The organism is Variovorax sp. 05N34 (assembly GCF_056397405.1).
In genome coordinates, this window is sequence record NZ_JBFTNI010000010.1 from 168,158 (window position 1) to 224,654 (window position 56,497).

Consider the following 56,497-nt stretch of genomic DNA (forward strand, 5'->3'; position numbering starts at 1 on the left):
TTCTGTATGGCGCTCGCGGGCTGCAGCGGCAGCAGCTCCAACGCCGCTACACCTCACCCTGGCACATCCGACGCCGAAAAGGCGATCTCTTCGGCCATTGCGCCGGCCAAGCAGTCCACAAAGGACGAGTTGCAAGCCTTCGAAGTGGACGGGATGCGCATTCTGGATTCGCAGGTGGGCGACCTGAACGGCGATGGTCGGCTCGACGCCCTGATCGTCCTTGATCCACCAAGTACCGACGAAATGGCTGGGCAAGGGCCGTCAAGAACGGTGCTGCTGGCGATCCGCAATGCCCAAGGCCACCTGCAAGTTGCAGCTCGCAACGACAAGATTGTTCTTTGCCACCGATGCGGCGGCCTTGCGGGCGATCCCTTCGGCTATGCGCGCATCGACAAGGGCGGATTTACGTTGGTCACGGAAGGCGGATCGCGCGGCCACTGGTGGAACAGATACACATTCAAGTACACCGCAGCGCAAGGCAATTGGTTGATCGAGGAAGTCCAACGCGGCGTCAAGGACTCGATCGATGGCAGCGCCATTGAACTCACTCTGACAGACGAGAAATTGGGGATCGTGCGCTTCGCCGACTTCGATTCGTCGACTCTGCCGCAGGTGACGCTGCCATGAATTGCCCTCCTCGGTTTCGAGGAGGCGCGCGCATAGCTCGATAGAAGTAGAAGAAAAGAGGGAGTGAATGACGACTAATCGAGAAACCCAGTTGATGCTCGATGCCGTAGCTGCCGGCATCAAGGCGCCCAAGGAATTGGCCAACTTCATGGCTCAGGTGACCTTCGAATCCAGCGACCTCAAGCGCCTTGAGGAAGGCTTTCGCTACACGAAGAACATTGCGCAAATAACCGTTCTCTCCGCGTTGCGAAAGGGACCAGAAGCACTGGAAACCGCCCGCCAGGAGGCTTTGCAAGGCAGTCCCGAAAAACTGGCGGAGCTCATGTACAGCGGTCGCATGGGCAACAACGATCCCGGGGATGGATTCAAGTACAGGGGCCGCGGGTACATACAGCTGACCGGCAAGGACAATTACCGTGAAGCGGGTCAGGCGCTGAATCTCGACCTTGTCGAGAAGCCCCAACTGGCTGCCGAGCCGGAAAACGCTTCGAAGATCGCCGTCTGGTATTGGAATCGGTACGTGCACCGCGTCGCACCAGAAGACGTCACCAACGCCACGCATGTGATCAACAACGGCGAAACCGGACTGGCGGAACGCAAGGCGCGCTTTGCGGAGTGGCAAAACAAGCTCACTCCCGAGTTGATGGCAAGCCTCACCGGCGGTGAAGTGCTCATTTCTGCCTCAACCGTCGCGCATTCACAAGCCACCGTACAACTCGGCGCTCGCGGAGAAGCCGTCCACGAACTCCAGTGCCGACTCAGTTCGCTCGGCTACACCGACGCGCACGGAAATGCACTCAAGCCCGACGGCCACTTTGGCGCAAACACTCGCCACGCGGTCAAGGCCTTTCAGCACGATCATGGACTGAGGGCAGACGGCGTTGTCGGCCCTCAAACGTTCGCCGAGCTGGATGCATCGCTCCAGGACAAAAGGCAAGCGCACGTGGCCCCCTCTCCTGCCGTCGCTCAACTCGACAGCGCCACGCATTCCGATCACGGACTGTTCAAGCAGGCGCTCAGCGGCGTCCACAAGCTCGACGCCAGTGTCGGCCGCGCGCCCGATTCGCGCAGCGACAACCTGGCGGCTGCCTTGGTGGTCACCGCACGCGAGCACGGAATGAGCCGTATCGACCACGTGGTGCTCAGCACTGACACCTCTAAGGTGTTCGTGGTGCAGGGCGCTTTGGATTCGGCACTCAAACGCGTCGCCAGCGTGCCGACGGTCGAGGCACTCAACACATCAGTCGCTCAAAGCACGCAAGCGTTGGATCGGACGACAGAGCATCAGCAACTCGCAGCGATCACGCAGTCCCAAGTGGCGCAACAGCCCGCTCGCGAGCATTGCGCTTCGCGCGCGCTCTAAGCCGTGAGCAAAACCAAATGGTGCTGGGCCATCGGCCTGACCTTGGCAGTTGCCGTGGCCGCCAGCTACTTGTCCGGCTTCATCGTGCTGATGTTGCTCCAACTCGGCACCGACGCGCTCCAGTGGAACACCTACCTCAGCTACGTCCGCGCGCTCGACCTTCCGGAGATGCGACCCTATGTCGACCGCGTCAGATGGGCCGGCTACGCGGGCTTCGGAATTCCGCTTGTTGCGTGGCTTGGCGCTTTGCTTCTGCTCGCCAGGAAAAAGCCGCCGTCCATTCACGGCGATGCGCGTTTCGCGGAAGCGGGCGACCTGAACAAAGCCGGCATGTTCAAACCGTCGAGCAACGGCATTCTTGTCGGCAAGTTCAAGGAAAGGCTGATCCGGCTCGGCGGGCAGCAGTTCGTGATCCTGGCCGCGCCGACGCGGTCGGGCAAGGGCGTCGGGGTCGTGATTCCGAATCTTCTTGACTACCAGGAGTCGGTGGTGGTCCTGGACATCAAGCAGGAAAACTTCGAGCTCACAAGCGGCTGGCGAGCCAGTCAGGGCCAGGAAGTTTTTCTGTTCAACCCGTTTGCGGAAGATCGGCGCACACATCGGTGGAACCCGCTGAGCTACGTTTCGAATGACCCAGCCTTCCGTGTGTCGGACCTGATGAGCATCGCAGCGATGCTCTATCCAGACGGCTCCGACGATCAGAAGTTCTGGGTCAGCCAGTCTCGCAATGCCTTCATGGCTTTCACTTTGTACCTGGTCGAGAAACTGGCCCTCGAGGCGATGCATGGATTGCCGCAGCAAGCAAATGCGACGCTAGGCTCCGTGTACCGGCTTTCCTCGGGCGACGGCACCGACCTGCGCAAGTACTACGAGTCGCTGTCGAATGAAGCCTTTCTCAGCGAGAACGCCAGGGCTGCGTTTTCAAATCTGCTGTCACAAGCCGATGAGACTTTCGCTTCGATCCTCGGCTCATTCAAGGAGCCACTCAACGCGTGGATCAATCCGGTATTGGATGCGGCGACCAGCACCAATGATTTTCTGCTGACCGATTTGCGCCGCAAGAAGATGACCATCTACATCGGCATCCAACCGAACAAGCTGGCGGAAAGCCGGCTCATCGTGAATCTCTTCTTCAGCCAGCTCATCAATCTCAACACGAGGGAGTTGCCGCAGAACAATCCGAGCCTGAAGCACCAATGCCTGCTGCTGATGGACGAGTTCACTTCGATCGGAAAGGTGGACATCATCGCCAACGCCGTCTCATACATGGCGGGCTACAACATCCGCCTTTTGCCGATCATCCAGAGCGTGGCTCAACTCGACGCCACCTATGGCAAGGAAGTCGCCCGCACCTTGATCACCAACCACGCCCTGCAGATCGTGTATGCGCCACGCGAGCAACAGGACGCCAACGACTATTCGGAAATGCTCGGCTACACCACTGTGCGCAAGGAAAACCTCACGCGAAGCCGCGGCGATGTTTCACGCGGTCAATCCGAGGAACGGCGCGCACTCATGCTTCCGCAGGAGCTGAAAGCGATGGGCCGGGACAAGGAAGTCTTCCTCTATGAAGGCATTCCTCATCCGGTGATGTGCGAGAAGATCCGCTACTACAAGGATCCACACTTCACGGCACGTCTGCTGCCGAAAGCGCCCGTCCCCGCTCTGGCGATCTAGGCCGCGAGCAGTTGCCGGAGCACGAATGGCAGGATGCCACCGTGCTTGTAGTAGTCCACCTCGATCGGCGTGTCGATGCGCAGGCGCACGGTCACCTCCTGGTGGCTGCCGTCCGAGCGATGCACGACAAGCTTGACGTCCATCTGCGGCTTGAGTTCGCCACCAATCACCACGTCGATCTTTTCTTCGCCAGTGAGTCCAAGGCTCTCCCAGGAATCAGCGCCGCGGAACTGCAACGGCAGTACGCCCATGCCGACCAGGTTGGCTCGGTGGATGCGCTCGAAACTGCGAGCCACCACCGCCTTGATGCCGAGCAGTTGCGTGCCCTTGGCCGCCCAATCACGCGAAGAGCCGGTGCCGTATTCCTCGCCACCAAAGATGATCGTCGGCACGCCTTGCGCGATGTACTTCATGGCGGCGTCATAGATGAACATCTTCTCGCCGCCCGGCTGGAAGAGCGTCACCCCGCCCTCTTCACGCGAGCCGTCGGGCCCGGCCGGGATCATGAGGTTCTTGATGCGCACGTTCGCGAAGGTGCCGCGCATCATCACGTCATGATTGCCCCGGCGTGAACCGTAGCTGTTGAAGTCCGCCTTCGACACGCCGTGCGCCTTGAGCCAGATCCCGGCCGGCGAGCTTTCCTTGATGGAACCCGCCGGCGAAATATGGTCGGTAGTGATCGAGTCACCGAAGAGCGCCATGATGCGCGCGCCCGTAAAGCCGGCGTCGGTCGCGTGCGGCTCCATCTTGAAACCCTCGAAGAACGGCGGCTCCGCGATGTAGGTGGATTCTGGCCAGTCGTAGACCTGCCCGGTCGTGCCCTTGATGCTGCTCCACAGCTTGCCGGGGTTCTCCTTGATCTGCTCGTAGTTCTTGCGGAAGGCCTTGGCGTTCATCGCGTAGGCCAGGTTCTCGTCGATCTCCCTCGCACTCGGCCAGATGTCGCCCAGATAGACGTCCTTCCCCTTGTGGCCCTTGCCGACCGGCTGCGTCATGAGGTCGACCATCACGTTGCCTGCAATCGCATAGGCCACCACCAATGGCGGCGACGCCAGGAAGTTGGCCTTGATGTTGGGATGGATGCGTGCCTCGAAATTGCGATTTCCGGACAGCACCGCGGCGCCGACAAGGTTGTTCTTGGTGATGACCTCGTTGATCTCCGGCGCCAGGTCACCCGCATTGCCGATGCAGGTCGTGCATCCGTAGCCCGCAAGATAGAAGCCCAGTTTCTCGAGGTACTGCAGCAGCCCTGCTTTTTCCAGATACTCGGTGACGATGCGCGAGCCGGGTGCCAACGAAGTCTTGACGTGGGGCTCGACGGTAAGACCGGCCTCCACCGCCTTCTTGGCGAGCAGTCCGGCAGCGAGCAGCACGCTCGGATTGGACGTGTTGGTGCAAGACGTGATCGCAGCGATGAGGACGTCGCCGTTGCCGATCGTGACCTTGCCCACAGGGTTCGTCGGCGCCGAGTCGCCAATGTGTGCAGCTTCCCGCGTGGTCCGGTTTGCCACCATTTCGAGATTCTGCCGAGGCGAGCCCGGCGTGGGGTCGACGTCCTGTTCGCCTGCTTCGCCATTCGTGGTCAGGGGATAGCGCACGTTCAGCGTATCGGCCGGCAGGTTGAATCCGTTGGCCTCGTTGGGCTTGCTGTAGAGCTCGGAGAACTTGGTGGCGAGGTGCCCGAGATCGATGCGGTCCTGCGGGCGTTTCGGGCCGGCGAGGCTGGGCGTCACAGTGCCGAGATCGAGCTTCACCACCTTGGTGTAGTTGAGCGCGCCAGGCGCGGGCATTCCGAAAAGCCCTTGCGCCTTGTAGTAGGCCTCGAAGCGCTCGACTTCTTCGTCGGTGCGGCCGGTGCCCTTGAAATAGGCCACCGTCATCTCGTCGACGGGAAAGAAGCCCATGGTCGCGCCGTATTCTGGCGCCATGTTGCCGATCGTCGCGCGGTCCGGCACCCCTATCGATGCAGCACCCGGGCCAAAGAACTCGACGAACTTGCCCACCACCTTCTCGCCACGCAGGATGGAAGTGACGTAGAGCACCAGATCGGTAGCGGTCACGCCCTCGCGCAACTTCCCGGTGAGCTCAAAGCCGACGACGTCCGGCGTCAGCATGTAGACCGGCTGGCCGAGCATCGCAGCCTCGGCCTCGATGCCGCCCACGCCCCAACCGACCACGCCGATACCGTTGATCATCGTCGTGTGGCTGTCGGTGCCGACCAGGGAATCAGGGTAGTACACGGGGGGATCGCCGTGGTCGCTGGCACTCTTGTAGACGCCGCGCGCAAAGTACTCGAGGTTGACCTGGTGGACGATGCCGAAGCCCGGCGGCACCACGCCGAAGGTGTCGAAGGCCTGCATCCCCCACTTCATGAACTGGTAGCGCTCGTTGTTGCGCTGGAACTCGAGCTTCATGTTGAGGTCGAGCGCCTTCGGCGTACCGTAGTAGTCCACCATGACCGAGTGGTCGACCACGAGATCCACCGGCACCAGCGGCTCGATGGTCTTGGGCGACTTGCCCAGCGTTTTTGCCACGCTGCGCATGGCCGCAAGATCGGCCAGGAGCGGCACGCCAGTGAAATCCTGCAGAACCACCCGCGTCACGACAAAGGGAATTTCCTCGGTGCGCTCCGCGTTGGGCGCCCAGTTGGCGAGCTGACTGACGTGTTCCGCCGTCACTTTCTGGCCGTCGCAGTTGCGCAGGACCGATTCGAGCACGATGCGGATCGAGACCGGCAGCTTTTCGACATTCGGGTACTGCTTGGCCAGTTCCTTGAGAGACCAGTACTTCCCGGCCTTGCCCGACGCGGTCTTGAAGGTTTTCAACATGGGGGCAAAGGCGTGAGCCAGTTCTTTGGCCATAGGGAAACTCCTGTGAATTCGTGGAAGCTCTCCAAAGATAGCAGGGTTCCATGACGTCGGCAGTAGTCCCAGGGCGCCAATCGCGCGGCTTTGCGATGACGTGAGAGGTCATGGCCGTTGCGCGCAGCTTCACTAGGATGGTGGCCATGAGCATCCACCACGCCTCCCCGACAGCGGCCGACCCGTTCGGCACTCATTTGCGCCATTGGCGCCAGCACCGTCGCCTGAGCCAGCTCGATCTGGCGAACGAGGCGCAGATTTCGACCCGCCACCTCAGTTATGTCGAAACCGGCCGTGCGGAGCCCAGCCGCGAAATGGTCCTGCGCCTGGCCGAACGGCTCGAAGTGCCGCTGCGAGAACGCAACGCGCTGCTGGTCGCCGCCGGTTACGCACCGATGTACCGGCAGCGCTCGCTGGACGACCCGGCGCTGGCCTCAGCCAAGCGGGCCGTCGAACTGGTCCTCAAAGGGCACGAACCGTTTCCCGCGCTGGCAATCGACCGGCACTGGAATCTCGTCGCGCACAACGCACTGGTGCCCTTCCTGATGGCAGGCGCTGCGCCGGAACTGCTCCAGGCCCCCATCAATGTCCTTCGACTCAGCCTTCACCCGGACGGCCTCGCCCCCCGGATCGCCAACCTGCGCCAGTGGCGAGCGCATCTGCTGGAGCGCCTTCAGCAGCAGATTGCCGCCACAGGCGACACCGCGCTATCGGCACTTCACGATGAGCTGGCCGGCTTTCCGCAACCTGAGGTCAGCCACGATGCCCCGGCGACCGGCGGCGAACTGGCAAACGTGGTGGTGCCCTTTCAGCTGGTGACGCCTGACGGCTTGCTGAGCTTTATCAGCACCACGACCATCTTCGGCACGCCGGTCGACGTGACGCTGCAGGAACTTGCCGTCGAATCGTTCTTTCCAGCGGATGCGCAGACTGCAAATGCCCTGGCTGCGCTCGCGGCGCAGCGGCCGGGCTGAATCGGCCCGGGCCGCCCGTCGATCAGGCTGCGACCGTCGCGGCGACTTCCTTGTAGTCGTCGATCTTGTCGAAGTTCAGGTACTGATAGATCTGCTTGCTGGAAGCATCGAGCACGCCGACATCGGTCATGTATTCCTCACGCGTAGGGATACGGCCCAGGCGCGAGCAGATCGCGGCGAGCTCTGCGCTGCCGAGATAGACATTGGTGTTCTTGCCCAGGCGGTTCGGGAAATTCCGCGTGCTGGTCGACATCACCGTCGCGCCTTCGCGCACCTGAGCCTGGTTGCCCATGCACAGCGAGCAGCCCGGCATTTCGGTGCGAGCACCGGCATTGCCGAACACGCCGTAGTGGCCTTCCTCGGTGAGCTGGTGCGCATCCATCTTGGTGGGCGGCGCGATCCACAGYTTGACCGGGATGTCGCGCTTGCCTTCGAGCAGCTTGGACGCAGCGCGGAAGTGGCCGATGTTCGTCATGCACGAGCCGATGAACACTTCGTCGATCTTTGCGCCGGCGACGTCGGACAGCGTCTTCACATCGTCCGGATCGTTCGGGCAGGCCACGATGGGTTCGTGGATGTCGGCCAGATCGATCTCGATCACGGCGGCGTAGTCGGCGTCGGCATCACCCTTGAGCAATTGCGGGTCCTTGAGCCATGCCTCTTGCGCGGCAATTCGGCGGCCCAGCGTGCGGGCGTCGGCATAGCCTTCGGCGATCATCCACTTCATCAGCGTGATGTTGCTGTTGATGTATTCGATGATCGGTTCCTTGTTCAGGTGCACCGTGCAACCGGCGGCCGAACGCTCCGCCGAGGCGTCACTCAGCTCGAACGCCTGCTCGACCTTGAGATCCGGCAAGCCCTCGATCTCGAGAATGCGGCCCGAGAAGATGTTCTTCTTGCCCTTCTTCTCGACCGTCAGCAGCCCTGACTTGATGGCGTAAAGCGGAATGGCATTGACGAGGTCGCGCAGCGTCACGCCCGGCTGCATCTTGCCCTTGAAGCGCACCAGCACCGATTCGGGCATGTCGAGCGGCATCACGCCCGTGGCGGCGGCAAAGGCCACGAGGCCCGAGCCGGCCGGAAAGCTGATGCCGATCGGAAAGCGCGTGTGGCTGTCGCCGCCCGTCCCCACCGTGTCCGGCGTCAGCAGGCGGTTGAGCCAGCTGTGGATCACGCCGTCGCCCGGACGCAGAGACACACCGCCGCGCGTAGAGATGAAGTCGGGCAGTTCGTGGTGCATCTTCACGTCCACCTTCTTGGGATAGGCAGCCGTGTGGCAGAACGATTGCATCACCAGGTCGGCGCTGAAGCCCAGGCACGCCAGGTCCTTCAGCTCGTCGCGGGTCATTGGGCCCGTGGTGTCCTGGCTGCCGACCGAGGTCATCTTCGGCTCGCAATAAGTGCCCGGGCGCACGCCCTGCCCCTCGGGCAGACCGCATGCACGCCCGACCATCTTCTGCGCGAGCGAAAAGCCCTTCTTGGTGTCCACCGGGCTGACCGGCAGGCGGAACAACGTGGAAACAGGCAGACCCAGCGCTTCGCGCGCCTTGGCCGTGAGGCCGCGGCCGATGATCAGCGGGATGCGCCCACCGGCACGCACTTCATCGAAGAGCACATCGCTCTTGACCTTGAATTCAGAGATGACCACGCCATTCTTCAGCGCCTTGCCTTCGTAGGGACGCAGCTCGACCACATCGCCCATTTCCATCTGGCTCACGTCCAGCTCGATCGGGAGTGCGCCGGCGTCTTCCATGGTGTTGTAGAAGATCGGCGCAATCTTGGTGCCCAGGCACACGCCGCCGAAGCGCTTGTTCGGGATGTAGGGAATGTCCTCGCCCGTAAACCACAGCACCGAATTGGTGGCGCTCTTGCGCGACGAACCCGTACCAACGACGTCGCCGACGTACGCGACCAGATGGCCCTTTTCCTTCAGCGATTCGATGAATTTGACGGGGCCGCGCTTGCCGTCTTCCTCGGGCTGGATGCCGGGACGCGCGTTCTTGAGCATCGCCAATGCGTGCATCGGGATGTCGGGACGGGTCGTGGCGTCCGGGGCGGGCGACAGATCGTCGGTGTTCGTTTCGCCGCTCACCTTGAAGACCGTCACGGTAAGGCTCTGGGGGACTTCGGGGCGGCTGGTGAACCATTCGGCATCGGCCCAGCTCTGGAGCACGGCCTTGGCATTGGCGTTGCCCTTGTCGGCCTTTTCCTGGACGTCATGGAATTGATCGAACATCAGGAGCGTCTTCTTGAGCCCCTCAGCGGCGACAGAACCCACTTCCGCATCGTCCAGCAGGTCGACCAATGGTCCGATGTTGTAGCCGCCGAGCATGGTGCCCAGCAGTTCCGTGGCGCGAGCGCGCGACAACAGCTTGCTCTTCTCAGTCCCATGTGCAACGGCAGCGAGATAGCTCGCCTTGACTTTGGCCGCGTCGTCCACGCCGGCAGGTACGCGATACGTCAGCAGATTGAGCAGGAACTCGGCTTCGGCGACGATCGGTGCCTTCATGAGCTCGATGAGTTCGGCGGTCTGCTTGGCGGTCAGCGGCAGCGGCGGGATGCCGAGCGCAGCGCGCTCGGCGACATGGTCAACGTAGGCTTGCAACATCTTTTCTTCTCCGGATACACAAATGGGTGGGCGGCTCCCGCTCGGGAAGCAAGAGCCGCGCCTTGGGGACTGCTACTTCTTCACGGGAGTCGCCGAATCAGCGCCTTCGAAGAGGCTCTTCGGCGGGTTCTTCTTCATGTCCTCAGCGACCTCGACCTGCTTGGCCGCCTGGCATTCGTCAGCCAGGCGCAAGCCCAGCTTCTGGCTCATCAGCATCGACTTGTTGCCAAGCTGCAGCCACATCGCTTCGGCACGCGGATCCTCCAGGCGGATTGCACCGGTGCGGCTTTCGACGGGGTGGAGGCGATAGCGCTTGCCGTCATGCGTCAGCGTGAAGAAGCCCGGCTTTTTCTCGTCGGCCTGGATGTTCACGCTGGCGCCGAGTTCGCACTTGATGGCGCCCGTGAAGACGCGTTCGGCGACCTTCAGGTCCTCGGGCGACAACGTCACGTCGGTTTCTTCGCTGATGGGCTGCTTTTCTTCCATCTTCTTGACGATCTTCTTCGGCAGCACCTTGTGGGTGATCTTCGACTTGGGTTTGGCCGGGGCGGTGGTCTGAGCCATAGCTGCCAGCGGCATTGCGAAGGCGGCAGCGGCAATCAGCGCGATTGTCTTCATGGTGTGATTCTTTCGGGGGTTGGGTTTCAGGGTGACGACGGGGCAAACCATGCCCGCGCCTCGCTTGGCAAGGTGCGGCCTGTGGCGTGCGCCCGTTCCAAGACCTGCCAGAAATGGCGGTAACTGGCGCGGTCATGCAATGTGCCATCGATGCTGACCGGCGCCCAAGCGGCATCGCTTGCGGCCGCGATTATTTTTGTAGCGATTTGAATCTGCCGATCATCGGGCGAAAACGCTTCGAGGATCGGGCGGATCTGGCTGGGGTGAATGCTCCACATGCGAGTGAAGCCGTACTCGTTGGCTGCTTTTTTGGCTGCTCCACGCATGGCTTCGATGTCGTTGAATTCGGTGACGACGCAATGCGAGGGCACTTTGCCGTGCGCGTGGGCGGCGGAAGCGATTTCAAGCTTGGCGCGCACCACCAGTGGATGAGTGAACTGGCCGGCAGCCCCCATGCCATCGGCCGGAATCGCACCGCCATGAGCGGACACGAAATCCATCAAGCCAAAGCTGAGCGACTGCACCCGCGAATGGGCTGCGATCTCGAATGAATGGTGAACGGCGAGCGGCGATTCGATCAACACGTGCAAAGGCAGTGCTTCGGCGCCGGCGGCATCGAGTGCTTCAACCGCCACGTGCACGTCTTCGATCGATTCGACCTTCGGCACCATCAGGTGGCTGAGCCGGTGGCCGGCGAGCCCCGCGATGGTGATCACGTCACCCGCAAAAGCCGGGTGATTGACCGGATGCACACGGACCCCGACTCGCATGGCCGGATCGGCAGCGAGCGCGAGTTCAGTGACCAGCGCCGCATGTTCCGCCTCGCCGCCAACAGGAGCGCCGTCCTCGCAATCCAGCGTGACGTCGAAGACGCAGGCGCCGAACTCCGCGGCCATCTCCGCCTGCAAGGCAAGGCTCTTGCGCATGCGCGCCTCGACTCCGCTGTAGTGATCGCAAACGGGCAGCACGACCGCGCCGGCCTGGGCGCCGAGGAGAACCTGGCGCGGATGAACAACTGACGAATCCGCGCTCATTCGTGCAACCTCATGCCTTTCGCCGCGCGACGATGAACATGCGCGGGAATGCAAGCAGCAAGCGGCCGTCGGCTCGCGGTGGGTATGAAGTCGCAATCCGGCGCTCGTATTCAGCCAGGTAACTGGCCTGCAGCTCCGGGGTCAGGCGGTCGACGAAAGGCTTGAGGCCGGTGCCGCGAACCCATTCGACGATGGACGCCGCGGAAGCCATCGGATGTTGATAGGCGGTACGCCAGACATCCACGTTTTCCGCGTCTGCGGCGAGGAGGTCGTAGTAGCCCTCAATGCCCAGCAGTTCCGTGCGCACCCTGTCCGCATCGCCGATGGCCTGCGCCCACGGCGCTTCGCCCGCGACCTCGCGCATCACGCGATGCGTAGGCTCCTGCCGGTTGTCGGGCATCTGGATCGCCAGAACGCCGCCTGGCGCCAACGCAGCGAAGAGCCTCGGAATGAGCGTCCCGTGATCAGGCACCCATTGAAGAGCCGCGTTCGCGTAGATGAGGTCGGGTGGCGACTCCGGCTGCCACGCGGAGATGTCGCTGAGCTCGAAGCGCGCCTGCGGCAGACGCTCGCGCGCACTCTTCAGCATGGCTTCGGAGTTGTCGGTCCCAACGACTTGCGCCGCCGGAAACCGATGCACCAGCAGCTCGGTGGAATTGCCCGGGCCGCAGCCGAGGTCGTATATGCGAGCGGCCTCTGTCAGAGGCACCCGCGCAAGCAGTTCCTGCGCGGGGCGCGTGCGCTCATCCTCGTATCGACGATAGAGCGCGGGGTTCCAGTCGAGCATGGCTGGCGTGCGTACTCAGAGCAGATGGGCGACGCCAGCCTGTTCGTCTTGCAGTTCCTTGAGCGTCTTGTTGATGCGCTCCTGGCTGAAAGCGTCGATCTCGAGTCCTTCGACCAGCTTGTATTCGCCGTTCTCGGTGGTGACCGGGAAACCGAAGATCACGTCCTTGGGGATGCCGTATTGGCCGTCGGACGGGATGCCCATCGTGACCCACTTGCCCTTCGAGCCCAAAGCCCAGTCGCGCATGTGGTCGATGGCGGCATTGGCCGCCGACGCAGCCGACGACAGGCCGCGCGCTTCGATGATCGCGGCGCCGCGCTTGCCGACGGTCGGCAGGAACACGTCGGCGTTCCAGACCTGGTCGTTGATCAGGTCCTTGACGCTCTTGCCGCCGACGGTGGCAAAGCGGTAGTCGGCGTACATCGTGGGCGAGTGGTTGCCCCAGACTGTGAGCTTCTCGATGTCGCCCACGGCCGTGCCGGTCTTGGCGGCGATCTGGCTGGCTGCGCGGTTGTGGTCGAGGCGCAGCATGGCGGTGAAATTCTTGCGCGGCAGGCTCGGTGCGCTCTTCATGGCGATGTACGCATTGGTGTTGGCAGGGTTGCCGACCACGAGCACCTTGACGTTGCGGCTCGCGACCTGGTCGAGCGCCTTGCCCTGGGCGGTAAAGATCTGGGCGTTGGCGGCCAGCAGGTCGGCGCGCTCCATGCCGGGTCCGCGTGGGCGAGCGCCTACCAGCAACGCGTAGTCGGCGTCCTTGAAGGCGACCAGCGGGTCACCCGTAGGGACCACGCCCGCGAGCAGCGGAAACGCGCAATCTTCCAGTTCCATGATGACGCCCTTGAGCGCCTTCTGGGCCTTCTCGTCGGGGATCTCGAGCAGTTGCAGGATGACCGGCTGGTCCTTGCCGAGCATTTCGCCGGAGGCGATGCGGAACAGCAGGGCGTAACCGATTTGGCCAGCGGCGCCGGTGACGGCAACGCGAACAGGCTTTTTGCTCATGGGAAAACTCCAGGAAATGGTGAAAACGGTGCATGGCCGCGGACTGCGGCCGCGAGGTCGGCCCGGACGATGGCGCCCTGGCTTCAGGCCGTCTGCGATTTTATGCCGATTTGAAGTAGCGATGGCGCCTGTCTTATGTCTTATATAAGATGTCGACCGCGCGGCGCCCCAGCCCTGCGATCGACTCTCATGACCACCACCCCCACTGCCATCGCGGATCTCTCGGCACCGTCGTTCAGCCCGCTCTATCAGCAGATCAAATCCTTGATCCTGCAGAGCCTGCACGCCGGCGAGTGGAAACCGGGGGAGCCGATCCCGAGCGAAATCGACCTTGCCGCGCGCTTCCGCGTCAGCCAAGGCACGGTGCGCAAGGCGATCGACGAGTTGGCTGCCGAAAACCTCGTTGTGCGTCGCCAGGGCAAGGGCACCTTCGTCGCGACCCATGCCGAACAACATGTCCAATACCGCTTCCTGAAGCTGGTGCCCGACAGCGGCGACGTCGACAGCGAAGGCCCCGCCCAGCGCGAAATCGTCGACTGCCGGCGTCAGCGCGCCACCGCCGACGTTGCACGCCTGCTGGCGCTTCGCACCGGCGATGCCGTGCTGCAAGTGCGGCGCGTGCTGGCCTACCGCGGTACGCCCACCATCCTCGAAGACCTCTGGCTACCCGGCGCGCCTTTCAAGGGACTCACGGCAGAGCGCCTCGCTGCATGGCACGGACCGATGTATTCATTGTTCGAGACCGAGTTCGGCGTTCGCATGGTCCGCGCCGAAGAAAAGATTCGCGCAGTGTTGCCCGACGCCGCGCAGGCCGCGCTACTCGCGGTGCCGGCTGCGACCCCGCTGCTCAGCGTCGAACGGGTCGCCCACACTTACCACGACACCCCGATGGAATTGCGCCGCGGCCTCTACAGGACCGACTCCCATCATTACCGCAACCAGCTCGGGTGATGTACCGTCCTACCCTCTCGCAAGCCGCGAGCAACACGCTTGTTGCATTGCAATAGAATTTTGAGTTGTTTGCATTTCTGCTACAGAGCAAGCCGCCCCTCGAAAAATTCCGAAAGTCCCCATGACAGAGCTGGCCACACCACCCCGACCGCGACGTGAATTCCGCAACATCAACGCCATCACCGACTTGACCACCTACCGGCTCCCTCCGGCCGGCGTGGTGTCGATCCTTCACCGCGTGAGCGGCGTGCTGTTGTTCCTGCTGATGCCTTTCATCATCTGGATGTTCGACACCTCCGTGTCTTCCGAGATCTCGTTCGCCCGCTTCAAAGCCGCCTTCAGCAGCGGCCTTGGTTTCGTGCCGGGCTGGTTCATCAAGCTCGTTGTGCTCGCGATGATCTGGGCTTACCTGCATCACTTCACCGCCGGCCTGCGCCATCTGTGGATGGATGTGAGCCACAAGGCCGTGAACAAGGATTTCGGCAAGAGCTCTGCCGTCGCCACGCTGGCGATCAGCATTCTGCTGACCATCGTCCTCGGCGCCAAGCTGTTCGGCCTCTACTGACAAGGAACATTCGATGTCTGTGAACTACGGCTCCAAGCGCACTGTTGTCGGTGCGCATTACGGTTTGTTCGATTGGCTCAGCCAGCGCATCACGGGCGCGCTGATGGCGATCTTCACCATCATCCTGCTGGCGCAGGTGATCTTCTCGCGAGGCCCGATCGGCTACGACCTTTGGGCTGGCATCTTTGCCGCGCAATGGATGAAGGTGCTTACCTTCGTCGTGATTGCATCGCTGCTCTATCACGTGTGGGTCGGCATGCGCGACGTCTGGATGGACTACGTCCGACCTGTCGGCATTCGCCTCTTGCTGCAAGTCTTCACGATGGTCTGGCTTCTGGCCTGCGCGGGCTGGGCCATTCAAGTGCTTTGGAGGCTGTGATGCCTCCAAGCTTTTCGTTTCACGTAACCGTTGTCCCCCGAGAGGGCGAGGCCTCCCTTCGGACGGCCCGGCAGGAGTCCTGACCCCATGACCTATACAAAAGAACAAATCACGAAGCGCAGGTTCGACGTCGTCATCATCGGCGCCGGCGGTTCCGGCATGCGCGCCTCGCTGCAATTGGCGCGTGCCGGCCTCAACGTGGCCGTGCTGTCCAAGGTATTTCCGACGCGCTCGCACACCGTCGCCGCGCAGGGCGGGGTCGGCGCCTCGCTCGGCAACATGAGCGAAGACAACTGGCACTATCACTTCTACGACACGATCAAGGGTTCCGACTGGCTCGGCGACCAGGACGCGATCGAATTCATGTGCCGTGAAGCTCCGAAGGTCGTCTACGAACTCGAACACTTCGGCATGCCGTTCGACCGCAATCCGGACGGCACGATCTACCAGCGCCCCTTCGGCGGGCACACGGCCAACTACGGCGAGAAACCTGTGCAGCGTGCCTGCGCGGCGGCTGACCGCACCGGCCATGCGATGCTGCATACGCTCTATCAAAAGAACGTCGAAGCTCGCACCCAGTTCTTCGTCGAATGGATGGCGCTGGACCTGATCCGTGACGCCGACGGCGACGTGGTCGGCGTCACCGCCCTCGAAATGGAAACCGGCGACCTGCACATCCTGCAGGCCAAGACGGTGCTGCTGGCCACCGGCGGCGCGGGACGCATCTTCGCGGCATCGACCAACGCATTCATCAACACCGGCGACGGACTGGGCATGGCCGCACGCGCTGGCATTCCCTTGCAGGACATGGAGTTCTGGCAGTTCCACCCGACCGGTGTGGCCGGCGCCGGCGTGCTGCTGACCGAAGGCTGCCGCGGCGAGGGCGCGATCCTGCTGAACAGCAACGGTGAGCGCTTCATGGAGCGCTACGCGCCAACCCTGAAGGACCTCGCACCCCGTGACTTCGTCTCGCGTTCGATGGACCAGGAGATCAAGGAAGGCCGAGGCTGCGGTCCCAACAAGGACTACGTGCTGCTGAAGCTCGATCACCTCGGCGCAGAAACGATCCACAAGCGCCTGCCCTCGGTGTATGAGATCGGCGTCAATTTCGCCAACGTCGACATCACCAAGGAGCCGATCCCGGTCGTGCCGACGATTCACTATCAGATGGGCGGCATTCCCACCAACATCAACGGCCAGGTCGTCGTCCAGCAAGGCGAGGACAACAGTGCCGTGGTCAATGGGCTCTATGCCGTCGGCGAATGCTCATGCGTGAGCGTGCACGGTGCCAACCGCCTGGGCACGAATTCGCTGCTCGACCTGCTGGTTTTCGGCCGCGCGGCCGGCAACCACATTGTCGAATTCAACGACAAGCTGAAGGAACACAAGCCGCTGCCGGCCGACTCCGCCGACCGCACCTTGGAGCGCCTCAACCAACTCGAACAATCCACCAGCGGCGAATACGCGCAGGACGTGGCCAACGAGATCCGCGCGGTCATGCAGCAGCACGCTGCGGTGTTTCGCAAGCAGGCGTCCATGGATGAAGGCGTCCAGAAGATCGCCGCGGTGCGCGAACGCGTTGCCGCCGTCACCCTCAAGGACAAGTCGCGGGTTTTCAACACGGCACGCATCGAGGCACTGGAAGTCGACAACCTGATCGAAGTCGCGCAGGCAACAATGGTTTCGGCCGCCGCACGCAAGGAATGCCGCGGCGCTCATACGGTCGAAGACTACGAGCGCCCGGCGGACGATCCCGTCGCGCCGCTCGGCCGGGACGACGTCAACTGGATGAAGCACACGCTTTGGTACAGCCAGGACAACCGCCTCTCGTACAAGCCCGTCAAGCTGCAGCCACTGACTGTCGACTCCGTGCCGCCCAAGGTCCGCACGTTCTGATATTCGACGATCAGCCTTTCCACGTCACAAGATCACAAGGCCCACGATGAAGCGCACATTTCAAATTTATCGCTACGACCCGGACAAGGACGCCAAGCCCTACATGCAAACCGTCGAGATCGAACTCGACGGTCACGAACGCATGCTGCTCGATGCGCTGATGAAGCTCAAGGCGCAGGACCCGAGCCTGTCATTCCGGCGCTCATGCCGCGAGGGCGTTTGCGGCTCGGACGCCATGAACATCAATGGCAAGAACGGCTTGGCCTGTCTCACCAACATGCTGACGCTCAAGGGCACGATCGTGCTGAAGCCTCTGCCCGGCCTGCCCGTCATCCGCGATCTGATCGTCGACATGACGCAGTTCTTCAAGCAGTACAACTCGATCAAACCGTATCTTCAGAACGACACGGTTCCGCCCGAAAAGGAACGCCTCCAGTCGCCGGAAGAGCGCGACGAGCTCAACGGGCTCTATGAGTGCATCCTCTGCGCGAGTTGCTCGACCAGTTGCCCCAGCTTCTGGTGGAATCCAGACAAGTTCGTCGGCCCGGCGGGACTGCTTCAGGCCTACCGCTTCATCGCGGACAGCCGAGACGAAGCCACTGGCGAGCGCCTCGACAACCTCGAAGACCCGTACCGCCTGTTCCGTTGCCACACGATCATGAATTGCGTGGACGTGTGCCCGAAGAGCCTGAACCCCACGAAGGCCATCGGCAAGATCAAGGAATTGATGGTGCGCCGCGCCATCTAAGCCAAGCCTGGACATCATGCAAGCCACGGACGACCTCAACCAGCCGATCAGCGAGCGAGCGCTGAGCAAGCTGAAATGGCGTTGTCGGCGCGGCTTGCTCGAAAACGACCTGTTCATTGCCCGCTTTTTCGAGCGGCACGAGGCAAGCCTGACCGTTGGGCAGGCGCAGGCACTGGAGACATTGATGGACCTGTCAGACAACGATCTGCTCGACCTTTTGCTTCGCCGAAAGGAGCCTGAGCCCGAACGGGCCGGGGCCGGAGTGATCGAACTGCTGCAGTTGATGCGCACTGATGGCGCGCAATTCCTATCTTCCTGAACATATCCATTGAAAGACCCGAAATGAAAGCATCCGAGACCAAGGCCACACTGTCATTCAGCAACGGCGGCCAAAACGTCGATCTACCCATCTACAAGGGAACGATGGGCCCCGACGTGATTGACATCCGCAAGCTGTACGCGCAGACGGGCATGTTCACCTACGACCCGGGCTTCATGTCGACGGCCTCGTGCGAATCCGCCATCACCTACATCGACGGCGACAAGGGCGAACTGCTCTATCGCGGCTATCCCATCGAGCAACTCGCGACCAACTGCGACTTCCTCGAAACCTGCCACCTGCTGCTGTACGGTGAGCTGCCCAACGCCGATCAAAAGGTGGGCTTCACGAAACTCGTGACCAACCACACGATGGTCAACGAGCAGATGCAGTTCTTCCTGCGAGGCTTCCGCCGTGATGCGCACCCAATGGCGATCATGACGGGCCTGGTGGGCGCGTTGTCGGCCTTCTATCACGACAGCACGGACATCAACAATCCGAAGCATCGCGAAATCGCCGCGATCCGCCTGATCGCCAAGATGCCGACCCTGGTCGCCATGGCTTACAAGTACACCGTGGGCCAGCCCTACATGTACCCGAAGAACGAACTCAGCTACGCGGGCAACTTCCTGCACATGATGTTCGCGACACCCTGCGAAGAGTACAAGGTCAGCCCCGTGCTCGAGCGCGCGCTCGACCGCATCTTCATCCTGCATGCAGACCACGAGCAGAACGCCTCGACCTCGACGGTGCGCCTGTGCGGCTCGTCGGGCACCAACCCGTTCGCGGCCATCGCAGCGGGCGTCGCCTGCCTCTGGGGCCCGGCGCATGGTGGCGCGAATGAAGCGGCACTCAATATGCTCTACGACATCCAGAAGGCTGGCGGCGTCGAAAAGATCGGCGAGTTCATCAAGCAGGTCAAGGACAAGAACTCCAACGTCAAGCTGATGGGCTTCGGGCATCGTGTCTACAAGAACTACGATCCGCGCGCCAAGCTGATGCAGGAAACCTGCAAGGAAGTCCTCGGCGAGTTGGGCCTTGAGAACGACCCATTGTTCAAACTGGCCATGGCGCTTGAAAAGATCGCTTTGGAAGACGAATACTTCGTGTCGCGCAAGCTCTACCCGAACGTGGACTTCTACTCGGGCATCGTGCAGCGCGCCATCGGCATTCCGGTGCCGCTCTTCACCGCCGTCTTTGCGCTGGCACGCACGGTCGGTTGGATTGCCCAGCTGAACGAAATGATCGGTGACCCGGACTACAAGATTGGCCGTCCGCGCCAGTTGTTCGAAGGCTCGCCCAAGCGCGACGTCAAGCCGATCACCCAACGCTGATTCCGGTTGGCCCTCAGCCAGGAAAGCTGCCTTCGGGCAGCTTTTTTGCGTTTCGGCTTACAGGATCGAATTCACCGGATCGGTAGCTTCGCGATCGGAGGGTCACTCCTTCATCCGTCAATTCGAATCCTAAGGAGTTCATCATGAAAAAGATCGCTGCACTGGTCGCCGTCACCTTCGCCTTCGTCTTTCCGCTCGCCGGCTGCAACACCATGAAGGGCGCGGGCCAAGATATACAGAAGGGTGGGCAAAAGATGGAAGACGCGGCGCAGAAGAAGCAATAGCGCAAAAGCAAACGCGAAGGCAATGCAAACAGATGCTGCGGCGCTCATCGCGCCGCGGCAATAAAGTCATCGCAGATCACGATGACCACGCATTGAAAACAGAGAGAAAATAGGGCTCACCATCTCTGAACGAGATGCCACAGCCCCATGAACTCCTCCGAACGCAGCTTCGCCCGCCGCATCGACCTGACGTCGCTGCAATTGTTCGTGGCCGTCTGCGAATTGGGCAGCATCGGACGGGCGGCAGAGCGCGAGTTCATCGCGGCCTCCGCCATCAGCAAGCGCCTGTCGGACCTCGAGGCCACCCTCGGCACTCCTCTCCTCTATCGGCATGCGCGCGGCGTCGACCTGACTCCCGCGGGCGAAAGCCTGCTCCATCACGCCAGATCGGTCCTCTACAGCCTTGAGAAGATGCAGGGCGAACTGAGCGAATACGCGGATGGCGTGCGCGGCCACGTGCGGGTTCACGCCAATATTTCCGCAATCGTCCAGTTTTTGCCGGAAGACCTCGGGGCCTTCGCGCGCGAGCACGACGCCATCAAGATCGACCTTGAAGAGCATCTCAGCAGCGAGGTGGTCCGGGCCGTGCACGAAGGCGCCGCCGACGTGGGCGTTTGCCATCTGCCAGAGGGCACGGGCGAACTGCAGAGTCTGCTCTATCGCAAGGACTCGCTGGTCTTGGTCGTCCCGGCGGGGCATCCGCTTGGCGTGAATCAAGCCGTTGATTTCGCGGACTCCCTGGATTTCGACCACGTCGGGCTGCACACCAACAGTTCCATCTACGTTGCCATGCACCAGGCCGCGCTTGCCGAAAATCGCACCATCAAGCTGCGCATTCACGTCACAGGACTCGATGCCATGTGCCGAATGATCGACAACGGGTTGGGCATTGGGGTCATGCCGTTTCGCGCTTTCGAACTCATGCAGGGCGGCATCGCCGGTGGCCTGAAAAGCATCGCGCTCAACGACGGATGGGCTGCACGCGAAATCCGCCTGATCGCGCGCGATTTCTCCACCTTGCCCGTAGCGGCCCGGACGCTCGTCAAACATCTGTACGCGCCTTCCGGGGCCTCTGACCAACTCGCCGCGTAGGCACCTCCGCACGACACAATCATCACCCACGAAAGAGACCACCATGGCACGCACGCTCTACGACAAGCTTTGGGACGAACACGTCGTCCATACGGAAGAAGACGGCACCGCGATCCTCTACATCGACCGTCACCTCGTCCATGAAGTGACCAGCCCCCAGGCGTTCGAAGGACTGCGCGAAGCCGGGCGAAAGCTGTGGCGCATCAGCTCTGTCGTGGCCACGGCCGATCACAACACGCCGACCACTCATTGGGAGCGCGGCTATGACGGCATCGCCGATCCGATCAGCAAGGAGCAGATCACCACGCTCGACACCAACATCAAGGAATTCGGCGCGGCCGCGTTCTTTCCGTTCCTGAGCAAGCGCCAGGGCATCGTGCACGTGATCGGCCCCGAATCCGGTGCCACGCTGCCGGGCATGACGGTCGTATGCGGCGACTCGCACACCTCCACGCACGGCGCGTTCGGCGCGCTCGCGCATGGCATTGGCACGAGCGAAGTCGAGCACGTCATGGCCACTCAGACGCTGCTCGCCAAGAAGGCGAAGAACATGCTCGTGAAGGTCGAGGGCAAACTGCCGCTGGGCTGCACGGCCAAGGACATCGTGCTCGCGATCATCGGCAAGATCGGCACCGCGGGCGGCACGGGCTACACCATCGAATTTGCCGGGTCCGCGATTCGCGACCTGAGCATGGAAGGCCGCATGACGGTGTGCAACATGGCGATCGAAGCCGGCGCGCGCGCCGGGCTGGTAGCCGTGGACCAAAAGACGATCGACTACGTCAAGGGACGTCCGCTCTCGCCCAATGGCGTCGAGTGGGACCAGGCCGTGGCCTACTGGAGCACGCTGCACTCCGATGCCGGCGCGCATTTCGACACCGTGGTCGAACTCGACGCAACGCAGATCAAGCCGCAGGTGACGTGGGGTACTTCGCCCGAGATGGTTGTGCCGGTGGACGGCCGCGTGCCCGATCCGGACAAGGAAAAGGACGCGAACAAGCGCGGCGCGATCGAACGCGCCCTCACCTACATGGGGTTGGAACCGAACAAGCCCATGAACGACATCCTTATCGACAAGGTGTTCATCGGCTCCTGCACCAACAGCCGCATCGAGGACATGCGCGAAGCCGCCGCCATGGTCAAGAAGCTGGGGCAGAAGGTCGCGAAGAACGTCAAGCTCGCGATGGTGGTTCCCGGGTCCGGCCTCGTGAAGGAGCAGGCCGAGCGAGAAGGCCTCGACCAGATCTTCAAGGCCGCAGGTTTCGAGTGGCGCGAACCGGGCTGTTCGATGTGCCTCGCGATGAATGCCGACCGCCTGGAGCCGGGCGAGCGCTGCGCGTCGACCAGCAACCGCAATTTCGAAGGACGCCAAGGCGCGGGTGGTCGCACCCATCTTGTCAGCCCGGCCATGGCCGCGGCCGCTGCCGTGCACGGCCATTTTGTCGACGTGCGTCAATTCGCCTGAACCAGGAGCACACACCATGCAGAAATTCACCGTGCACAAGGGCCTCGTGGCGCCGATGGACCGCGAGAACGTCGACACTGACGCCATCATTCCCAAGCAATTCCTGAAGTCGATCCGCAAGACCGGCTTCGGCCCCAACCTGTTCGATGCCTGGCGCTACCTGGACCCGGGCGAGCCGGGCCAGGACCCGAAGTCCCGCAAGCCGAATCCGGCTTTCGTGCTGAACCAGCCGCGCTACGCGGGCGCTTCGGTGCTGCTTGCGCGCAAGAACTTCGGCTGTGGGTCGTCCCGCGAGCACGCGCCGTGGGCGCTCGATCAATACGGCTTTCGCGCCATCATCGCGCCGAGCTATGCCGACATCTTCTTCAACAACAGCTTCAAGAATGGCCTGCTGCCGATCGTGCTGAGCGAATCGCAGGTCGCGCAGCTCTTTGACGAGACCTTCGCGTTTCCAGGCTACAGCCTGACGATCGACCTTGAACGCCAGGTCGTGGTCAAGCCGGACGGCGCCGAGATTCCGTTCGAAGTCCAGGCTTTCCGCAAGTACTGCCTGATCAATGGTCTGGACGACATCGGCCTCACCTTGCGCCACAAGGACAAGATCAAGGCTTTCGAAACAGAACGCCTGACCACGAAGCCTTGGCTGACTCATCAGCTGATCGCCTGACCCCTCACCGCCCCAAAACACAACCTCCGGAAGACAGACCTTCATGAAAATCGCAGTACTCCCCGGTGACGGCATAGGCACCGAGATCGTCGCCGAGGCACTCCGCGTCCTCGAAGCGCTTGACCTCTCATTTGAGACCGAATCGGCGCTTGTTGGTGGCGCAGCCTACGAGGCGCATGGACACCCGCTGCCCGAATCCACGCTCAAGCTTGCCAAAGAAGCCGACGCGGTTCTCTTCGGGGCCGTGGGCGATTGGAAATACGACAAACTCGAGCGCTCCCTGCGGCCGGAGCAGGCCATTCTTGGCTTGCGCAAGAACCTTGGCCTGTTCGCGAATTTTCGACCGGCGATTTGCTATGAGCAGCTAGTGGATGCGTCCAGCCTCAAGCCCGAACTGATCGCGGGGCTCGACATCCTCATCATCCGGGAACTCACTGGCGACATCTATTTCGGCCAGCCGCGCGGCCGCCGCACCGCAACCGACGGCCACTTCCCCGGCACCGAAGAAGCCTTCGACACCATGCGCTACTCGCGCCCGGAAGTCGAGCGCATCGCCCACGTGGCATTCCAGGCGGCGCGCAAGCGCAGCAAGCGCGTGACCAGCGTGGACAAGGCCAATGTGCTGGAGACTTTCCAGTTCTGGAAGGACATCGTGACCGAGGTCGGCAAGGAATATCCCGACGTCGAGCTCGACCACATGTACGTCGACAACGCGGCCATGCAATTGGTCAAGGCGCCCAAGAAGTTCGACGTGGTGGTCACCGGCAACATGTTCGGCGACATTCTTTCCGACGAAGCCGCGATGCTCACCGGCTCGATCGGCATGCTGCCCTCGGCGTCGCTGAACTCGAGCAATCAGGGCCTTTACGAGCCCAGCCACGGAAGTGCGCCAGACATCGCAGGCAAAGGGGTTGCCAACCCTTTGGCTACAATCTTGTCCGCTGCCATGATGCTCCGCTTTTCCCTGAACCAACCCGAGGCTGCCGACCGAATCGAGTCGGCGGTCAAGTACGTGCTGGCTCAGGGTTTGCGTACGGCAGACATATGGTCCGCTGGTACCACCAAGGTCGGAACCCGCGAAATGGGCGATGCTGTGGTGGCTGCCATCACCAAAAAGACGATTACCGGCTAACCGCAGCCCGATTCGTCACGCCCCTCCCCGGCTCTGACGAGCCGGGCGCAAAGAGAAGACAACTTTCTTTTTTCACAAGGGCAAACTGAAATGGCGAATGCAAATCAACCTCTTGTCGGCCTCGTAGGCTGGCGCGGCATGGTCGGCTCGGTCCTGATGGATCGCATGCAGGCCGAAGGCGACTTCGGACTGATCGAGCCGGTTTTCTTCTCGACTTCCAATGCAGGCGGCAAGGCCCCGGCAATGGCGAAGAACGAGACTACGCTGAAGGATGCCCATGACATCGATGCACTCAAGAAGTGCGACATCGTCATCACGGCCCAGGGCGGCGACTACACCACCGAAGTTTTCCCGAAGCTGCGCGCGGCTGGATGGAAGGGGCATTGGATCGATGCGGCGTCCACGCTGCGCATGAACGATGACGCAATCATCGTGCTCGATCCGGTCAATCTGCCCGTCATCGAAAACGCTCTGGCCAAGGGCGGCAAGAACTGGATCGGCGGCAATTGCACCGTCAGTTGCATGCTCATGGGGGTGGGTGCGCTCTACAAGGCAGGCTTGGTCGAGTGGATGACCAGCATGACCTACCAGGCAGCTTCCGGCGGTGGCGCGCAGCACATGCGCGAGTTGCTCACCCAGTTCGGCACGATCAATGCCGAAGTCCGCGCGCTCCTCGACGATCCGAAGTCTGCCATCCTCGAAATCGACCGCAAGGTACTCGCCAAGCAACAATCCCTCTCCGCGGCTGAAACGGCGAACTTCGGTGCGCCTCTCGGCGGCAGCCTCATCCCTTGGATCGACAAGGATCTGGGCGACGGCATGAGCAAGGAAGAATGGAAGGGCGGCGCCGAGACCAACAAGATCCTGGGCCAAGGCGCGGGCTTCGGAACGGCCGAGACCCCCGTAGACGGCTTTTGCGTGCGGATCGGTGCGATGCGCTGCCACAGCCAGGCGCTCACCTTCAAGCTCAAGAAGAACGTGTCCGTGGCTGACGTCGAGGCATTGATTGCTGCCGACAACCCGTGGGTCAAGGTCGTTCCGAACAATCGCGAAGCCACGGTCAAGGACCTGACGCCGGTTGCAGTCACCGGAACGATGTCGATCCCGGTTGGGCGCCTTCGCAAGCTGGCGATGGGCCCCGAATATCTCGGCGCATTCACCATCGGAGATCAACTGCTTTGGGGCGCGGCCGAACCGCTGCGCCGCATGCTGCGCATCCTTCTGGAAGCCTGAGCCGGCGCCAGCGCGTCCTCCGGGACGCGCGCCGTTGCTGCGCCGCAACGGGCGATGCATGACGAAGTTTGCACGCACTGGGTAGATAAGGCCTGTTGCCTTGTCACTGGGGGGTGTTGATGTTAACGTCCCCTTACACTTTGGGCCGAGCTGCCCCTTACAGCATGACACGACAACCGTTGACCGCGGCCCGCCTCTCGGCCACACGTCCCGCTCCGACGACCATCGGTCGTGGGCAGCTTTCAGTACTAAGTGCAGCTGTCGCGGTGGCCTTGGGGGCGTTCAGCGCCGACACGAGCGCCGTCACGCTGGGGCGCCTCAACATCCAATCAGCCCTCGGCGAACCACTTCGCGCTGAAGTCGAAGTTGCGGACATCACTCCAGCCGAAGCGGACGGCCTCAAAGTCAGCATCGCTTCGTCGGAAGCCTTCAAGGCAGCGGGAGTGCCCTATAACTCAGCGCTTTCCGACGTCCGTGTCGGCGTCCAGCGGCGGACTGATGGGCGCTACGTGGTGCGACTCACCAGCAACCGGCTGGTCAGCGAACCATTCATCGATCTGCTGCTGGAAGCCAACTGGAGTTCCGGACGAATCGTCCGCGACTACACGGTACTGCTCGATCCTCCTACCAGCCGCCAGGCAGCCGCGCCCGTTGCGCCAACGGCGCCACAGATCAGCGCGCGACCGCAATCCGCGGCACCCGTCGCGGTTCAGGCACCGCCGGTTCGCTCGCAGCGGCCCGCTGCGGCGCCGGTAGCACCTCCGGCGCCCGATGCGGTTCGCACGGGAACAGGCTCGGGATCCGGATCCGGATCCGGATCGGGAGACCAGCAGGTCACCGTGAAAGCAGGCGACACCGCGAGCAAGATTGCCGGCGCGTACAAGCCCGCCGACGTATCGCTCGACCAGATGCTGGTGGCGCTTCTACGCGCCAATCCCAACGCCTTCATCAATGGGAACGTCAATCGGATCAAGGCGGGCGCGGTGCTGGAAGTGCCAGGTGCTTCACAAGCCGAAGCGATTCCGCCGGGTGACGCCAAGCGCACTGTCGTCGCACAGAGCCGTGATTTCGGCGATTACCGCCGACGTCTTGCGGAAAACGCACCGGCGTCCCAGGTGGCCGATGCCAGCCGCCAGGCGACCGGCAAGCTGCAAGCCAATGTCGAAGATCGCAATGCAGCGAACGCCTCCAGCGACAAGCTGAAGATTTCGCAGGGCATCGCGGCGGGCCACGCCAGCGACGAGCAGATTGCCCAAGCCCGACAGGCACAGGAAAGCAACGCCCGCGTTGCCGAGTTGTCGAAGAACATCAGCGATCTGAACAAGCTGCAAGCTGCCGGCACCAATGCTTCGCCTGCCGCTGCCGCGAGTTCTGCTTCTGGCGTTCCAGCCGCGGCCACTGCTCCTGCTCCTGCTCCTGCCTCTGCTCCCGCCGCCACTGCGGCGCCAAGCGCTACAGCCACGCCCGCATCTCCCGCAGTTCCACCACTCGTCGCACCGACCTCTCCCGCGGCCGCCGTAGCCAGCACTTCCGCAGCAACCGCTCCTGCGCCTGCGGCAGGCGCAACGCCGGGCGCAGATGCTCCCGCACCGGCACCTGCACCGGCCGCCGCGGCCATACCGGCGCCGAAGGCGGCAAAGCCGGCTGCGCCCCCACCTGCCGAGCCAAGTTTCATGACGGAGTTGCTCGACAACCCTCTCATGGTTGGAGCGGCGGCGCTGATCGCCTTGCTGATCGGATTCCTGCTCTACCGAGTGCTTGGCCGCAAGCGCCGCGACGCTGGCGACAGCGTGTTCATCGAAAGCCGGATTCCCAAGGACTCCTTCTTCGGCGCCAGCGGAGGCGAATCGGTCGACACGAAGAATCGTGGGAATTCGGTCGTTTCGTCGCTGTCTTACTCGCCGAGCCAACTCGATGCCGGCGATGTCGATCCTGTCGCGGAAGCCGATGTCTACCTGGCCTACGGTCGCGATCTGCAAGCCGAGGAAATCCTGCGCGAGGCACTGCGTGCCAATCCCGAGCGCACCGCGATTCACCTCAAGTTGCTCGAGATCCACGCCAAGCGCCGTGACCTGCGCGCCTACGAAGCGCTCGCCGCAGACGTCCACAAGTTGACCGGCGGAGCCGGCACCGAATGGAACCGCGTGGTCGAACTCGGCAAAGAGCTGGATCCTGGCAACCCGTTGTACGAGTCGGGCAGCCGCGGCGTCTCCGCAGCGGAAGCGGCAGCCTTCGCTGGAACGCTTGCAGCGGCCTCGACGGCGCCGGCCCCCTTGGCCGCAAGCACCGCAGAACCGGCGGCAGCGCCGCCACCTGCCTTCGTTCCCTCCGTCGCACCGCTGGACTTCGACCTCGACTTGAGCAAGCCGCCGGCACCCGCCGCAACGGCGCCGGCGCCCATCAGCGCCACGCTTCCGCCCGTGCCGCCCCAGCCCATCCGCGAGATCCCTCGTGCGGTCCCGACCAACGGCGGCATGAACGGGCATGCCGCTCCAACGCAGGCACCGAAGCTCGATCTCGAGAACGACTTCGATACCGCTCCCGGTGCACTGGAGCCGATCACGCGCGCACCTTCATCGTCCGATGACGAGCGCACGCTGCCGGCGCCGCTGCGCGCCGGTTTACCCGCCGACTCCGGTTTCATCGAATTCGACATGAGTTCGCTGGCGGGCCTTTCCAGCCGGACGACCGGCGACACCGAACGCGGTCGCCTCGAAACCGTGGAGGAAAACGGCGAAGGTCCGCACGCGATCAAGCTCTCCCTGGCGCGCGAGCTCAAGGCCCTCGGCGACGTCGAAGGCGCTCGCTCGCTGGTGGAGGAAGTTGCCGCCGAAAGCTCCGGCGACGTCAAGGCCGAGGCCAAGCAGTTGCTCGGTCAGCTGCGCTGAGCGGCCGTGCGGCCGCCGCTCCCGTCGTGAGACTGGCTCTGGGCATCCGCTACAACGGCCAGGCCTACGAAGGCTGGCAAAGCCAGCTTTCGGGCCGTACCGTCCAGGACAAGCTCGAAGCGGCGCTGGCCAAATTCGCAGCGCAGCCGATCTCCACGCTCTGCGCAGGCCGCACCGACACAGGCGTCCACGCGCTGATGCAGGTGGTGCATTTCGACACCTCTGTTGAACGAGCGCCCTTCTCGTGGATGCGCGGCACCAACCGCTATCTGCCCGACGACATTGCCGTGCAATGGGCACAGCCCGTCCCTGCTCAGTTTCACTGTCGCGCGAGCGCGTTGACTCGCCGCTACGTCTACATCCTTTCCCAATCGCCCGTTCGCCCCAGCCTTGATGCTGGACGCGTAGGCTGGTCGATGCATCCGCTGGACGGAGACGCAATGCGTGCCGCTGCCGGGATGCTCGTGGGCCAGCACGATTTCAGTTCGTTTCGCGCTTCCGCCTGCCAGGCTCGTTCGCCGGTCAAGGACCTGCGCCGAATAGTCGTCACCCGGCATGGGGACACCGACCGTTGCCGTTGGCACTTTGAGTTCGAGGCCGACGCATTCCTTCATCACATGATCCGCAACATCATGGGCTGTCTGGTGCGCATCGGCCGGGGCGACGAGCGGCCCGAATGGATGCTCGAAGTGCTCGAAGCCCGCAGCCGCGTGGTTGCGGCGCCGACCTTCTCGCCCAACGGCCTCTACTTCCTTGGACCGTTGTACGCCGCGGAATGGGGTCTACCTGCGGAGGCCACGATCGACCGTGGTGGCGCTGCGTATGATGGCCCGCCATGAATGTCGCCGCCCCACTCGCTCGCACCCGAGTCAAGATCTGCGGGCTGACGCGCGAACAGGATGTTGAGGCCGCAGTGGAAGCCGGCGCGGACGCGGTCGGCTTTGTCCTCTATGCGGCCAGCCCGCGCGCGGTGACGACGGAGCGAGCTGCCGAATTGGCCGCACGCCTTCCGCCCTTCGTGACGCCCGTCCTGCTTTTCGTGAACGAGGCGCCCGCCAGAAGCATGCATGCCCTCTCCTCCGTAGCCGGCGCCACGGCCCAGTTTCACGGTGACGAATCACCTGAGCAATGTTGGCAAGGTTGCGGCCAGGGCACGCACCGTTACATGCGGGCAGCCCGCATTCCCCTGGGGGCTGCCGGCGCAGCCTTCGACCTCGTAAAATACGCGTCCGATTACTCCCACGCCCAAGCCATCCTGCTCGACGCCCATGTCGAAGCCTATGGCGGCGGCGGCAAGGCATTCGATTGGTCACTTCTTCCACCCGCCGTCGACGCTCACCTCGTCTTGAGTGGTGGGCTCACACCTGCAAACGTGGGCGATGGCATTCGCCAGCTACGGACTCGCTGCAAGTCGCTGTCCGTTGATGTGAGTTCCGGTGTCGAAGCCTCCAAGGGCATCAAGGACGCCGCAAGGATTCGCGAATTCGTCGCCGCAGTTCGTGCGGCCGACGCCTCCTCCTAGTTTGCAGTCGGCAGCCCGTCTCGACCGTCGGGTGCCGGCCCACTGATCGAGACCATGAAAACCTACCAGCAACCCGACGCCAGCGGCCACTTCGGCATCTACGGCGGCACCTTCGCCAGCGAAACGCTGACCCACGCCATCAACGAATTGCGCGATGCCTACGCGAAGTACAAGGACGATCCGGAGTTCCTTGCCGAGTTTCGATACGAGCTCGCGCACTTCGTCGGCCGGCCCTCGCCGATCTACCACGCAGCGCGCACCAGCCGAGAAATGGGCGGCGCACAGATCTACCTGAAGCGCGAAGACCTCAACCACACCGGCGCCCACAAGGTGAACAACACCATAGGCCAGGCCATGCTGGCCAAGCGAATGGGCAAGCCCAGGGTGATCGCCGAAACCGGGGCGGGCCAGCACGGGGTGGCAACCGCCACCATTTGCGCGCGCTACGGGCTCGAATGCGTGGTCTACATGGGCAGCCAGGATGTCAAGCGCCAGAGCCCCAATGTCTACCGGATGAACCTGCTGGGCGCGACCGTCGTGCCGGTGGAGTCCGGCAGCAAGACCTTGAAGGACGCCCTCAACGAGGCCATGCGCGACTGGGTCACAAACGTGGAGAACACGTTCTACATCATCGGCACGGTCGCCGGTCCGCACCCCTACCCCACCATGGTGCGCGACTTCCAGAGCGTGATCGGCAACGAATGCATCGAGCAGATGCCAGCGATGCTCGCAGCGCAGGGCACCGGCCACGCAGTTGAAGGCAGGCAGCCCGATGTGGTGGTCGCGTGCGTCGGCGGCGGCAGCAACGCGATGGGCATCTTTCATCCCTACATACCGTTCGAAGGCACGCGGCTGATCGGTGTCGAAGCGGCCGGCGAAGGCCTGGACAGCGGCAAGCATTCGGCTTCGATCCTGCGCGGCAGCCCCGGCGTGCTGCACGGCAATCGCACCTATCTCCTGCAAAACGAAGACGGCCAGGTGACGGAAACCCACAGCATCAGCGCCGGTCTGGACTATCCCGGCGTAGGACCTGAGCACGCCTATCTTGCGGACATCGGCCGCGCCGAGTACGTCGGCATCACGGATACCGAGGCTTTGGAGGCGTTTCACTATCTGTGCCGCACCGAAGGCATCATCCCCGCGCTGGAATCGAGCCATGCAGTGGCCTATGCCATGAAGCTGGCAAAGACAATGCGCCCGGACCAATCGATCCTGGTCAATCTCTCCGGCCGGGGCGACAAGGACATCGGCACCGTCGCCGACCTATCAGGTGTCGACTTCTATGACCGCCCTTCGATGCGCGGCCTCCATGTGAAGGGAGGCAAGGCATGAGCCGCATTGCAGCCACCTTCGAAGCCCTGCGGACCCTCGGTCGCAGGGCGCTGATTCCGTATGTGACGGCAGGCTTCCCGTACGCCGACGTCACGCCCGAACTCATGCATGGCATGGTCGAGGCGGGCGCCGATGTAATCGAACTCGGCGTCCCGTTTTCCGACCCGATGGCCGACGGTCCCGTGATCCAGCAGGCCGGCGAGGCCGCCCTTGCCTTGGGCATCGGCATGAAGCAGGTCCTCGCCATGGTCGCCGCCTTCCGCCAAATGGATGGCGCTACGCCGGTGGTGCTGATGGGGTATGCCAATCCGGTCGAGCGCTATGACGGGGTGCATGGCAAGGGCAGTTTCATCCGCGATGCCGCCGCGGCCGGCGTGGACGGCCTTCTGGTTGTCGACTATCCGCCCGAGGAGTGCGAGCAATTCGCCGCCGACCTCAAGGCGCACAACATCGACCTGATCTTCCTCCTCGCGCCCACGAGCACGGATGAACGCATGGCGCAAGTCGGACGCATCGCCTCTGGCTACGTCTACTACGTGTCGCTCAAAGGGGTGACTGGCGCCGGCAACCTCGACACCGAAGCCGTCGGCCAGATGATTCCCCGCATCCGCCAGCACGTCAAAGTGCCAGTTGGCGTGGGCTTCGGCATCCGCGACGCACGCACCGCGCAAGCCGTCGGCTCGGCGGCAGACGCTGTCGTCATCGGAAGCCGGATCATTCAATTGATCGACGGCCAGCCGCGCCACGCTGTCGTGCCCCTGGTGCGGGAATTCCTGACCGGAATCCGGCAAGCACTCGACGCCCTGCCCGCTGCAATCCCCAAGAACGCGGCTGGCCGATAATCGCCGCCAACACAAGGAGCCCCCATGAGCTGGCTTGAAAAACTGCTACCGCCAAAAATCGCGCCGTCGGACCCGAGCGAGCGCCGCCAGATGCCCGAAGGGCTCTGGATCAAGTGCCCGAGTTGCGAAACCGTGCTGTACAAGACCGACCTGGAACACAACCAGAACGTCTGCCCGAGCTGCGGCCATCATCACCGCATCGGCGCGCGCGCGCGTCTCGACGCCTTCCTCGACTCCGAAGGCCGTTACGAAGTGGGGCAGGAAGTCCTGCCGGTCGACGCCCTCAAGTTCAAGGACAGCCGCAAGTACCCCGAGCGTCTCAAGGAAGCGCTGGAAAACACCGGCGAAACCGACGCGCTCGTCGTCATGGGCGGCTCGGTGCACAGCATCAACGTAGTGGTTGCCTGCTTCGAGTTCGACTTCATGGGCGGCAGCATGGGCAGCGTCGTGGGCGAGCGTTTCGTACGCGGCGTCCAGACGGCAATCGAGCAGAAGGTGCCCTTCATCTGCTTCACCGCGACCGGCGGCGCGCGCATGCAGGAAGGCCTGCTCTCGCTGATGCAGATGGCAAAGACCAACGCGGCGCTGACCCACCTGGCGAAGAAGGGCCTGCCCTATATCAGCGTGCTGACCGATCCGACCATGGGCGGCGTGAGTGCAGGTTTTGCGTTCGTGGGTGACGTGGTGATTGCGGAGCCAAAGGCGCTGATCGGCTTTGCCGGCCCGCGCGTGATCGAATCCACCGTGCGCGTGACCTTGCCGGAAGGCTTTCAGCGGGCCGAATTCCTGCAGACCAAGGGCGCGATCGATTTGATCTGCGACCGGCGCGAACTGCGCAAGACCATCGCCAGCACCTTGGCGATGCTGCTGCGTCAGCCTGCAGACGCGGTCATTTGACAGACGCCGGAAAGACCCGGCTCACCCTCCGAGGGTGAAAACCGACGCCATCACGCTGCCCAGCACGATGGCGCCGACCTGCAACAGCACGATCGCGACCATGGGCGACAAGTCGACGCCGCCGATGAGCGGAACGAACCGACGCAGCGGCCGCACCAGCGGATTGGCGAGGCGCGCGATCAAGTCCTGAAGCATGGAAGACGCGTTGGGCACCCAGGACAGCACCGCATAGACGATCAGTAGCGCAGTGAGTCCCGAGACTGCGAGTTGCAGCAGCCCGACGAGCGACACCAGCGGCAGGATCGCCCAGCGCCCCAGGCCGCCCATCAGCAACCAGAGAAGAACGAACTTCGCCATGACCAGCAGCCAGGCGGCGATCAGGCTGGCCAAGTCCCAGCGCTTGATCGGCGGCACGATGCGGCGCAGCGGCAGCACGATCCAATCGGTGATCGCGAACACGAAGCGCCCCAGCGGATTGCCGAAAGGCACCCGGTGATATTGCATGTACAGACGCAGCAGGCAAGCGCCGCCCAGAAGGCCGACGATCACGTCGAGCAGGAACGATGGAATCTGATAGAGCATGGCGCGAAGTCGTGAGCGGAATGCGATGATAGCCACGCCAAGGTTCACCGATGACGACACCTCTCGTTCTGCATTCCCTCCCCCTGTTTCCGCTAGGCACCGTGCTGTTTCCCGGCGGACTGCTGCCCTTGCGAATCTTCGAGGTGCGTTACCTGGACATGATCGGCAGATGCCACAAGAATGGGTCGCCCTTCGGCGTGGTCAGCCTCACGCAAGGCTCGGAGGTTCGCAGGGCCGGGGCCGAAGCCGAGAGCTTTGCCGCTGTCGGCACCTTCGCGGCGATCTGCGAATTCGCGTCACCGCAGGCCGGCCTCATGCAGATCGAATGCCTCGGCACGCAGCGCTTTCGCATCCGTTCGAGCGAAATGCACAAGCACGGGTTGTGGACAGCCAATGTCGAATCCATTGCCGACGATCTGCCTCTCGAAGTCCCTGACGACTTGCGGCCAGCTGCCGACGCGTTGCGCCGGCTGATCGACACGCTGGAAGAGCGCAGGCGCGACGAAGGTGACGCCACAGTTCGATTGCCGATTCCGGAACCCTACAAGTTCGAAGACTGCGGATGGGTTGCCAATCGCTGGTGCGAACTGCTGCCGGCGCAAACCGAACTCAAGCAGCGCCTGATGGAATTAGACAGTCCGTTGATGCGGCTCGAACTGGTCAGCGACGTCCTGACGCGCACCGGGATCATCGGGTAGCCTGCTACAAGTTCCATAGCGATGGCGCCAATGTCGGCACCCGTCGACATCGGCCTGCCGCATGCCCGCCAGAGATAAAATGGCGGGTTGCGCGCGCCTGTCGCGTGCGCCACCATCCTGCCTCATGTCCGACCACCTGATCCCCTCTGTTCCCGCTCCTGCCGCAACGCCAGCCGCGCCCATCGACGACAACCAACTGATTGCCGAACGGCGCGAAAAACTGAAGGCGCTGCGTCAAGCACAGTCAGAAGGCAAAGGGGTCGCTTTTCCGAATGACTTCAAGCCAGCCGACCGCGCAGCCGCGCTGATCGCCACCCACGGCGAGATGCCGCCTGAAGTGCTGGACGCCAAGCCCGTGCCGGTCAGCGTCGCCGGCCGGATGATGCTCAAGCGCGTGATGGGCAAGGCGAGTTTCGCGACAGTGCAGGATTCCACCGAACGCATCCAGCTCTACGTTACGCGCGATGCCGTCGGTGAGGAAGCCTACGCCGAGTTCAAGCGCTGGGACCTGGGTGACATCATCGGCGCCGAAGGCACCGCCTTCAAGACCAAGACCGGCGAGCTGTCGGTCAAGGTCACCAAGCTGCGCCTCCTGACAAAGAGCCTGCGGCCACTGCCCGATAAGTTCCACGGGATGGCTGACCAGGAACAGAAGTACCGCCAACGCTACGTCGACCTCATCACCGATGCGGCCGCGCGCGAACGCTTCACCGCACGCAGCCGCGCCGTGAGCGCCCTGCGCGAATTCATGGTGGCAAACGACTTCCTCGAAGTCGAGACGCCGATGCTGCACCCCATTCCGGGCGGCGCCAACGCCAAGCCTTTCGTGACGCACCACAACGCGCTCGACCAGGAGATGTTCCTGCGCATCGCGCCGGAGCTCTATCTGAAGCGGCTGATCGTGGGCGGCTTCGAACGCGTGTTCGAGATCAACCGGAGCTATCGCAACGAAGGCATTTCGGTGCGGCACAACCCCGAATTCACGATGATGGAGTTCTACGCGGCCTACTGGAATTACCGCGACCTGATGGACTTCACCGAAACGCTGATCCGCACGATCGCCGACAAGACGGTCGGCAGCCAACAACTGAGCTATCAGGGCAAGGAAGTGGATCTCGCGACGCCTTTCGAGCGGCTGACGATCCGCGAGGCGATCCTCAAGTACACCGATGCAGGAACGAAGGTCTACGACGCGAGTTGGCTGGTCAACGCCCTGCGCAAGCTCGGCCTGACCGAGGAGAAGGACAAGCTCTCGCAACGCAGTCTCGCCAGCCTGCAGGTGATGTACTTCGAGGAGACAGTGGAAGAGAAGCTCTGGCAGCCGACCTTCATCATGGAACATCCGACCGAAATTTCGCCGCTGGCGCGCGCCAATGACGATCGTCCCGAAGTAACGGAGCGCTTCGAGCTCTACATCACGGGCCGCGAGTTCGGCAATGGTTTCAGCGAGCTCAACGACGCCGAAGACCAGGCGGCGCGATTGAATGCGCAGGTCGCAGCCAAGGACAGCGGCGACGATGAGGCGATGTACTTTGACCACGATTTCGTGCGCGCACTCGAATACGGCATGCCACCCACAGGCGGCTGCGGCATCGGCATCGATCGCTTGATGATGCTGCTGACAGATTCGCCGAGCATTCGTGACGTGATCCTGTTTCCTGCCTTGCGTCGGGAATCTTGAACACCCGCGGATCGGCGATCGGAATCGACTTCGGCACGTCGAATTCCGCCGTCGCCTTCGTCGCGGAGGACGGGACGGCGCGTCCGCTGGCCCTCGAAGGCGCCGCGACGACGATCCCGACCGCCGTCTTCTTCAACGCCGAGGAGCGCACCACGCACTTCGGCCGCGAAGCAATCGCGCTCTACCTGGCGGGCACCGAAGGCCGGCTGATGCGATCGCTCAAGAGCCTGCTGGGCAGCTCTCTGGTGCAGGAGCAGACAGAGATCTTCAACGAGCCGGTGCGCTTCGAGGGCATCATCACCCTCTTCCTTTCGGAGCTCGGAAACCGTGCCGGAAAGCAACTCGGCAAGAAGCCGAGCCGCGTGGTGGTGGGTCGCCCGGTTCGTTTCGTCGATGACGACATCGACCGCGACAAACTCGCGGAGGAGACCCTTCGGCGGGCGGTGAAGAACGCCGGACTGGGCGAAGTGTCTTTTCAATATGAGCCGATCGCGGCGGCATTCGATTACGAGCGGCGCATCAAGCGCGAAGCGCTGGTCCTGGTCGTCGACATCGGTGGCGGCACTTCCGACTTCACGGTGGTGCGCCTCGGGCCTGATCGCATGGCCGCCAGCGATCGCGCTGTGGACGTGTTGTCCACCACGGGTGTCCACATCGGCGGCACCGACTTCGACCAGCGACTGAGCCTTGAATGCGCGATGCCGCAGCTCGGCTTTCGCCATATCGGGCCACAAGGCCGCGAGGTGCCGAGCCGCACCTTTTTCGACCTCTCGTCGTGGCATCTGATCAACTGGCTCTACGCGCCGAAGGCGATCCGGCAGGTTCAGGATCTGCGCACCAACTACGTCGAACTGCGTTTGCACGACCGCCTGATGAACGTGCTTGTGAATCGCGAAGGCCACCGCATCGCGAGCGAAGTTGAAGCGGCCAAAATTCGAGCGTCCATGGCCGAAGACAGCGTGGCCATCGACCTGTCTTGTGCGGAGGCCGGCTTGTCGGCGCAGTTCGCGCCCGACGCCATGGCACTACACCTGGCCACGGCGCTCGAGAACGTGATCAGGTGCGCGCGGGAATGCGTTCAGGGAGCGATGTTGGGCGGCAACAAGCTTGATGCGATCTACCTGACAGGCGGCTCGTCGGCGCTGCGCCCATTCCAGAGCGGACTGCGCAAGGCATTTCCCGACGTCGAGATGATCGAAGGCGATCTTTTCGGCGGTGTGGCTGCTGGGCTAGCTTATGCGGCGGCCTCGAAACGCGTCGCGGAAACCGCATGAAGTATCTGGCCGCATATCCTGCGGCGCTTCGCACCCAGATCGAGCAACTCATCGAGCGCAACGGCCTTGGCGAGTGGCTGCAAAAGCGCTACGGCAGCACGCACGACATCCGCACCGACCGCGCGCTGTACGACTATGTGGGCGACATCAAGAGCCAGTTCCTGCGCAATGCAGACCCGGTGTCCAAGGTCATGTTCGACAACAAGCTCCATGTGATCCGGAACGCCCTCGGCACGCATACAACGGTTTCGCGCGTGCAAGGAAGCCGCCTGAAGGCAAAGCGCGAGATCCGGGTGGCGAGCCTGTTCAAGGAAGTGCCGGAAGAGTGGCTGCGGATGATCGTGGTGCACGAACTGGCCCACACGAAGGAGCGCGAGCACGACAAGGCGTTCTACCAACTGTGCACGCACATGGAGCCGCAATATCACCAGTTCGAGTTCGACCTGCGTCTGTATTTGACGCATCTCGACCTCGGCGGCGAACGGCTCTGGTCCGAGACCGCCGCGTAGGTCGTCGTTCAATCAAGCCGCTGCAGCATCTCAATGGCTTGGCGATAGGCGGTCGATTGCATGAGTGTCGTCCACTCCACTGACGGCACCTTGGGAAGCAGGCTCAGGCGGCGTGTCTCGCTCGCGGGGTTCGGCGCCCATCGGCCATCCCGGACGGCCGCGGCGAAGCCATCCAGCAATTCGTCGAGCACAGCGCCGCCGCCCAGGCTCTGGTTGCAGAGCAGCGCCAAGTCGCAGCCGGCGTGGAGAGCAGCCATGGCGGCGTCCGTATAGCTCAGCAGTTTGCCCTGTACCCGGCGCGCAGCTTCCATGCTGAGGTCGTCGCTAAATACCGCGCCCTCGAAGCGCAACTTGCCGCGCAGGATCTCCTTCAGCCACTTCGAGGAAAACCCTGCCGGTCGCCCATCGACCTTGGGGTAAATCACGTGTGCCGGCATGACCGCTGCGAGCGAGCCGACAAGCCAGTCGTAGGGGCGAGCGTCGTCGGCGAGGATTGCCTTGAGGCTGCGCCGGTCGACCGGCATCGCGACGTGCGAATCGGCCTTGACGAAGCCGTGCCCGGGAAAATGCTTGCCGCAATTGACCATGCCCGCTTGAAGCAATCCATGCATGAGGCTCCTGGCCAGCATCGCGACAACGCGCGGGTCGCGATGAAAGCTGCGGTCCCCGATGACGCTGCTTTCGCCGTAGTCCAGGTCCAGCACCGGTGCGAAAGTGAAGTCCACCCCGCACGCCCGGAGTTCGGCCGCCATGACGTAGCCGCAGGCCACGGCGACCTGCGCTGCCCGGAGCGGGTCGTTCATCCACATCTCGCCAAGCTTGCGCATGGACGGCAAACGCGTAAACCCATCGGTGCGAAAACGCTGGACGCGACCACCCTCGTGATCGACGCAGATGAGAACGTCCGGGCGCAGTGCCCTGATCTCGGCATTCAGGGCACACATCTGCGCACGATCTCGCCAGTTGCGGGCGAAGTGAATCACTCCCCCGACCCATGGATCAGCGAGCCGACGGCGGTCAGCAGCGTTGAGTTCGGTCCCAGCGACGTCGATGATCAGCGGGGCGTGTGGTGCTTTGTCGGTCATTGCTTTCGCTCGACGACTACGAAGCTCGCCGCATAGTCGGTTTCGTCAGTCACAGTCACGTGGGCAATCAGGCCCTCTCCTTCGAACCATTCCTTCAGGGCGCCGTGCAGCACGATCACGGGCTTGCCGCTCTTCAGGTTCGCGATCTCGCAGTTCCGCCAGGTCATCGGCATCCGCATGCCCATTCCGACTGCCTTGCTGAAGGCCTCCTTGGCCGAAAACCGAGTTGCTAGATAGCGCAGGCCGCGGTGGGGCCAGCGAGCGCTGCGGGCCTGCCAAGTCGCGTACTCGGCGTCAGTCAAGACTTTTCGGGCGAACCGGTCGCCCTGTCGCTGCAACGTGGCGGCGATGCGCCGGACGTCGCAGATGTCGGTACCGATGCCGTAGATCACTGGGCCTCGTCGATTCGGCGCAGATACTCGCGCGTCGCGGCGGCGTATCCGAGTTCGAGCGCGTCGGAGACAAAGGCATGGCCGATGGAGACCTCGCGAACATCGGGCACGGCGCGCAAAAACTCCGTGAGGTTCTCGCGGCTCAGATCGTGGCCGGCATTGACCTCTAGACCGGCCGCCTGCGCCGCCCGTGCGGCTTCGACGTAAAGCTGCAAAACGGCATCTGCCTTCGAGGTATCACGGGAGGCCGCATAGCCTTCCGTGTAAAGCTCGACGCGATCCGCCCCGACGGCTTTGGCAGCCGCCATCATTTCGGGATCCGGATCCATGAACAGGCTCACGCGCACACCTAGCGCGCGCGCTTCGGCAATCACCGGCCTGAGGCGTTCGGCATCTTCGGGAAAGCTCCACCCATGGTCGCTGGTCGACTGTGACTCGCTGTCTGGAACGAAGGTCGCCTGGTGCGGACGCAGTTCGCGGACGAACTCCATCAGGTTGTGAAAAGGATTGCCCTCGATGTTGAACTCCGCGTCGGGCCAGTCCTTGTGCAGCAGCGCGGACAGATCATGCACATCCTGCGGGCGAATGTGCCGCTCGTCCGGGCGCGGATGTACCGTAATCCCATGCGCTCCGGCGTCGAGGCACAGGGCGGCCGCGAACACGACGCTGGGGATGCCGAGCTGGCGCGTATTGCGCACCAAAGCGACCTTGTTGAGATTGACCGAAAGGACGGTGGAGTTGGAAGTGCTCATAGGGCTTGCAGGTCCCGCATCATCTGTCGCGTACGCAGCGTTGCAACGCCGCAATGGTAGTTGAGCAAGGTGCGCAATTGGGTACGAAGCGCGCCGTTCACACCAGCACACACTCGCAGAGTCGAGGCAAATGGCGCGCGATCACCGAGCGCTGTCTGCAATAGCAACCAATCGGCGCCCTGGAGCGCAGCCTCGTCGTCGAATGCTTCCCGCAAGCCCGCCTCCGGCACGAGCGCATAGCGCGCGGCGGGCGCCAGCGGCGCCAAGGTCAGCGTCTGCGCATCGAGTGCTGGAAGCAAGCCGACTTCGCGCAACACAAGCAGTTCGAACGCGCGCAGTGCAGCGGCTTGCGTCGCGCCCTGAGCGGCCGCGTGGTCACCTGCCAAAACCTGGACAACCGCCGCATAGGCATCGAAAAGCGCCTCGTGCGGGTCGTCGCGAGCTAGCAGGCGCAGCAAGAGTTCGTTGACGTAGTAGCCCGACAGCAGCGCCTCGCCGGTAGGCATCACGTGCCCACCCATCCACTCGGCGCCCTTGAGGGTGCGGATTTCAGCATCGCCGCTGAAGTTCAACTGCAGCGGCTGCAGCGGCAGCAAGACGGGCCGGAAATTCGAGCTCGGACGCTTCGCCCCCTTTGCAACCAGCGCAATGCGGCCGTGGTGCCGCGTGAAGGTCTCGAGGATCAGGCTCGATTCGCTCCAGTCGTAGCGATGCAGCACATAGGCCGGCTCATGAGTGGCTCGCATACCCGCAGACTTGCTCATCTCGGGTGGCCGTCACCCTTTTTGCTCATTCATAGCCGAAAGATCGCACACGGGCTTCATCGTCGGCCCAGCCGGAGCGCACCTTGACCCAAAGCTCGATGAACACCTTGGCGTCCATCAACTTTTCGAGCTCCTGGCGCGTCTCGGTACCGATGCGCTTGATGCGCTCGCCCTTGTCGCCGATGACCATCGCCTTGTGGCCGTCCCGCTCCACCACGATCGTCGCGGCGATCTTGAGCAGGCGCTTCTGGCCCTTGCGCGCAGGCGGCTCTTCCTCGAACTTGTCGATGATGACGGTGGATGTGTAAGGGAGCTCGTCGCCCGTGAGGCGAAACAGCTTCTCGCGCACCATCTCGCTCGCCAGGAACTGCTCGCTGCGATCAGTGAGTTCGTCTTCGGCGTACCACCAAGCCTGTTCGGGCAGGTATTTTTCGCAGATGCCGAAGAGGCGCTCGATGTCTTTCGAATTCTTTGCCGACATGGGCACGAACTCCGCAAAGGCATGCTTCTGCTGCATCGTCTGCAGCCACGGTGCGACGTCGGCGCGGCGATGCACGTTGTCCAACTTGTTGGCGATCAATACCGTGGGAATACCTGTGCCGAGAAGCTTGAGCACGCGCTCGTCTGCCGGCGTGAAACTACCGGCTTCGACCACAAACAGGATCAGATCGACGTCCGAAACCGCCCCGACCACCGTCTTGTTGAGAGATCGGTTCAACGCGTTGGCGTGGAGTGTCTGAAAGCCGGGCGTGTCGACGAACACGAACTGCGTGGCTCTGAGCGTGCGCATGCCCGTGATGCGGTGGCGCGTAGTTTGTGCCTTGCGCGAAGTGATGCTGATCTTCTGGCCGACGAGAGCGTTGAGCAACGTCGACTTGCCGACATTGGGCTTTCCGACGATGGCGACGAGGCCGCATCGCTGGGAAACGGGATTGGCTGCTGTGGCCGTGTGCGCGGCTTCCGCACCACCTTCTGGCAATTGGGGAGCGGAGTCTTTGGGGTCGTTCATGGGGATGCTTTCGCGCCGCGCGCCTTGAGCCGGATCAACATCGCCGCCGCGGCAGCCTGCTCGCCGGCACGGCGCGAGCCGCCAATGCCGTGCTCACGCAGACCCAGATCAGGCGCTTCGCACTCAACCTCGAAAGTCTGCTTGTGCGCCGCGCCGAGGGTTCCGACTACGCGATAAACCGGCAACTTCATTTTGTGGCCCTGAAGCCATTCCTGCAATTCAGTCTTTGGGTCCTTGGCCACAGCTTCCATGCGCGGATTGATCTCGACAGGCTCGTACAGGCGTTGCACGAGCGCTTGAGCAGCGACGAATCCGGCGTCGAGGTAGACCGCGCCGATGACGGCTTCTAAAGCGTCAGCCAGGATCGATGGCCGGTTGGGCCCTCCTGAACGTGCCTCGCCTTCCCCCAATCGCAAGAGCGGCGACAACGCCAGCTTGACCGCGAGTTGATGCAGGGTTTCCTGTTTGACCAGATTGGCCCGAACCCTGGACAGGTCGCCCTCGGGCATTTCCGAAAGGCGGGTGAAAAGCAGATGCGAGACGGCCAAATTCAGGACGGAGTCGCCGAGAAATTCGAGCCGCTCGTTGTGATCAGAGGAGAAACTGCGATGCGTCAATGCCTGCTGCAGGAGTCGCAGGTCCGCGAACGAATGCTGAAGGCGCGCCTGAAGCGCAGCCAGGCCATTGCCGGTCACGACACGATCGGCGCTGCGGGCCGGCCACCGGCAAACCTGGACGTGCGTTTCATCTAGCTCGATTGGCCTCGGTACTTGAGCACCAAAAAGGCGGGTCCAAAGAGGTGAATTTCACGATCGTAGGCAAAGGACACCACCACCTTGTCGCCGTCCTTTTTCACGTCGAGATCCCGTCCGCTGACGGACTTGAAGTCGTCGATGGCCTGCGCGCGATCGAAGATGGCGCGGACTTCTGGCACGGTCGTGCCTTCCTTGGCCTTGTTGGCAGCCTTGGTGATCGCCTGATATTCAATCAGCGTCGGAATGACCTGGGCCACCACGACGCCCACGCACGCGACCACAATGGCCACGAACAAAAGTCCCAAGAACGAGATGCCGCGCTGCTTTTGCTTTGCCTGCTGAGTCCTCATGCCCTCTTTCCCCTCGATGAATTACCGAATACTTATTTGAATGTGCCGATGCGCCTCAGGTCACCAAAATTCATCCAGATCAAAAACGCCTTGCCGACGATGTTCGCGTCTGGAACAAACCCCCAATAGCGCGAATCGAGCGAATTGTCACGGTTGTCGCCCATCATGAAGTAATAGCCAGGCGGCACCTTGCACACGACACCTTCAACACTGTAGCGGCAATTTTCCTGATTAGGGAACGGCATGATCTCAACTTCGGAAAGCCCGGCTCGGCGCGTATCGTCGTTGAGCAGCTTGTGCTGCGTGTCCCCCAGCTTTTCGGTGTATTGCTTGAGGTAGCGCATCGTCTCTTCGTCGAAGAAATCCGGCACCGCGTCCTTGCTCACGGGCTGGCCGTTGATCGTGAGCTTCTTGTTGAGGTATGCCACCTCGTCCCCGGGGACTCCCACCACGCGTTTGATGTAATCCATGCTCGGCTTGGGCGGGTAGCGGAATACCATAACGTCCCCCCGCGCTGGCGGTCGACCATCGGTGATTTTGGTGTTGATCACAGGCAGGCGCAGGCCATAGACGAATTTGTTGACCAGGATCAGGTCGCCCGTGAGAAGCGTCGGCATCATGGAACCCGACGGGATCTTGAAGGGTTCGAAGAGGAACGACCGCAGCAGGAACACGACGAGGATCACCGGGAACAGCCCGGCGGTCCAATCCAGCCACCATGGCTGCATGATCAGGCGTTCGCTGGCCTTCGCGTCGACTGTGTCGACCTGCGTGATGCCTTGGCGACTCAGCTCCTCACGCCGTCTCGCGAGCGAGGCGTCGAGCGCTTCGGCCGCGCGTCGGCGTCTGGGCAGGAAATAGAAGCGCTCGGCGAGCCAATAGGCGCCGGTGACAACTGTTGCCAGGAAGAGCAGCAGCGCAAAGTTGCCTTCGACTGCGCCGAAATACCAGGCGCCTACATAGCCGACGAAGGCCGCGAGAATCAGGGAAGTGAGAAATGCCATCTTTAGTCTTCGACTTGAAGGATGGCGAGGAAGGCCTCTTGCGGGACCTCGACCGAGCCGATCTGCTTCATTCTTTTTTTGCCCGCCTTCTGCTTTTCAAGCAGCTTCTTCTTGCGGGTAATGTCGCCGCCATAGCACTTGGCGAGCACGTTCTTGCGCAGAGCCTTGATTGTCTCACGTGCAATGATGTTGGCCCCGATAGCTGCCTGGATCGCAACGTCGTACATCTGCCGCGAAATGATTTCGCGCATCTTCGAAACGACGGCCCTGCCACGGAACTGGCTCTGGCTCCGGTGCACGATGATCGACAGCGCGTCGACCTTTTCTCCGTTGAGCAGGATGTCGACCTTGACGACGTCCGACGCGCGATATTCCTTGAACTCGTAGTCCATGGATGCATAGCCCCGGCTCACCGATTTGAGCTTGTCGAAGAAATCGAGCACGATCTCGCCCAACGGCATTTCGTAGGTCAACATCACTTGCCGCCCGTGGTACGCCATGTTCATCTGGACGCCGCGCTTCTGGTTGGCAAGCGTCATGACCGAACCGACGTACTCCTGCGGCATATAGAGATGAACCGTGACGATCGGCTCGCGAATCTCGGACATCCGGCCGACGTCGGGCATCTTGGAGGGGTTCTCGACCATGATGACTTCGCCATCGTTCTTGACGACTTGGTAGACCACGCTGGGCGCGGTCGTGATCAGGTCCTGATCGAATTCACGCTCCAGACGCTCCTGCACGATTTCCATGTGCAGCAGGCCGAGAAAGCCGCATCTGAATCCGAAGCCCAGCGCCTGCGAAACCTCGGGCTCGTAGTGCAGCGACGAATCGTTGAGCTTGAGCTTCTCGAGGGCGTCGCGAAGAGAGTCGTACTCGCTCGCCTCCGTGGGATAGAGCCCGGCGAAGACCTGGGGCTGGATCTCCTTGAAACCCGGCAATGCCTCGGTCGCTGTGGCGGCCGCACCACCCGTGCCCGGCTTGATCAGCGTGACTGTGTCGCCCACCTTGGCAGCCTGAAGTTCCTTGATCCCGGCGATGATGAAACCCACCTCCCCGGCTTCAAGAGACTGGCGCACTTCAGTTGCGGGAGTAAACACACCCAGGTTGTCGGCGTTGTAGGTGGCGCCCGAGGCCATCATCTTGATTCGATCGCCTTTGGCGAGACGGCCATCGACAACGCGCACAAGCATCACGACACCAACGTAGGCATCGAACCAGCTGTCGATGATCATCGCACGCAGTGCGCCGTTTGGATTGCCACGCGGCGACGGCACTTTCGCGACGATCGCCTCGAGAATTTCATCGATGCCCATGCCCGTCTTGGCCGAACACGGAATCGCGTCGGTTGCGTCGATGCCGATCACGTCTTCGATTTCAGCCTTCGCGTTATCGGGATCGGCCTGAGGCAAATCCATCTTGTTGAGCACCGGCACAACCTCGACGCCGAGGTCCAATGCGGTGTAGCAGTTGGCCACTGTCTGTGCTTCAACACCTTGGCTTGCATCGACGACGAGCAGCGCACCTTCGCATGCGGAGAGCGAGCGGCTCACCTCATAAGAGAAGTCGACGTGGCCCGGCGTGTCGATCAGATTGAGGTTGTAGACCTGCCCATCGAGCGCCTTGTAGTGCAGCGCGGCTGTCTGCGCCTTGATGGTTATCCCACGCTCTTTCTCGATATCCATCGAGTCGAGGACTTGCGCTTCCATCTCGCGCTCAGCGAGTCCACCGCAGCGTTGGATCAATCGATCCGCAAGCGTCGACTTGCCATGATCAATGTGCGCAATGATCGAAAAATTTCTGATGTGATTCATCAACGGGAACGCTTAAGTACTTGAATTGGCTTGCGCGAAGTCGGAAGCAGGCAAGAAAAAAGGGCGCGTCTACAAGAGACGCGCCCTGAACCAACAAGCAATGGCAACTGCAGTAGTTGGAACTTCATTGTAGGCAAAAAGGGGGGCGCGTACAGCGGGACCGAGGTCCGGGATTGGTCGTTGCAGGCCAGCAACATGGCTCTTATGAACAGCTTATCAACAGGATCGGTGGACCGAATGCTTAACAACTTGTGGGCGAACTGTGGACCACCGGTGGACGGCTATTGGGCATCTCGCATCGTGAAGAAGATCGGGTTCCTTATGCAAAGTTGAACCGCCACGGCTCCTATATTCTACTGATTTTCGTCGTTAGCCGATCCTGTAGTTAGCGAGTGCCAACTACGAAACAACGCTTGGTGAGTCGATTTTTTTTGATCGAGACGCTGTCTCCGCGCGACAACCCGGAAAAAAATCGAACCCAAACCCGACCGCGCGGTGGGGCCACTTGACGCACGAGAAGAGTTCAGCGTGCGGGCCGGAGCAGCGCATATTGCGCCCAGTCGCCTCGACGGAAAAGCAGGCTCACAGGCTTGTTCTTGTCCGACTTCGCAAGGGCCGCCTCGAAGTCCTTCACATTGGCCACTTCCACGTTGCTGATCGCGAGGACCACGTCCCCCTCGCGCAATCCAGCCCGAGCCGCGGCACCCGAGGCTGCATCGACCTTCACGCCACCTTTCAGCTTCAGCTCTTTCTTCTGCGCTTCAGTGAGATCGCTCAACGTCAGGCCCATCGACTTGGCAGCGGCTGATGCTGGCGTTTTGCTGGACGAGTCTTCCCGATCAGAGGTTGGCTTGATTGGCTTGTCAGGTTCGATCTCAGCGACTGTCACGTTCAAGTCCCGCAAATTGCCGCGGCGGAACACAGTCACCGAACTCTTGGTCCCCGGCTTCGTGTTTCCGACCAGGCGCGGCAGATCGCTTGGCTTATCGATGGCTTTACCGTCGAACTTGGTGATGATGTCGCCCGGCTCGATCCCGGCTTTCTCGCCCGGAGACCCTGACTCCACTCCGCGCACGAGCGCGCCTTGTGCCTTGCCGAGGCCAATCGATTCGGCGACATCCTTGGTCACCTGATCGATTTGCACGCCGATTCGCCCACGCGAAACACGGCCGAACGCACGCAACTGATCGCTCACGCGAATGGCTTCATCGATCGGGATGGAGAAGGAGATACCCATGAACCCGCCGGACCGTGAATAGATCTGGCTGTTGATGCCAACGACTTCGCCGCGCATGTTGATCAACGGGCCGCCCGAATTTCCGGGATTGATCGCCACGTCAGTCTGGATGAAGGGCAAGTAGTCGCCGGTATCCCGTTGCTTGGCGCTCACGATGCCAGCGGTGACCGTGTTCTCGAGGCCGAACGGAGACCCGATCGCCATCACCCATTCGCCGACCCGCAGCTTCGAAATGTCTCCGACCTTGACCGCAGGAAGACCTGTCGCATCGATCTTCACGACCGCCACGTCTGTCCGCTTGTCTGCGCCGATGATCTTGGCCTTGAACTCACGCTTGTCCGGCAAGGTCACGAGCACCTCGGACGCGCCATCGACGACGTGGGCATTGGTCATGACGAAGCCATCCGACGAAAGGATGAAGCCCGACCCCACGCCGCGGGGCCGCTCCTCTTCCTGCGGCGCTTGAGGCCGATTCGGCCGGGGACCCTGCCGCGGCACCCCTGGCATGGGCTGGCCGAAGAAGCGCCGGAAGAACTCCTGCATCTCCTCGTCCATTTCGGGGTTGCCGCCCTGCGTCACCTTTTCGACCGTACGAATGTTGACCACGGCGGGACCGACCTGATCGACCAGATCGGTGAAGTCCGGAAGCACGCGCGTTTGGGCGGATGCCGGAGTTGATGGCAGCAATGCAGTTGTCGATACGACAGCGACAGCGCAGGCCAGCAAGCATGAGCGGAATGTGTTCCCCTCGACTTTGAACATCATCAGCTTCTTTCGTTTGAGAGACTTAGACTGAAAACACCATCTATGCGCGCCAACACTCAATGCAAGCGCGCGAGGTTTTGTGCAAAAGCGTCCAGCGCCTGCGGCGGCACCTCACCCACGGCAGTCAGCCACCATTCGCCATCCTTGTCGACCAAGCGGCGCGTGAGCGTGAAAGTGGCTCCGAGCGCAAGGAGCACTTCCTGCGGTTTGCGCTCGGCATCGTAAGGCTCCAGGAACAACGAGACAGAGGCAAGGCCATCCGAGAAAGTCCATTGCATCGTGTGCCCCTGACCTTCGCCGGCGGTAGGTCGTCGATAGCAATTCACCGGCCTGAAGCCGGCAACGTCTTTCTTCAGCGTCCACCCTTCGCGCTGCGCCGTCGTGCGCTCGAGCTCGGACTTCTCGACCCGGTAACCCGCGGTGCTGCTCATCATCTGCGTCAGCGCGTGAACCTTGATCGGTGCATCGAGCTGAAGCTCGGAAAAAGCCGACTGCTCGATCACCTTTTTGTCGCCGTCTACCGTCTGCAGCTTCAAGACCAGCCCTGACCGCCGCTCGCTCCACACGCGATAGCCGAACCGAAGTCTATCCCGCGGTTCGAGTTGCACCACGTCGGTATCGAAGCCAGCCACACGGTCCTTGCCGATCACGCGAACATCATAGAAATTGGCGATCGAGGAATCCGGAGAACCCGACAAACTCGGGAACAGTTCAAGGTTTTCCCGCTTTTCGCTTTTGACGATTTTTGATTCCGGCAGAAAGGTCACGACATGGTCGTTGCGCCGGAAAGTGGACCGGGGCGGCCCCGACAAGGCTTCGATCCGCTCCATCTGCAGATCGCCTTCGCACACGTGCCAGATCCGGGCGCTCGAGAGATTACCGGCTTCGGCGGAAACAACGAACGTGCCCGCATAGCTACGCTGCCGAGAAGCGGCATGCATGCGCTGGAGCCACTCCACGACACCCAGAGCCGGAGCGTCGCCCGCACTACTGGCGCCTTTCGCTGGCGGTGAGGGCATCCGCGTCTGCCCGACAGCAAACTGCGCCATGCACAGTGCGGCCATGAGGATCGCGGACCTGCGCGCGGGTATTTGCATCGAGACAGTCATTGCATGAGGAGCAGGCACGCAATTAGCGCGAAGGTCTTTCGAAGGTGGCATTGCGCAGGAAGCCCGACGGCAACTGGGACGCGCCGCCAACCTGCTGATGGGCCTCGAGCAATTGGTCCAGCCTCGGGTCACGAATCATGACCTGAGGATCTCCGGACCCGACGAGCACGCGCGCAGGAACCAATGTCTGCGGCGGCCTGGGGGTGTTCGCCGTTGCGACGACCGCTGAAGGAGCTTGTTGCTGCGCCAGTTGCGCATCCGCGGAACGCCCACCACCCACGCCCACCCAGTTCCAGCCTATCGCCGCCGCCGCTGCCAGAGACGCGGCGCCCGCGACCAGCTTCCAGCGAAACGCAGGTTCGTTGGCGGCTTCGCCATGCACACTCTGTACCGGACTTGCATCCACCGGTGCAGCAATGAGAGGCGGGGCTGCGGGCTCGGACGCCAATCGGCCCTGCAGCCGGGACAGGAACGTCGAACTATCGCTGCATGCCGCATGCGCGCCCGACCGAAGCACATCACCAACCAGATGGTAGGTTTGCCATACAGAACGCAATTCTTCGTCCACGCAAATTCGGCCGATGATCTGTGCGAATTCATCATCGCGCAGATGGCCATCGGCAAGCGCGGACACCTGCTCACGAACCAAGTTTGTGTTCATCTTATTCACCTGCTCACCAGCGCTTGCCGGACTGGTTGTCCAGCAAGGGTTTGACCCTGGCCGAAATCGCTTCACGTGCCCGAAAGATGCGCGACCGCACCGTGCCGATCGGACAGCTCATGACTTCGGCAATCTCTTCATAGCTCATCCCCTCGATCTCGCGCAGCGTCACTGCCTGCCGGAGCTCGGCGGGCAGTGCTTCCATCGCCGCTTCAACGGCCGCCGCAATTTCATTGGCAGCCAAAACGGATTCGGGGGTCTCGTCGCTGATTGGTTCGTTTCCGGGTCGGTAAGTTTCATCGTCGTCTTCGGAAGACGAACGCAAGGCACTCTCCGATACCGTCGGGTCGCGCTTCATGTCTACCAGCGCCTTTTTTGCCGTGTTGACTGCGATCCGATAGAGCCAGGTGTAGAACTGAGCTTCGCCGCGAAACTGATGGAGCGCGCGATAGGCTCGGATAAAAGTCTCCTGGGCGATGTCTTCGACCAGATTGACGTCCCGAACCATCCGTCCAATCAAGCGCTCGATCCGCCGCTGGTACTTGATGACGAGCAGCTCGAACGCCTTCTGGTCTCCGGCGACTGTTCGCTGAACGAGCTGAAAATCGACCTCCCCAGGTTTGGCAGCTTCGGCCGGCCCATCGGCAAGACCGGCGCCGGGTGGCACTGGGGGTGGCGAAGCTGTCATGATGAGGATTTGAGGGCGTTCGGCCCAGTCGAACTCGGCGCGCGACTTGATGGATCGGTCGGAGCAGCGCGCGAATATAGCGCACGGCGCAGATCTGTCCATCGAGCAGGCATGGCATTGCGGTCGAGCCAGATCCAGCGCCGCCTACGACCAGATTGAGACAAGCAGACCAGCAGCAGGAACTGGAGATCCAACGCCACGCTTGCCCGAGCCGTTTGAATCGGAGCTTCTCCTGACGCTGTCCAATGCTGCCCGTCAAAGATCAGATCAGCCGATGCCGAGTGACGGATGGCGCCAACCAATGCCATCATTCCCGCGCCAATGGCGGTCAACAGCAGAAGGCCCTCTCGCCACCCGGTGCCCGGCGTCCGCACGCAGGCAATCGAGACAGCGCAGACGCCAAGTCCCCACGAGATCAGCAGAATGCGCTCCGCATTGCGCGAGCGCCCCACCGGATAGCTCACCGAGGGGGCGCTGTGCATGAGTCGAACAGAATCAAACGCGCTTGAACACCAGCGTGCCGTTGGTGCCGCCAAATCCGAAATTGTTCTTGACCGCGACATCGATCTTGAGATCACGCGCTACATTCGCGCAGTAGTCGAGATCGCACTCCGGGTCTTGATTGAAGATGTTGATCGTCGGCGGGCTCTTTTGATGATGTAGCGCAAGAACCGTGAACACCGATTCGATGCCGCCGGCACCGCCTAGCAAGTGGCCGGTCATCGACTTGGTCGAATTGACGACGAGCTTTTTGGCGTGATCACCAAACGCATTCTTGATGGCGTTGGTTTCGTTCAAGTCGCCCAACGGGGTCGACGTTCCATGGGCGTTGATGTACTGCACCTGATCAGGGTTTACGCCAGCATTGGCCAGCGCCATTTCCATGGACCGCCGCGGACCGTCGACGTTCGGCGCAGTCATGTGAAAGGCGTCTCCGCTCATTCCGAAACCTGAGACTTCAGCGTAGATCTTGGCGCCTCGTGCCTTTGCGCGCTCATACTCTTCGAGCACGAGAACGCCAGCACCTTCGCCGAGTACAAAGCCATCGCGGTCCTTGTCCCACGGCCGAGACGCGGTGGACGGATCGTCATTCCGGGTGGACAGGGCTCTTGCCGCTGCAAATCCCCCCAATCCCAAGGGGGAAACCGTAGATTCGGAGCCGCCGGCAATCATCACATCGGCGTCGCCGTACTCGATCATGCGAGCGGACGTTCCGATTGCATGCAAGCCCGTCGTGCAGGCAGTAACGACAGCGATGTTGGGACCCTTGAATCCATATTGAATGGAGACGTGGCCGGAGATCATGTTGATGATGGACGCCGGCACGAAGAATGGAGACACACGGCGTGGGCCGCGGTTCACCAGTTCGGCGTGGGTGTCTTCAATCAACGGGAGCCCGCCGATGCCGGAGCCGATGTTGCATCCGATGCGCACCGCCTGCTCTTCCGGCAATGCATCACCGGTTGGCAAGCCGCTATCCTGCACTGCCTGCATTGCTGCGGCGAGCCCCAAATGGATGAAGCGGTCCATGTGGCGCGCTTCCTTCTCCGGGATGTACTGCTTGATGTCGAAACCCTTCACTTCGCCTGCAAACCTGCAGGAAAAAGCGCTCACATCGAACTTGGTAATGGTCTCGATGCCCGACTTCCCGGCCAAGAGATTGGCCCAGGATTCGGTGACGGTGTTTCCGACAGGAGCGAGGCAACCGAGCCCGGTCACGACGACGCGGCGTTTGGTCATGCCGGCAAACCTTTCTGGGAGCACTGAGACCGCTGCATGGCACGCGCGAGCATGGAAACTGCGGGGCCGAAGAAACGGAGACTCAGCTTGGCCGATCAGGCCTTTTGGTTCTTGGTGGCGTAGTCGACGGCGTTCTGGACCGTCGTGATCTTTTCGGCGTCTTCGTCCGGGATCTCGATGCCGAATTCGTCTTCGAGCGCCATCACGAGTTCGACCGTGTCGAGCGAGTCTGCACCGAGGTCGGCGACGAATGCCTTTTCATTGGTGACTTGGGACTCTTCAACGCCGAGTTGTTCGGCAATGATTTTCTTGACACGTGCTTCGATATCGCTCATTTTGTTCCCTCTGAGGGTTGTAGGTAAACGGTGGATTTTAGCCGGCCGTATTGTGGCAATTGCCGCACAGCCGCTGGTGAAAAGTGTTGCGCCCGCAGCTTACATGTGCATGCCGCCATTCACGTGCAGTTCCTGCCCCGTGACGTAGCCGGCTTGCGGAGAGGCCATAAAGGCGACGGCATGCGCGATGTCGGCGGGCTTGCCCAAATGACCCAATGGAATCTGGGCGAGCAGCGCCTGCTGTTGCGCCTCCGGGAGACTGGCGGTCATATCGGTTTCGATGAAACCCGGAGCCACGCAATTGACGGTGATATTGCGGCTGCCGAGTTCGCGCGCCAAGGCTCGCGTCATTCCTGCAACGCCAGCCTTTGCAGCCGCATAGTTGGCTTGCCCCGCGTTGCCTGAAGCGCCGACCACGCTCGTGATATTGATGATTCGGCCATAGCGCTGCTTCATCATGGGCCGCATGACCGCACGCGAAAGGCGGAAAACGGCCTTCAGATTGGTGTCCAGCACGGCATCCCAGTCAGCGTCCTTCAGCCTCATGGCGAGCGTGTCTCGGGTAATGCCGGCATTGTTGACCAGTACGTGGATGGCGCCGTAAACCTTGACGATCTCATCGATCAGCGCCTCGACCGCCGGGCCGTCGTTGACGTCCAGTGCACAGCCGCGGCCACCATGCGCGCTCAGCGCCGCAGTGATCTTGGCCGCACCTTCTTCGGTGGTGCCTGTGCCAATGACCTTGAGCCCGCGCTGCGCCAGTTCGGCCGCGATCGCGGCGCCGATTCCGCGCGACGCGCCGGTAACCAGCGCGACCTGTCCTTCGAATTTGGGTGTACTCATGAAAAACCTTCGGGCTCAAGCGCCGAGCAATTGCCGCGTTTCGGCGAGCGTCGCCGGGTCGTAGACCGATGCCGCCGAAATTTCGGGCTCGATTCGCTTTGCCATGCCCGCAAGCACCTTGCCTGGCCCGCACTCGACAATGACCTCCACGCCGCGTTCCTTCAAGGCACGCACAGTCTCGACCCATCGCACCGGGCCCGCTGCCTGACGCACCAAAGCATCGCGAATGAATTCGGGATCGGACGTCACGCTCACGTCGATGTTGTTGATCACCGGAATGCGCGGGGCCACAAGCACCACCGACGCCAGCCGCTCACGCAACGCCTCTGCGGCAGGTTTCATCAGGCTTGAATGAAAGGGCGCCGACACTGGCAAAGGAAGCGCCCGCTTTGCACCGCTCGCCTTCAATACCTCGCACGCCTTGTCGACGGCAGCCTTGCTGCCTGCAATCACGGTCTGCTGCGGATCATTGAAATTCACCGCTTCGACGACTTCTGCGCTGGCAGCCCCGAACGCTCGGGTCACCTCGGCGCAACCTGCCTTGACCTTCTCTGCATCCATGCCAAGGATGGCCGCCATTGCACCGACGCCGATGGGCACGGCCTGCTGCATCGCCTGAGCACGGAAGCGCACCAACGGTGCAGCTTCGGCCAACGTCAAGGCCCCTGACGCGACCAGTGCGGAGTATTCACCCAGCGAATGGCCAGCGACGACAGACGGCAGATCGCCGCCCTCTGCAATCCAGGCGCGCCACGCCGCCACTCCGGCGACCAGCATCACAGGCTGCGTGTTCGTCGTGAGGGCCAGCGACTCCTTCGGACCTTCGTTGATGAGACGGCCGATGTCCTGGTCGAGAGCGTCGGAAGCCTCACGCAAGGTTTCAGTCACTGCAGGGTGATCACCCCAAGCGTCGAGCATCCCAACAGCTTGGGAACCTTGCCCAGGGAAGACAAAAGCGAAAGTTTTCATTGTTCGTGGTGATTCAGCGGGGGCTCGGTCGGGGAAACCAGCTTGTCAATAGTTGAGCAACACCGCGCCCCATGTGAAACCGCCGCCAACGCCCTCGAGCATCAAGGTATCACCCTTCTTCACCTTGCCGCTTCGAACAGCATGGTCGAGCGCCAGCGGTATGGAGGCTGCCGAAGTATTGCCGTGCTCGTCAACGGTGACGATCAGCTTTTCACGAGGCAACTTCAGTTTCTTTGCTGTGCCTTCCATGATGCGGATGTTCGCCTGGTGCGGGATCAGCCAATCGATGTCGTTGTCCGACTTGCCGGCCTTCTGCAAGGCAGCGCGAGCCGCGTCTTCCAGCACGCGCACGGCGAGCTTGAAAACCGCTTGCCCGTCCATGTGAAGCAATGGCGTGCCCAGGACCGAGCCGCCCGACACATGACCCGGAACGCACAGGATGCCCACATGCTTGCCATCGGCGTGCAGATCGCTTGAAAGTATTCCCGGTTCGTCGCTGGCCTCGAGAATGACAGCCCCAGCGCCGTCGCCGAAGAGCACGCACGTGGTGCGATCGTTGAAATCAAGAATGCGAGAGAACACTTCCGCGCCGACGACGAGCGCACATTTGGCACTTCCCGTCCGAATCATCGCGTCTGCGACCGTCAACGCATACACAAATCCGCTGCATACCGCCTGAACGTCGAAGGCCGGACATCCGGCAATGCCCAACTTGTTCTGAAGAATGGCTGCCGAGGAAGGGAACACCATGTCGGGTGTGGAGGTCGCGACGATGATCAGGTCGATGTCCGCTGCACTGCGTCGGGCAGACTCCAGCGCATGCTTTGCGGCTTCCAGGGCCAGATCGCTGCTCGCCACGTCGGGAGCCGCGAAATGCCGAGCCCGGATACCGGTCCTCTCGATGATCCATTGGTCAGAAGTCTCGACGCCCCGGGTGGCCAGGTCTCTGGCGAGATCGTCGTTCGTGACACGGCGAGGTGGCAGGTAACTGCCAGTGCCTGTAATGCGGGAGAAAGGAGTCATCAATCGTGGAGCGCCGCGGCGGCGGCCGGCGCCGCCGAATTCTGACGCGCAAGCAATGGCGCGGCGTGGGCGATGCGAGCCCGCACGCGATCGAGCAGGTTGTTGCGAGCGGCATCATAAGCGCGATCAAGCGCGTGCCCGAAGGCCACTTCATCGGCAGAGCCATGGCTCTTGAAGACGAGGCCGCGCAGGCCGAGCAATGCTGCGCCGTTGTACCTGCGGTGGTCAAGCCGCTTTTTGAGCGCTTTTAGGACCGGATAGGACACGATCGCGGCAAATTTGCTGAATAGCCCATTGGTGTATTCGATCCGCAGAAAGTCCACGATCATCGAGGCAACGCCCTCGGTTGCCTTCAGCGTGACGTTGCCGACAAAGCCGTCGCAGACGACGATGTCGGTGGTCCCTTTGAAAATATCGTTGCCCTCCACGTTTCCGTAGAAGTTCAGATCCTGCGAGTTGGCAGCCTTGCGTAGCAGCTGACTAGCTCTTTTGATAGTTTCGCTGCCTTTAATGGCTTCTTCGCCAACATTGAGGAGCCCCACGGACGGGGCCTCGTTGCCAGTCAGCGCCGACACCAGCGCAGATCCCAACACCGCAAACTGCAGCAGATCTTCGGCGTCGCAGTCGACATTGGCACCGAGATCCAGCACTGTTGTTGCGCCGCCCTTGCTGTTGGGCAACTGCGGAGCAATCGCAGGGCGATCAATCCCGTCCAGTGTCTTCAGCAAGTACCTCGCGATCGCCATGAGAGCGCCCGTGTTCCCGGCAGAGATGGCGGCTTGCGCCACACCATCCTTGACTTGCTGGATGGCGACTCGCATGGACGAGTCTTTTTTCTTTCGCAGTGCCACCTCGACAKGATCGTCCATGCCGATCACTTCGCGAGCGGGAATCACCGTCGCCCGAGGGTGCGAAAAATTTGCAAGTGCGTCAGGCATTCCCACAAGAAGCAGCGATGCTTCCGAGTGACGCTCTAGAAATGCTCGACATGCCGGGAGGGTGACCCGCGGACCATGGTCGCCGCCCATGCAGTCAACAGCAAGCGTGATCACGGGCGACGCTGAAACGAGTGCAGGCGGTGTGGGCATCAAAACAAAGGCCCGACGCTACGGGAAAAGTAGCTTCGGGCCCTGGCCTTGAGGAGAAGTTAGGCTTCAGATTTGGTCTTGAGCACCTTGCGGCCGCGATAAAAACCGTTGGGGCTGATGTGGTGACGCAGATGCGTTTCGCCGGTGGTTGGCTCGACGGCAATGCCGGGCACGCCCAGCGCGTTGTGCGAACGATGCATGCCGCGCTTCGACGGCGACTTCTTGTTTTGCTGGACGGCCATACTGGCTCCTGGAAGTATTCGGGTGAGTTGG

General features: G+C 62.2%; 55 protein-coding genes (1 of these 55 only partly in view). 28 read left to right on the plus strand and 27 right to left on the minus strand.

Annotated elements, in window-relative coordinates; translation table 11 throughout:
• From AC1DMA_RS25235 to AC1DMA_RS25245, 3 genes are all read left to right on the plus strand, one after another.
• A protein-coding gene (locus AC1DMA_RS25235; protein ID WP_478145844.1) for a hypothetical protein crosses the window boundary here: on the plus strand, window positions 1-627 show its 3' portion. Its footprint begins 33 nt before the window's first position; 627 of the gene's 660 nt are visible here — the last part of the coding sequence; its start codon lies beyond the left edge, outside the window; it ends in the stop codon at window positions 625-627.
• A 67-nt stretch (window positions 628-694) separates the two neighbouring features.
• Window positions 695-1,990, plus strand: a complete 1,296-nt coding sequence (locus AC1DMA_RS25240) for an XVIPCD domain-containing protein (protein ID WP_478145845.1) — start codon at window positions 695-697, stop codon at window positions 1,988-1,990.
• A 3-nt stretch (window positions 1,991-1,993) separates the two neighbouring features.
• Window positions 1,994-3,667 (plus strand): type IV secretory system conjugative DNA transfer family protein, encoded by a 1,674-nt coding sequence (locus tag AC1DMA_RS25245; RefSeq protein WP_478127267.1) that lies wholly within the window; start codon window positions 1,994-1,996, stop codon window positions 3,665-3,667.
• Here the strand turns inward: AC1DMA_RS25245 and AC1DMA_RS25250 are convergent.
• Window positions 3,664-6,528, minus strand: coding sequence for an aconitate hydratase (locus AC1DMA_RS25250; protein WP_478127268.1), 2,865 nt, complete (start codon window positions 6,526-6,528; stop codon window positions 3,664-3,666). The genes AC1DMA_RS25245 and AC1DMA_RS25250 overlap by 4 nt on opposite strands.
• 146 nt (window positions 6,529-6,674) lie before the next feature.
• Here AC1DMA_RS25250 and AC1DMA_RS25255 point away from each other — a divergent pair, with 146 nt between their 5' ends.
• The gene (locus AC1DMA_RS25255; protein ID WP_478127269.1) at window positions 6,675-7,502 is read left to right on the plus strand and encodes a helix-turn-helix domain-containing protein; all 828 of its coding nucleotides are present in this window, start codon (window positions 6,675-6,677) and stop codon (window positions 7,500-7,502) included.
• Window positions 7,503-7,524: 22 nt separating this feature from the next.
• Here AC1DMA_RS25255 and AC1DMA_RS25260 read toward each other — a convergent pair whose 3' ends face one another.
• From AC1DMA_RS25260 to AC1DMA_RS25280, 5 genes are all read right to left on the minus strand, one after another.
• Complete coding sequence (locus tag AC1DMA_RS25260) at window positions 7,525-10,110, minus strand: bifunctional aconitate hydratase 2/2-methylisocitrate dehydratase (protein WP_478127270.1); 2,586 nt, start codon at window positions 10,108-10,110, stop codon at window positions 7,525-7,527.
• A 72-nt stretch (window positions 10,111-10,182) separates the two neighbouring features.
• Window positions 10,183-10,728, minus strand: coding sequence for a hypothetical protein (locus AC1DMA_RS25265; protein ID WP_478127271.1), 546 nt, complete (start codon window positions 10,726-10,728; stop codon window positions 10,183-10,185).
• A 26-nt stretch (window positions 10,729-10,754) separates the two neighbouring features.
• Window positions 10,755-11,762 carry an HpcH/HpaI aldolase/citrate lyase family protein gene (locus AC1DMA_RS25270; protein ID WP_478127272.1) on the minus strand — a complete coding sequence of 336 codons (1,008 nt, stop codon included), beginning with the start codon at window positions 11,760-11,762 and terminating at the stop codon, window positions 10,755-10,757.
• Between the two features lie 10 nt (window positions 11,763-11,772).
• Window positions 11,773-12,549 carry a trans-aconitate 2-methyltransferase gene (gene tam / locus AC1DMA_RS25275; RefSeq protein ID WP_478127273.1) on the minus strand — a complete coding sequence of 259 codons (777 nt, stop codon included), beginning with the start codon at window positions 12,547-12,549 and terminating at the stop codon, window positions 11,773-11,775.
• 15 nt (window positions 12,550-12,564) lie between these two features.
• Window positions 12,565-13,551: a malate dehydrogenase gene (locus tag AC1DMA_RS25280; protein ID WP_478127274.1), complete on the minus strand. Its 987-nt coding sequence runs from the start codon at window positions 13,549-13,551 to the stop codon at window positions 12,565-12,567.
• A 189-nt stretch (window positions 13,552-13,740) separates the two neighbouring features.
• On the opposite strand from AC1DMA_RS25280, the gene AC1DMA_RS25285 reads away from it, so the two are divergent.
• The 19 genes from AC1DMA_RS25285 (at window position 13,741) to accD (ending at window position 33,097) form a co-directional block, all read left to right on the plus strand.
• Window positions 13,741-14,502, plus strand: a complete 762-nt coding sequence (locus AC1DMA_RS25285; RefSeq protein ID WP_478127275.1) for a GntR family transcriptional regulator — start codon at window positions 13,741-13,743, stop codon at window positions 14,500-14,502.
• 121 nt (window positions 14,503-14,623) lie between these two features.
• Window positions 14,624-15,067, plus strand: coding sequence for a succinate dehydrogenase, cytochrome b556 subunit (sdhC, locus tag AC1DMA_RS25290; RefSeq protein ID WP_478127276.1), 444 nt, complete (start codon window positions 14,624-14,626; stop codon window positions 15,065-15,067).
• A gap of 13 nt (window positions 15,068-15,080) precedes the next feature.
• Window positions 15,081-15,446, plus strand: coding sequence for a succinate dehydrogenase, hydrophobic membrane anchor protein (sdhD, locus tag AC1DMA_RS25295; RefSeq protein ID WP_478127277.1), 366 nt, complete (start codon window positions 15,081-15,083; stop codon window positions 15,444-15,446).
• An 87-nt stretch (window positions 15,447-15,533) separates the two neighbouring features.
• The gene (gene sdhA, locus AC1DMA_RS25300; RefSeq protein WP_478145846.1) at window positions 15,534-17,342 is read left to right on the plus strand and encodes a succinate dehydrogenase flavoprotein subunit; all 1,809 of its coding nucleotides are present in this window, start codon (window positions 15,534-15,536) and stop codon (window positions 17,340-17,342) included.
• Between the two features lie 46 nt (window positions 17,343-17,388).
• A complete protein-coding gene (locus AC1DMA_RS25305; protein ID WP_478145847.1) occupies window positions 17,389-18,090 on the plus strand; it encodes a succinate dehydrogenase iron-sulfur subunit in 702 nt (233 codons plus the stop codon).
• 16 nt (window positions 18,091-18,106) lie between these two features.
• Window positions 18,107-18,409: an FAD assembly factor SdhE gene (locus AC1DMA_RS25310; RefSeq protein WP_478127280.1), complete on the plus strand. Its 303-nt coding sequence runs from the start codon at window positions 18,107-18,109 to the stop codon at window positions 18,407-18,409.
• 23 nt (window positions 18,410-18,432) lie between these two features.
• The gene (gltA, locus tag AC1DMA_RS25315; protein ID WP_478127281.1) at window positions 18,433-19,743 is read left to right on the plus strand and encodes a citrate synthase; all 1,311 of its coding nucleotides are present in this window, start codon (window positions 18,433-18,435) and stop codon (window positions 19,741-19,743) included.
• 143 nt (window positions 19,744-19,886) lie between these two features.
• Window positions 19,887-20,027, plus strand: a complete 141-nt coding sequence (locus AC1DMA_RS25320; protein ID WP_478127282.1) for an entericidin A/B family lipoprotein — start codon at window positions 19,887-19,889, stop codon at window positions 20,025-20,027.
• 147 nt (window positions 20,028-20,174) lie between these two features.
• Window positions 20,175-21,119 (plus strand): LysR substrate-binding domain-containing protein, encoded by a 945-nt coding sequence (locus AC1DMA_RS25325; RefSeq protein WP_478145848.1) that lies wholly within the window; start codon window positions 20,175-20,177, stop codon window positions 21,117-21,119.
• A 43-nt stretch (window positions 21,120-21,162) separates the two neighbouring features.
• Window positions 21,163-22,584, plus strand: coding sequence for a 3-isopropylmalate dehydratase large subunit (gene leuC / locus AC1DMA_RS25330; RefSeq protein WP_478127284.1), 1,422 nt, complete (start codon window positions 21,163-21,165; stop codon window positions 22,582-22,584).
• Between the two features lie 16 nt (window positions 22,585-22,600).
• Window positions 22,601-23,251: a 3-isopropylmalate dehydratase small subunit gene (gene leuD, locus AC1DMA_RS25335; RefSeq protein WP_478127285.1), complete on the plus strand. Its 651-nt coding sequence runs from the start codon at window positions 22,601-22,603 to the stop codon at window positions 23,249-23,251.
• Between the two features lie 43 nt (window positions 23,252-23,294).
• Entirely contained in the window at window positions 23,295-24,383 is a 1,089-nt protein-coding gene (gene leuB, locus AC1DMA_RS25340) for a 3-isopropylmalate dehydrogenase (RefSeq protein ID WP_478127286.1), read from the plus strand.
• Window positions 24,384-24,473: 90 nt separating this feature from the next.
• The gene (gene asd, locus AC1DMA_RS25345) at window positions 24,474-25,616 is read left to right on the plus strand and encodes an aspartate-semialdehyde dehydrogenase (RefSeq protein WP_478127287.1); all 1,143 of its coding nucleotides are present in this window, start codon (window positions 24,474-24,476) and stop codon (window positions 25,614-25,616) included.
• 164 nt (window positions 25,617-25,780) lie between these two features.
• The gene (locus tag AC1DMA_RS25350; protein WP_478145849.1) at window positions 25,781-28,504 is read left to right on the plus strand and encodes a motility hub landmark protein FimV; all 2,724 of its coding nucleotides are present in this window, start codon (window positions 25,781-25,783) and stop codon (window positions 28,502-28,504) included.
• Window positions 28,505-28,530: 26 nt separating this feature from the next.
• Window positions 28,531-29,343, plus strand: coding sequence for a tRNA pseudouridine(38-40) synthase TruA (gene truA / locus AC1DMA_RS25355; protein WP_478127289.1), 813 nt, complete (start codon window positions 28,531-28,533; stop codon window positions 29,341-29,343).
• Window positions 29,340-30,026, plus strand: a complete 687-nt coding sequence (locus tag AC1DMA_RS25360) for a phosphoribosylanthranilate isomerase (protein WP_478127290.1) — start codon at window positions 29,340-29,342, stop codon at window positions 30,024-30,026. The genes truA and AC1DMA_RS25360 overlap by 4 nt, the downstream gene beginning before the upstream one ends.
• 54 nt (window positions 30,027-30,080) lie before the next feature.
• Window positions 30,081-31,358 carry a tryptophan synthase subunit beta gene (trpB, locus tag AC1DMA_RS25365; RefSeq protein ID WP_478127291.1) on the plus strand — a complete coding sequence of 426 codons (1,278 nt, stop codon included), beginning with the start codon at window positions 30,081-30,083 and terminating at the stop codon, window positions 31,356-31,358.
• Window positions 31,355-32,200 carry a tryptophan synthase subunit alpha gene (trpA, locus tag AC1DMA_RS25370; RefSeq protein WP_478145850.1) on the plus strand — a complete coding sequence of 282 codons (846 nt, stop codon included), beginning with the start codon at window positions 31,355-31,357 and terminating at the stop codon, window positions 32,198-32,200. The genes trpB and trpA overlap by 4 nt, the downstream gene beginning before the upstream one ends.
• A 24-nt stretch (window positions 32,201-32,224) precedes the next feature.
• Complete coding sequence (gene accD / locus AC1DMA_RS25375) at window positions 32,225-33,097, plus strand: acetyl-CoA carboxylase, carboxyltransferase subunit beta (RefSeq protein ID WP_478145851.1); 873 nt, start codon at window positions 32,225-32,227, stop codon at window positions 33,095-33,097.
• A gap of 21 nt (window positions 33,098-33,118) precedes the next feature.
• On the opposite strand, the gene AC1DMA_RS25380 is transcribed toward accD, so the two are convergent.
• Window positions 33,119-33,679: a YggT family protein gene (locus AC1DMA_RS25380; RefSeq protein WP_478127294.1), complete on the minus strand. Its 561-nt coding sequence runs from the start codon at window positions 33,677-33,679 to the stop codon at window positions 33,119-33,121.
• Window positions 33,680-33,729: 50 nt separating this feature from the next.
• Between AC1DMA_RS25380 and AC1DMA_RS25385 the strand changes: the two genes are divergently transcribed.
• From AC1DMA_RS25385 to AC1DMA_RS25400, 4 genes are all read left to right on the plus strand, one after another.
• Entirely contained in the window at window positions 33,730-34,377 is a 648-nt protein-coding gene (locus AC1DMA_RS25385; protein WP_478145852.1) for an LON peptidase substrate-binding domain-containing protein, read from the plus strand.
• A 124-nt stretch (window positions 34,378-34,501) separates the two neighbouring features.
• Window positions 34,502-36,058, plus strand: a complete 1,557-nt coding sequence (lysS, locus tag AC1DMA_RS25390; protein ID WP_478145853.1) for a lysine--tRNA ligase — start codon at window positions 34,502-34,504, stop codon at window positions 36,056-36,058.
• The gene (locus AC1DMA_RS25395) at window positions 36,055-37,332 is read left to right on the plus strand and encodes an Hsp70 family protein (protein WP_478145854.1); all 1,278 of its coding nucleotides are present in this window, start codon (window positions 36,055-36,057) and stop codon (window positions 37,330-37,332) included. Before lysS ends, AC1DMA_RS25395 begins: the two co-directional genes overlap by 4 nt.
• Entirely contained in the window at window positions 37,329-37,841 is a 513-nt protein-coding gene (locus tag AC1DMA_RS25400) for a YgjP-like metallopeptidase domain-containing protein (RefSeq protein WP_478145855.1), read from the plus strand. Before AC1DMA_RS25395 ends, AC1DMA_RS25400 begins: the two co-directional genes overlap by 4 nt.
• 8 nt (window positions 37,842-37,849) lie before the next feature.
• Here AC1DMA_RS25400 and nagZ read toward each other — a convergent pair whose 3' ends face one another.
• The 6 genes from nagZ to rnc are packed head-to-tail and all read right to left on the minus strand — an operon-like array spanning window position 37,850 to window position 42,481.
• Complete coding sequence (gene nagZ, locus AC1DMA_RS25405) at window positions 37,850-38,926, minus strand: beta-N-acetylhexosaminidase (protein ID WP_478145856.1); 1,077 nt, start codon at window positions 38,924-38,926, stop codon at window positions 37,850-37,852.
• Entirely contained in the window at window positions 38,923-39,318 is a 396-nt protein-coding gene (gene acpS / locus AC1DMA_RS25410) for a holo-ACP synthase (RefSeq protein ID WP_478127300.1), read from the minus strand. The genes nagZ and acpS overlap by 4 nt, the downstream gene beginning before the upstream one ends.
• Entirely contained in the window at window positions 39,315-40,070 is a 756-nt protein-coding gene (locus tag AC1DMA_RS25415) for a pyridoxine 5'-phosphate synthase (protein WP_478145857.1), read from the minus strand. Before AC1DMA_RS25415 ends, acpS begins: the two co-directional genes overlap by 4 nt.
• A complete protein-coding gene (gene recO / locus AC1DMA_RS25420; protein WP_478145858.1) occupies window positions 40,067-40,834 on the minus strand; it encodes a DNA repair protein RecO in 768 nt (255 codons plus the stop codon). The genes AC1DMA_RS25415 and recO overlap by 4 nt, the downstream gene beginning before the upstream one ends.
• A gap of 25 nt (window positions 40,835-40,859) precedes the next feature.
• The gene (era, locus tag AC1DMA_RS25425; RefSeq protein ID WP_478127303.1) at window positions 40,860-41,843 is read right to left on the minus strand and encodes a GTPase Era; all 984 of its coding nucleotides are present in this window, start codon (window positions 41,841-41,843) and stop codon (window positions 40,860-40,862) included.
• Window positions 41,840-42,481, minus strand: coding sequence for a ribonuclease III (gene rnc, locus AC1DMA_RS25430; RefSeq protein WP_478127370.1), 642 nt, complete (start codon window positions 42,479-42,481; stop codon window positions 41,840-41,842). The genes era and rnc overlap by 4 nt, the downstream gene beginning before the upstream one ends.
• Here rnc and AC1DMA_RS25435 point away from each other — a divergent pair.
• A complete protein-coding gene (locus AC1DMA_RS25435) occupies window positions 42,452-42,595 on the plus strand; it encodes a hypothetical protein (RefSeq protein ID WP_478127377.1) in 144 nt (47 codons plus the stop codon). The genes rnc and AC1DMA_RS25435 overlap by 30 nt on opposite strands.
• Here the strand turns inward: AC1DMA_RS25435 and AC1DMA_RS25440 are convergent.
• The 14 genes from AC1DMA_RS25440 to rpmF form a co-directional block, all read right to left on the minus strand.
• Window positions 42,592-42,948, minus strand: coding sequence for a DUF4845 domain-containing protein (locus AC1DMA_RS25440; RefSeq protein WP_478127304.1), 357 nt, complete (start codon window positions 42,946-42,948; stop codon window positions 42,592-42,594). The two genes, AC1DMA_RS25435 and AC1DMA_RS25440, sit on opposite strands and share 4 nt — an antisense overlap.
• Before the next feature lie 32 nt (window positions 42,949-42,980).
• A complete protein-coding gene (gene lepB, locus AC1DMA_RS25445) occupies window positions 42,981-43,952 on the minus strand; it encodes a signal peptidase I (protein ID WP_478127305.1) in 972 nt (323 codons plus the stop codon).
• 2 nt (window positions 43,953-43,954) lie between these two features.
• A complete protein-coding gene (gene lepA, locus AC1DMA_RS25450) occupies window positions 43,955-45,766 on the minus strand; it encodes a translation elongation factor 4 (RefSeq protein WP_478127306.1) in 1,812 nt (603 codons plus the stop codon).
• Between the two features lie 523 nt (window positions 45,767-46,289).
• On the minus strand, window positions 46,290-47,768 hold the full coding sequence (locus tag AC1DMA_RS25455) for a DegQ family serine endoprotease (RefSeq protein WP_478127307.1): 1,479 nt from the start codon (window positions 47,766-47,768) through the stop codon (window positions 46,290-46,292).
• A gap of 56 nt (window positions 47,769-47,824) precedes the next feature.
• Window positions 47,825-48,877, minus strand: coding sequence for a MucB/RseB C-terminal domain-containing protein (locus tag AC1DMA_RS25460; RefSeq protein ID WP_478127308.1), 1,053 nt, complete (start codon window positions 48,875-48,877; stop codon window positions 47,825-47,827).
• Between the two features lie 22 nt (window positions 48,878-48,899).
• On the minus strand, window positions 48,900-49,538 hold the full coding sequence (locus AC1DMA_RS25465; protein WP_478127309.1) for a sigma-E factor negative regulatory protein: 639 nt from the start codon (window positions 49,536-49,538) through the stop codon (window positions 48,900-48,902).
• Between the two features lie 13 nt (window positions 49,539-49,551).
• The gene (gene rpoE / locus AC1DMA_RS25470; protein ID WP_478127310.1) at window positions 49,552-50,226 is read right to left on the minus strand and encodes an RNA polymerase sigma factor RpoE; all 675 of its coding nucleotides are present in this window, start codon (window positions 50,224-50,226) and stop codon (window positions 49,552-49,554) included.
• A gap of 495 nt (window positions 50,227-50,721) precedes the next feature.
• Entirely contained in the window at window positions 50,722-51,966 is a 1,245-nt protein-coding gene (fabF, locus tag AC1DMA_RS25475) for a beta-ketoacyl-ACP synthase II (RefSeq protein ID WP_478127311.1), read from the minus strand.
• A gap of 95 nt (window positions 51,967-52,061) precedes the next feature.
• Window positions 52,062-52,301 carry an acyl carrier protein gene (gene acpP / locus AC1DMA_RS25480; protein ID WP_007830471.1) on the minus strand — a complete coding sequence of 80 codons (240 nt, stop codon included), beginning with the start codon at window positions 52,299-52,301 and terminating at the stop codon, window positions 52,062-52,064.
• A 99-nt stretch (window positions 52,302-52,400) separates the two neighbouring features.
• Window positions 52,401-53,144, minus strand: a complete 744-nt coding sequence (gene fabG / locus AC1DMA_RS25485; protein ID WP_478127312.1) for a 3-oxoacyl-ACP reductase FabG — start codon at window positions 53,142-53,144, stop codon at window positions 52,401-52,403.
• Window positions 53,145-53,159: 15 nt separating this feature from the next.
• A complete protein-coding gene (gene fabD / locus AC1DMA_RS25490; RefSeq protein ID WP_478127313.1) occupies window positions 53,160-54,113 on the minus strand; it encodes an ACP S-malonyltransferase in 954 nt (317 codons plus the stop codon).
• A 45-nt stretch (window positions 54,114-54,158) separates the two neighbouring features.
• The gene (locus tag AC1DMA_RS25495) at window positions 54,159-55,136 is read right to left on the minus strand and encodes a beta-ketoacyl-ACP synthase III (RefSeq protein ID WP_478127314.1); all 978 of its coding nucleotides are present in this window, start codon (window positions 55,134-55,136) and stop codon (window positions 54,159-54,161) included.
• Window positions 55,136-56,188, minus strand: a complete 1,053-nt coding sequence (gene plsX, locus AC1DMA_RS25500; RefSeq protein WP_478145859.1) for a phosphate acyltransferase PlsX — start codon at window positions 56,186-56,188, stop codon at window positions 55,136-55,138. The genes AC1DMA_RS25495 and plsX overlap by 1 nt, the downstream gene beginning before the upstream one ends.
• 95 nt (window positions 56,189-56,283) lie before the next feature.
• Window positions 56,284-56,466 carry a 50S ribosomal protein L32 gene (gene rpmF / locus AC1DMA_RS25505; protein WP_028248601.1) on the minus strand — a complete coding sequence of 61 codons (183 nt, stop codon included), beginning with the start codon at window positions 56,464-56,466 and terminating at the stop codon, window positions 56,284-56,286.
• Window positions 56,467-56,497: the final 31 nt, after the last annotated feature.

What these genes read in the sequence shown, in the direction of transcription:
- AC1DMA_RS25440 (WP_478127304.1), bottom strand. Translation starts at nt 42,948, where the DNA reads ATGAGGACTCAGCAGGCAAAGCAAAAGCAGCGCGGCATCTCGTTCTTG.
- AC1DMA_RS25265 (WP_478127271.1), bottom strand. Translation starts at nt 10,728, where the DNA reads ATGAAGACAATCGCGCTGATTGCCGCTGCCGCCTTCGCAATGCCGCTG.
- gltA (WP_478127281.1), top strand. Translation starts at nt 18,433, where the DNA reads ATGAAAGCATCCGAGACCAAGGCCACACTGTCATTCAGCAACGGCGGC.
- AC1DMA_RS25465 (WP_478127309.1), bottom strand. Translation starts at nt 49,538, where the DNA reads ATGAACACAAACTTGGTTCGTGAGCAGGTGTCCGCGCTTGCCGATGGC.
- AC1DMA_RS25435 (WP_478127377.1), top strand. Translation starts at nt 42,452, where the DNA reads ATGCGTCAATGCCTGCTGCAGGAGTCGCAGGTCCGCGAACGAATGCTG.
- sdhC (WP_478127276.1), top strand. Translation starts at nt 14,624, where the DNA reads ATGACAGAGCTGGCCACACCACCCCGACCGCGACGTGAATTCCGCAAC.
- AC1DMA_RS25270 (WP_478127272.1), bottom strand. Translation starts at nt 11,762, where the DNA reads ATGAGCGCGGATTCGTCAGTTGTTCATCCGCGCCAGGTTCTCCTCGGC.
- AC1DMA_RS25280 (WP_478127274.1), bottom strand. Translation starts at nt 13,551, where the DNA reads ATGAGCAAAAAGCCTGTTCGCGTTGCCGTCACCGGCGCCGCTGGCCAA.
- sdhA (WP_478145846.1), top strand. Translation starts at nt 15,534, where the DNA reads ATGACCTATACAAAAGAACAAATCACGAAGCGCAGGTTCGACGTCGTC.
- accD (WP_478145851.1), top strand. Translation starts at nt 32,225, where the DNA reads ATGAGCTGGCTTGAAAAACTGCTACCGCCAAAAATCGCGCCGTCGGAC.
- rpmF (WP_028248601.1), bottom strand. Translation starts at nt 56,466, where the DNA reads ATGGCCGTCCAGCAAAACAAGAAGTCGCCGTCGAAGCGCGGCATGCAT.
- sdhD (WP_478127277.1), top strand. Translation starts at nt 15,081, where the DNA reads ATGTCTGTGAACTACGGCTCCAAGCGCACTGTTGTCGGTGCGCATTAC.
- fabF (WP_478127311.1), bottom strand. Translation starts at nt 51,966, where the DNA reads ATGACCAAACGCCGCGTCGTCGTGACCGGGCTCGGTTGCCTCGCTCCT.
- AC1DMA_RS25325 (WP_478145848.1), top strand. Translation starts at nt 20,175, where the DNA reads ATGAACTCCTCCGAACGCAGCTTCGCCCGCCGCATCGACCTGACGTCG.
- AC1DMA_RS25495 (WP_478127314.1), bottom strand. Translation starts at nt 55,136, where the DNA reads ATGACTCCTTTCTCCCGCATTACAGGCACTGGCAGTTACCTGCCACCT.
- AC1DMA_RS25460 (WP_478127308.1), bottom strand. Translation starts at nt 48,877, where the DNA reads ATGACTGTCTCGATGCAAATACCCGCGCGCAGGTCCGCGATCCTCATG.
- lysS (WP_478145853.1), top strand. Translation starts at nt 34,502, where the DNA reads ATGTCCGACCACCTGATCCCCTCTGTTCCCGCTCCTGCCGCAACGCCA.
- rpoE (WP_478127310.1), bottom strand. Translation starts at nt 50,226, where the DNA reads ATGACAGCTTCGCCACCCCCAGTGCCACCCGGCGCCGGTCTTGCCGAT.
- leuD (WP_478127285.1), top strand. Translation starts at nt 22,601, where the DNA reads ATGCAGAAATTCACCGTGCACAAGGGCCTCGTGGCGCCGATGGACCGC.
- AC1DMA_RS25250 (WP_478127268.1), bottom strand. Translation starts at nt 6,528, where the DNA reads ATGGCCAAAGAACTGGCTCACGCCTTTGCCCCCATGTTGAAAACCTTC.
- AC1DMA_RS25350 (WP_478145849.1), top strand. Translation starts at nt 25,781, where the DNA reads ATGACACGACAACCGTTGACCGCGGCCCGCCTCTCGGCCACACGTCCC.
- AC1DMA_RS25310 (WP_478127280.1), top strand. Translation starts at nt 18,107, where the DNA reads ATGCAAGCCACGGACGACCTCAACCAGCCGATCAGCGAGCGAGCGCTG.
- asd (WP_478127287.1), top strand. Translation starts at nt 24,474, where the DNA reads ATGGCGAATGCAAATCAACCTCTTGTCGGCCTCGTAGGCTGGCGCGGC.
- AC1DMA_RS25385 (WP_478145852.1), top strand. Translation starts at nt 33,730, where the DNA reads ATGACGACACCTCTCGTTCTGCATTCCCTCCCCCTGTTTCCGCTAGGC.
- era (WP_478127303.1), bottom strand. Translation starts at nt 41,843, where the DNA reads ATGAACGACCCCAAAGACTCCGCTCCCCAATTGCCAGAAGGTGGTGCG.
- lepA (WP_478127306.1), bottom strand. Translation starts at nt 45,766, where the DNA reads ATGAATCACATCAGAAATTTTTCGATCATTGCGCACATTGATCATGGC.
- AC1DMA_RS25285 (WP_478127275.1), top strand. Translation starts at nt 13,741, where the DNA reads ATGACCACCACCCCCACTGCCATCGCGGATCTCTCGGCACCGTCGTTC.
- AC1DMA_RS25400 (WP_478145855.1), top strand. Translation starts at nt 37,329, where the DNA reads ATGAAGTATCTGGCCGCATATCCTGCGGCGCTTCGCACCCAGATCGAG.
- AC1DMA_RS25380 (WP_478127294.1), bottom strand. Translation starts at nt 33,679, where the DNA reads ATGCTCTATCAGATTCCATCGTTCCTGCTCGACGTGATCGTCGGCCTT.
- AC1DMA_RS25360 (WP_478127290.1), top strand. Translation starts at nt 29,340, where the DNA reads ATGAATGTCGCCGCCCCACTCGCTCGCACCCGAGTCAAGATCTGCGGG.
- tam (WP_478127273.1), bottom strand. Translation starts at nt 12,549, where the DNA reads ATGCTCGACTGGAACCCCGCGCTCTATCGTCGATACGAGGATGAGCGC.
- trpA (WP_478145850.1), top strand. Translation starts at nt 31,355, where the DNA reads ATGAGCCGCATTGCAGCCACCTTCGAAGCCCTGCGGACCCTCGGTCGC.
- AC1DMA_RS25240 (WP_478145845.1), top strand. Translation starts at nt 695, where the DNA reads ATGACGACTAATCGAGAAACCCAGTTGATGCTCGATGCCGTAGCTGCC.
- AC1DMA_RS25320 (WP_478127282.1), top strand. Translation starts at nt 19,887, where the DNA reads ATGAAAAAGATCGCTGCACTGGTCGCCGTCACCTTCGCCTTCGTCTTT.
- nagZ (WP_478145856.1), bottom strand. Translation starts at nt 38,926, where the DNA reads ATGACCGACAAAGCACCACACGCCCCGCTGATCATCGACGTCGCTGGG.
- leuC (WP_478127284.1), top strand. Translation starts at nt 21,163, where the DNA reads ATGGCACGCACGCTCTACGACAAGCTTTGGGACGAACACGTCGTCCAT.
- recO (WP_478145858.1), bottom strand. Translation starts at nt 40,834, where the DNA reads ATGAGCAAGTCTGCGGGTATGCGAGCCACTCATGAGCCGGCCTATGTG.
- acpP (WP_007830471.1), bottom strand. Translation starts at nt 52,301, where the DNA reads ATGAGCGATATCGAAGCACGTGTCAAGAAAATCATTGCCGAACAACTC.
- AC1DMA_RS25305 (WP_478145847.1), top strand. Translation starts at nt 17,389, where the DNA reads ATGAAGCGCACATTTCAAATTTATCGCTACGACCCGGACAAGGACGCC.
- AC1DMA_RS25415 (WP_478145857.1), bottom strand. Translation starts at nt 40,070, where the DNA reads ATGAGCACTTCCAACTCCACCGTCCTTTCGGTCAATCTCAACAAGGTC.
- trpB (WP_478127291.1), top strand. Translation starts at nt 30,081, where the DNA reads ATGAAAACCTACCAGCAACCCGACGCCAGCGGCCACTTCGGCATCTAC.
- fabG (WP_478127312.1), bottom strand. Translation starts at nt 53,144, where the DNA reads ATGAGTACACCCAAATTCGAAGGACAGGTCGCGCTGGTTACCGGCGCG.
- leuB (WP_478127286.1), top strand. Translation starts at nt 23,295, where the DNA reads ATGAAAATCGCAGTACTCCCCGGTGACGGCATAGGCACCGAGATCGTC.
- fabD (WP_478127313.1), bottom strand. Translation starts at nt 54,113, where the DNA reads ATGAAAACTTTCGCTTTTGTCTTCCCTGGGCAAGGTTCCCAAGCTGTT.
- AC1DMA_RS25455 (WP_478127307.1), bottom strand. Translation starts at nt 47,768, where the DNA reads ATGATGTTCAAAGTCGAGGGGAACACATTCCGCTCATGCTTGCTGGCC.
- lepB (WP_478127305.1), bottom strand. Translation starts at nt 43,952, where the DNA reads ATGGCATTTCTCACTTCCCTGATTCTCGCGGCCTTCGTCGGCTATGTA.
- AC1DMA_RS25255 (WP_478127269.1), top strand. Translation starts at nt 6,675, where the DNA reads ATGAGCATCCACCACGCCTCCCCGACAGCGGCCGACCCGTTCGGCACT.